The organism is Rothia sp. 32237D007AR (genome assembly GCF_053544675.1).
Map to the genome: position 1 here is coordinate 1 of NZ_JBPPUO010000009.1, position 57,671 is coordinate 57,671.

Sequence of the window (57,671 nt, forward strand, 5' to 3'; positions counted from 1 at the left end):
CTCATATTTTTGCCGCGGGTGGGGCCGTTGTCTAGTTGGTGGGTGTGGGGTGCGTGTCTACTTTTGAATAAGCCTCATTATTTAAGTCAACGGGTGTAGCCCATGGTATCTCACCATTCCAGTTTTCCTCAGCTGGTGTGGGCGTTCCTCCGTTGATGATTTTTACGATACGTTTAAGCTGGACTCTAGGCGCTGCCATTAACCTAGCACCTCTTCCAGTCTTTTCTTGATTCGGCCCAGCACCTCGTTCAGGTCGCGGTCAATCTCCTCCAGGGAGCGCGGCGGAACATACTCGTAGAAGTGGCGGGTAAAGGGAATCTCCGCCCCCTCCTTAGTCTTAGGCTCATCAATCCAGGCATCAGGCACAAAGGGCTTTACCTCGCGCTCCAGGTACTCATGAATATCCTCGCCCCAGGGCACATTCTCAGTATCGCGCAGGCTAGCGTCAGCCACCGGCTTCTTAGCCTTCATCACCACTTCAGCGGATTCATCGCGTTCAGCCAACTCATCCACCAACTTAGTCAAAGCCGCAGGCTTCACCAGGGCACCGGCGTCCGCAAACACCTGCAAAAGCTCAGCCTTCACACTGGCCACATCAGCACCAACAACACCAGCCTTGCTCTCAACCAAAGCAGCAAGCGAAGCCCGCACAGCGGCGTCCTCACCCTCAGCCAGCTTGAGCTTGCCAAACTCCTTAGAAGCTAAGAGCCGCTCGACCCGCTCAGCAGTAAAACCCCAATTCAAACGCAAAGGGCGCTCCACCGTAATCGTGCGGTACATAAACTCCTCACGATCAAAAACCTTAGACCGCTTATCATCAGCAGCATCAAAAGCAGCATAGAGGCGGGTAATCTCAGCAATCTGCTCCTCACTCAGGCGCTTCCGCTTAGACCCCACCGACTTACGCATCTTCTCAAACATATTCGTCGCGTCAATCAGCTGAACCTTACCCCTACGCTCAGCCTTCTTCTGCTTATTCAACACCCAAATATAGGTAGAAATACCGGTGTTATAGAACATGTCAGTAGGCAGGCCAATAATTGCCTCAAGGTAGTCCTGGTCCAAAACCCACTTACGAATATTGGACTCACCAGAACCCGCGCCACCCGTAAAGAGGGGAGAGCCATTCAACACAATAGCCCCGCGGCCACCCACCTGGGCAACACCATTGCTAGCAACCCTCGGCTCATTGAGCTTAGAAATCAGGTGCTGCAAGAAAAGGAGCGAACCGTCAGAAACCCGGGGTAAGCCAGCACCAAACCGGTCTGTAAAACCCTGGTTCTTATGTTCAGCCTCAACCACAGCCTTAGCGCCCTTCCAGTCCACACCAAAGGGCGGGTTGCTCAGCCCGTAACGGAAGGTGCGGTTCTCAAAGGCCGGGTCAGTCAGGGTATTACCCAGGGCGATGTTATCAACGTCCTGGCCCTTAACCACCATATCCGCCTTACAAATCGCATAGGACTCGGGGTTGAGCTCCTGGCCCAGCAGACTTACATCGGCAGTGGGGTTCAGCTGGTGAATCTTATCGTCAGCCTCCGACAGCATACCGCCGGTGCCAGCGGTGGGATCATAGACCGGCCGGGCAATATAATCAGTGCGCAAATCTTCATCATCAGCCAGCAGCAGGTTAACCATCAGCTCAATGACCTCACGCGGGGTAAAGTGCTCACCGGCAGTCTCATTCGAATAATCTGACCGTACTGATGCTGCTTATAGGTACCGCGCAACACATCAGCCACATTCCAAATGAACTGAGAATAGTTCAAAGAAGACACACAAGCCCCTCAACATCAGCAAAATAATGGTTCCCAATAAAAACCAATAATACCCAAGGAACATTCAGGGCAGATGAAGTACAGCTCTTGTGTCTCACCTGCTAGAAGACCCCCGTGGAAGAAACCGGTCAGCACAGTAACAACCTGACCGGCAGGCGGAGCAAACACAGTGTGAACGGTAGGGGAGTAGCCCGGCACTTTCTGCCCAGCCCCACCGCTGCCATCCGCTAGGATGGAATGGTGAACACACCAGCACCCAGCGCCGCCGAGGGCGCTTCACTGCCCGCCGATATTGCTGCCCGCCTCAAACGCGATGAGCACGGTCTTTTTGCCGCCATTATCCAGCAGTACGACACCCGCGACGTGCTTATGCTCGGCTGGATGAATGACGAAGCCCTGCACCGCACCCTCACCCAGGGGCGGGTGACCTTCTGGTCCCGCTCCCGCCAAGAATACTGGCGCAAGGGCGATACCAGCGGCCACTACCAGTACGTCAAAAGTGTCAGCATCGACTGTGACGGTGATGCCCTACTCCTTGAGGTAGACCAGGTGGGGGCCGCTTGCCACACCGGCACCACCACTTGTTTTCAAGCGGGCGGGCAGTTACCTGCTGTGACCGGCGTCCGCCCCGAATAGTCCTATAGCCACACCAGAACCAGAGGAAACCATGCACGACTTGGGAATCGTCGAACCGACCTTAGAAGAGTTCCGTGAACTAGCTGCCAGCTGCCGCGTCATCCCGGTGCGCGTCAAAGTTCTCGCCGATGCCATGACCCCCATCGGCATCTACCGTTCCCTGGTCGCCGCCGACGGCACCCCCGCCCCCGGCACCTTCCTACTGGAATCAGCTAACGAACAAAAACAGTGGTCCCGCTACTCCTTTATCGGGGCCTCAAGCCGCTCCACCCTCACCACCAAGGGCGGGCAGATCCTCTGGCAGGGGATTACGCCCTCCGGCGCGCCCACCGAGGGCGACCCCGTTGAGGCTATCCGCCAAACCCTTGAGATGCTACACACTGAGCCGCTTGATAACCTGCCCCCGCTCACCAGCGGCCTGGTCGGCTACATGGGGTGGGATGTAGTGCGCCACTGGGAGAAACTGCCCGGCGGCCCAGCAGACGACGTTAACCTGCCCGAGTTCGCCCTGAACATCGTCTCAGATATGGCTGTGCACGATAACGCCGACGGCACCGTCACCCTGATTGCTAACGCCATCAACTTCAACGGCACCAGCGAGAACGTTGACGCCGCCTACGCCGATGCGCTCTCTCGTGTGCAAGCCATGATGGGTAAACTGGCTCAGCCTGCCCCCGAATCTGTCTCAACCCTCAGCGGCACGGCGGACGTCCAGGCGCAGGTAGCGCAGGTCAAACACACCTGGGCAGAACAAGGCTTCCTAGATGCTATTGAGAAGTCCAAGAAAAACATTATTGACGGCGACGTCTTCCAGATCGTGATTTCCCGCCGTTTTGAGGCTGAAAACCGGGCCAGCGCACTGGATGTTTACCGGGTGCTACGCCAGTCCAACCCCTCACCTTATATGTACCTCTTTAACTTTGAGTCCACTGAGGATGGTGAGCCCTTCCAGATTGTAGGCTCCTCACCTGAGGCTCTGGTCACTCTTAAAGAGGGTACTGCCACCACCCACCCCATTGCCGGGTCGCGTCCGCGCGGGGCAACCCGCGAAGAGGACCTTGCCCTGGCTGAAGAGCTCCTGGCTGATGAGAAAGAACGCTCTGAACATCTCATGCTCATTGACCTGGCCCGCAACGACCTCTCCCGCATCGCGGTTCCCGGTAGTGTCAATGTCACCCAGTTCATGGAAATCGAGCGTTTCAGCCACATCATGCACATCTCATCTGAGGTGCAAGCCCAGCTGGCTGAGGGCATGAACGCCTATGACGTGCTGCGGGTGGCCTTCCCGGCAGGTACTCTCTCAGGTGCCCCTAAGCCCCGTGCCATGCAACTTCTTGACGAATATGAGGTGAGCGCCCGCGGGGTCTACGGAGGTGTGTGCGGTTATTTCGACTTTGCCGGCAACATGGATATGGCCATCGCTATCCGTACCGCCGTGCTCAAGGGCGGGCGGGCTTACGTGCAGGCCGGTGCCGGTATCGTCATGGATTCAGTGCCGGCCTCTGAGGCCCAGGAAACCGTGAATAAGGCGGCAGCGCCCCTGCGTGCTGTGCTCACCGCATCGGGCCTGGCCCCACTTTCTGCTGAGGTGGCTCACTAGATGGGTGAGCCGCAGGCCCCCGCTACAGAGGCTTCCCCCACCCGCCCAGTACCGGGCTGGGCTGCACCTGCCCGCGTCATGCTAGGGTGCCTAGCTGTTGCTGCCGCAGCCTTTGTAGCTACCCTACCTACTTGGGTGCGTACCCAGGTGAGCACCGTGGTCTCCACCTCTACCCTGCACATTTCTGGGGCGGACGCTGCCCCCACCGTCTCTGCTCTAGCACTGGTTGCCCTGGTGGCCTCCGTGGCCCTGCGTATTGCCGGGCCCAAACTGCGTAAGGTACTGGCTCTAGCCCTGGTGGGCGTGGGGGTGGGTCTGGCGGTTGCCGCTTTCGGTGTGCACGCCGACCCGCAGGCTGCCTCGATGGCCCAGGTCAGTGCAATCACCGGCACTAACGCCCCCGCAGACTCCTACGCCGTGACTGCCTTGCCGCTGCTGGCGTCCGCCTGTGGAGTGCTGGTGGCCCTGGCCGGGGTGTGGGCTTTTGCCGCCACCTCCTACTGGAAGACCAAACGCACATACGACCGCTCCGCCGCCCGGGAAGCCCGCCAAGCCTCTGCCCAAGAACCAGACGACATTGACACCTGGGACTCCCTGAGTGAGGGTAAAGACCCTACTGCCTAGCGTATTTTGAGGAAATCTAGGGGCCTGCCGCCTCAAAGGCTGGGATAAAGACAGCACTATCTCATAAGATAGAAACAAGCACCCGTGTGCTCTGCCCCAGGTACCGGCAAGCGCACGCCCACACAGTACAAGGAGACTCACATGGCACAGCAGACCGTTGAGATGGTCCCCGACCAGCCCTACAACAACCACGGCAACACCACCGCCTCATGGGCCATGGTCGGCATCATGATCGCCGGTGCTGTTATCGGTGCAATCGGCTTTTGCATCTCAAACACCCCCATCCTCATCGTCGGTATCGCAATTATTGCTATCGGCCTTGTCACCGGTGTCGTGCTCCGCGCAGCAGGCTACGGCCAAGGCGGCAAGCACACCAAGTACCACCACTAAAAACCAACCTGCGCCGTCCGCGCACCAGAACCAAGGGGCACCATGACCGTACTAGACGACATCATCGTAGGCGTCCGCGAAGACCTCGAAACCCGCCGCGCCGCCCAGCCACTTGAAGACCTCAAAAAGCGCGCAGTAGCCCAAGCCCCAGCCCTCGACGCCCTAGCCGCCCTCCGCGGTGCCCAAGCTAGCAGCGTCGAAATTATTTCTGAAGTTAAACGCTCTTCCCCCTCCAAGGGTGCCCTCTCAGCTATCCCAGACCCCGCCCAGCTGGCTGCCGCCTACCAGGCCGGGGGAGCAACTGCTATCTCCGTGCTCACCGAAGAACGCCGCTTCAAAGGCACCCTAGCCGACCTTGACGCCGTCCGCGCCGCTGTGAGCATCCCAGTCTTGCGTAAAGACTTCACCGTCGACGAATACCAGATTTGGGAGGCCCGCGCCCACGGCGCCGACCTCATCCTGCTCATTGTCGCAGCCCTCGATGACGCCACCTTACGCCGCTTCCTCGACCTCACCCACCAACTGGGCATGAACGCCCTAGTAGAAACCCACACCCCTGAAGAAATTGAACGAGCCATCGCCCTCGGTGCCCGCATCGTAGGTGTAAACGTGCGCAACCTCAAAACCTTAGAAGTTGATAACAATAACTTCAGCGCAATGGCCCCCCTGCTGCCTGCCGATGCCATCATCGTCGCCGAATCAGGGGTAGCTAGCCCCCAGGACGTCGCTACCTACGCCTCCCACGGTGCCAAGGCTGTGCTTGTGGGCGAGGCCCTGGTCAAATCAGGCACCCCCACCGAAACCCTACGCGAATTCCGTGCCGCCGGTGCCCAAGCACGAGAAACCTGGCTGGCCGCCGCATCAGCCTAACCCCCGCCAACCCACCATTTGCTGGGCAGGGCGCCTACCGGCGTCCGCCCAGACCACCAGACATTCACCGATTAGCCCCACAGAAGGGAAACCCCATGACTGAAACCCTGGCAGAACAATTCCTAGCCTCGGGCCAAAGCCTCAAAAACGCCCCCGGCCCCTACTTCGGCAAATACGGTGGCCGTTACATGGCAGAATCCCTCATCGCCGCCATGGACGAGCTCGAAGAAACCTTTGAAAAAGCCAAACTCGACCCCGAATTCATCGACGAGTTCCGCCGCCTCTCAGCCGAATACTCCAACCGCCCCTCCCTGCTCACCGAAGTACCCCGCCTCTCAGAAGCAGCCGGGGGAGTGCGCTTCTTCCTCAAACGCGAAGATCTCAACCACACCGGCTCCCACAAAATCAACAACGTCATCGGCCAGGCCCTACTGGCCAAGCGCATGGGCAAGACCCGCCTCATCGCAGAAACCGGCGCAGGCCAGCACGGTGTCGCCACCGCCACCGCCGCCGCCCTCTTCGGCATGGACTGCGGAGTCTACATGGGCGAAGAAGACACCGAACGCCAAGCCCTCAACGTAGCCCGCATGCAGCTACTAGGTGCAACCGTCATCGCCGTACAGACCGGCTCACGCACCCTCAAAGACGCCATCAACGAAGCCTTGCGCGACTGGGTCTCTAACGTAGATACCACCCACTACCTCCTAGGCACCGCAGCCGGCGCCCACCCCTTCCCCGCCATGGTGCGCTACTTCCACGACGCCATCGGCACCGAAGCCCGCCAACAGTTCCTCGAAGCCACCGGCACCCTACCCACCGGCATCGCAGCCTGCGTAGGCGGCGGCTCCAACGCCATCGGCCTCTTCCACGCCTTCCTCGATGACGCCAACGTCAAAATCTACGGCTTCGAAGCAGGCGGCGACGGAATCGACACCGACCGCCACGCAGCCACCATCAACCTAGGTCGCCCCGGCATGCTCCACGGCGCCATGACCTACCTCATGCAAGATGAAGACGGCCAAACCATCGAATCCCACTCCATCTCAGCAGGCCTAGACTACCCCGGCGTCGGCCCCGAACACGCCTACCTCTCAGACATCGGCCGCGTAGACTACCAGGCTGTCACCGACACTGAAGCCATGGAGGCCCTACGCCTACTCTGCCGCACCGAAGGCATCATCCCAGCCCTCGAATCGTCCCACGCGCTCGCCGGTGCCCTGCGTGTTGCTCAAGAATGGGCCGCGGAAGACCCGGCTACCGCCCACGAAAAGTCCATGATTGTCTGCCTTTCAGGCCGCGGCGATAAAGACATGGAGACCGCCCTCAAATGGTTTGGCCTGGGTAAAGCTATCCCCTCAACCAGCCTGAATGTGGGGAATAAAGAAGCCGCGGCAGAAGCCACCGCGCAGAATGATGAAACCGCGCAGAACGAAAGCAAGGGTGCCTAAATGAGCTACATGGATTTTCAGGACGAGGCCCGCTACTCGGTGCGTAAGGGCATTTTCCCTGCCCCCAACCCCGATTCTCAGCTGGCCGCCCGTTTGGCTGACTGTAAGGCCCAGGGCCGTGCTGCCCTGATTGGTTACCTGCCGGTGGGCTACCCCAGTGTTGATGAGTCCATTGAGGCTGCTATTGAGATGGGCCGTAACGGGGTCGATATTATTGAGCTGGGCTTGCCCTACTCAGACCCTGTGATGGACGGCCCTGTGATTCAGCGGGCCACTGTGGAGGCCATTGAGAAGGGCTTCCACACCGATGATTTGTTCCGTGCTGTGCGTGAGATTACCGCTGCTACTGATGCGGTGGTTCTGGTGATGACCTACTGGAACCCTGTGCTACGCCGCGGTGTTGATCTCTTTGCCCAGCAGCTTGCTGAAGCTGGTGGTGCGGGTCTGATTACCCCTGACCTGGTGCCTGATGAGGCCGCTGACTGGTTTGAGGCTTCAGAGAAGCACGGCCTTGACCGTATTTTCTTGGCTGCTATTTCTTCTAGCCCTGAGCGTCTTTCTCTGATTTCTCGGGCTTCGAGCGGTTTCGTTTATGCTGTGTCGGTCATGGGTGTGACCGGTGCTCGTTCTTCGGTGAACACTGCCGCTGAGACCCTGGTCGCTGATTTGCGTGCTGCCGGTGCCCCTGCCGCCTGCGTGGGCTTGGGTGTGTCCCGGCGTGAGCATGTTGAAGAAATCGGTGCCTATGCGGACGGCGTGATTGTGGGTACTGCTTTGGTGAAGGCCTTGGCTGAGGGCGGCCCGGCTGCTGTGGGTGCCTTGACTCGCCAGCTAGCTGGCCGCGAGTAGGGCTTCTATGGTGGCTTCTACTGTCTTGGCGTCGATTCCTTCGCCGTCCGTTTCTGCTTTTGAGCTGGGCCCTTTGACGATTCATTTCTATGCCCTGTGTATTCTGGCGGGCATTGTGGTGTGCCTGTGGCTCACTGGCCGCCGCTGGGCCGCCTGGGGTGAGGACCCTGAGCGTGTGTGGGATGTTGCCATGTGGGCTATTCCTGCCGGTATTGTTGGTGCCCGTCTTTACCATGTGCTGATTACCGACCCTGGCTCTTATTTTGGTGAGGGCGCTGACCTGCTTGATGTGTTCAAGATTTGGGAGGGTGGTATCGGTATTATGGGTGCGATTTCTGTCGGTGGCTTGGGCGCCTGGTATGCCTGCCGCCGCTATGGTATTTCGCTCCCTAAATTTGCGGACGCCGCCGCCCCCGGCATCATGATTGCCCAGGCGCTGGGCCGCTGGGGTAACTGGTTTAACCAGGAGCTTTTTGGCAGGCCCACTACCTTACCGTGGGGCCTGGAGATTTCGGCAACTTCACCTAATTTTCCTGACCAGTACCCTGTGGGGACGCTTTTTCACCCCACCTTCCTCTATGAGTCCTTGTGGAACCTACTTGGTGCTGCCTTACTGATTGCCCTGGGCCGCCGCGGGGTATTCCAGATGGGGCAGATTTTTTGGGCTTATGTCACCTGGTATGGGTTTGGCCGTCTCCTGATTGAGTGTTTCTTACGCATTGATACTGCTGAGATGCTGTGGGGTGTGCGTGTTCATGTGTGGACCTCTGGCGCGGTCTTGTTGTTGGGTATTCTCATGTTCGCGCTCATGGGTGCCCGTGCGCGCAGGTGCGGGGAGCTGCCCGGTGCTTACCGGCAGGGTTCTTCTGGGTCCGGCTTTTCCCGGCCGGGTAGGGACGAGCCCGCCCCGGCGTCCGTCCGTTCCGGCAACTAGCGCACAAGCATAGAAACCAATCCGCATTTATTCTGAATAGTCCGCAACTAGTTGCGGGTAAACCAGAATAAGTGCGGATTATTTTGTGGCTTGGTGCCGTGCTGCTCTGTCTGTTTCTGCCCAGGCCCCTATCTCAAATAGCAAGATGTGGGGCTATTAAAGAGTTTCATTTTGTCTCTTTGGCCGCCACCAATAATTGAATTATTACGATAATTATTCATGACCTAATTCTATTTTTCCTTGGCTGAGCGGGGAAGTCCTGAGGTGACACTCGGCTCTAAGCCTCTATTTAACAGGGAAGTGAGCTGTCGCGGCGGTAACCAGAGGCTGGGTGAGCTGTTGAATCTTTACACGCAGCGGTGTATAAATTTACACATACGTAACGAAACCTCTTACGACTGATGGAAGTTTTACCTCGCCGCCTATCCGAAGGCGGGGTTGCCCCTAGTGCAGGAACCCCACCCTGGCGTCCTGCGGCTATCGTCTGTTCCATTACCGTAATGAGGCAACCACCGACATCTTGTGCTGCAAAGGAGCGGCTAAACTACCAGCGCCCTGATGCCCCACCCCCGCTCCTGCGCGCCAGCCGTTTAGCCCTGCCCACCGGCACCTGAGCCCAACGTAAGTAGGAACGGCCCACATGAGTCACACCACGCTCGGCAGTGCAGTCAACGCCGATAAGACCTTCACCCAGGACCACCACACCATCGGGCACGCCCCTTCACCTTTCACCACATTCGCCTCCATCCCCGATGCCACTGGTCTTTACAACCCGGAGAATGAAAAGGACGCCTGCGGCTTGGCCATGATTGCCACCCTGCGCGGCACACCGGGCCACGACATCGTTGATCACGCCCTGACCGCTCTGCGCCGTCTAGAGCACCGTGGTGCTGTGGGCGCGGACGAAGGTACCGGCGATGGCGCTGGCATTTTGCTACAGATTCCTGACGCTTTCTTGCGTGAGGTCGTCGATTTTGAGCTGCCGGAGCTGGGCAAGTATGCGGTAGGTACCGCCTACCTACCCACCAATGGCGAGAACGCAGATGAACTCAAGGAGGGGCTAACTCAGATTGCTCAGCGTGAGGGCCTGCGTGTACTGGGTTGGCGTGAGGTGCCGGTTAAGGCTGACATTGTTGGTAAGGCCGCCCGTGCGGTCATGCCATATTTTGTGCAGATGTTTATCGCAGAAGCCTCCGGCGAAGACCTGGACGCTGTCAATGCCCCCTTCACCGGGCACATTCCCGTCATTAACCTGGACGAAGATTCAGAGCGCCGCCAGCTCGATCAGAAGGCCTTCCGGGTGCGTAAGCGCGCCCAGCGCAAACTTGGCGTCTACTTCCCCTCCTTCTCTTCACGCACCATCGTGTATAAGGGTATGCTGACCACCGCCCAGCTTGAGCCTTTCTACCCGGATCTGTCCGACCCGCGTTTTGCGACCAAGCTGGCCATTGTTCACTCGCGTTTTTCGACCAACACTTTCCCTTCGTGGCCGCTGGCTCAGCCTTTCCGCACTATTGCCCACAACGGTGAAATTAACACGGTCAAGGGTAACCGCAATTGGATGCGCGCCCGCCAGTCTCAGCTTAAGTCCCCGGTGCTGGGCCGTAACCCTGAAGAGCTTTTCCCTATCTGCTCTGTAGGTGCCTCTGACTCTCAGAGCTTTGATGAGGTTGCTGAGCTGCTCATGCTCTCTGGCCGCTCAGCGGCGCAGGTGTTGATGATGATGGTCCCTGAGGCCTGGGAAAACCACGAAACCATGGACGAGGACCGCCGCGCCTTCTACCGCTACCACTCTTCTCTCATGGAGCCCTGGGACGGCCCTGCTGCCATTGCTTTTACGGACGGCGATAATGTCGGCTCCGTGCTGGACCGTAACGGTTTGCGCCCTGGCCGCTACTGGGTGACCGATGATGGCCTGGTTATTCTGGCCTCTGAGGTGGGCGTGGTTGATATGCCCGAAGAGAAGATTGTTGAGAAGGGCCGCGTCTCACCGGGCAAGATGTTCTTTGTGGACACTAAGGCAGGACGCCTGGTGCCCGACGAAGAGGTTAAGGCAGCAGTTGCCGCCGAGCAGCCCTGGAAGCAGTGGGCTGATGAGAACATTGTTGATTTGGCTGACCTGCCTGACCGTGAGCACATTCGTGCCTCTCGACAGTCAATTCTTAAGCGTCAGCAGACCTTTGGGTACACTGAAGAAGAGCTGCGTAAGATTCTGGCGCCCATGGCTAAGACCGGTGCTGAACCCATCTACGCTATGGGTACAGACACCCCCATTGCGGTGTTGTCCTCGCGTCATCGTCTGCTCTTTGACTACTTTGTGCAGTCCTTTGCCCAGGTCACTAACCCGCCTTTGGATTCTATCCGTGAAGAGCTGGTGACTAGCCTGAAAACTTCCATTGGTGCTAATGGCAACCTGCTGCGTAATGGTCGAGTAAAGGTGCAGCATGTGGGTCTTGACTTCCCTGTCATCAATAATGATGAGCTCGATAAAATCGCCCACATTGAGGATGAAGATGGCATGCCTGCTGCCCTTAAGGTCAGCGGCCTCTACCTGGCTAATGGGGGAGAGGAAGCACTGCGTAACCGTATCGCTGAAATCTGTGAGAAGGTTTCTGCTGCGGTTGAGCGTGGCGTGCAGTTCCTGATTCTTTCAGACCGTAACTCTAACGGTGCTTGGGCGCCCATTCCCTCCCTGCTGCTGACTAGCGCCGTCCACCACCACCTGTTGCGCTCTGCTACCCGCACCAAGGTTGCCCTCATCGTTGAAGCCGGTGATGTGCGCGAGGTTCACCATGTTGCCACTCTGATTGGCTATGGTGCTTCGGCTGTTAACCCTTACCTGGCTATGGAGTCGGTAGAAGAGCTGGTTGCTCAGGGTGAAATCACTGGTGTCACTGAGGCTGAGGCTGTCTATAACCTCATTAAGGCCCTGGGTAAGGGTCTGCAGAAGATTATGTCCAAGATGGGTATTTCTACCGTCTCCTCCTACTGTGGTGCCCAGACCTTTGAGGCCCTGGGCCTGTCCCAGCAGGTTGTTGACCAGTTCTTCACTGGAACCCACTCCCAGATGGACGGTGTGGGCTTGGACGTTATCGAAGCTGAAACCCGCAAGCGTCACCATGATGCTTACCCCGATGACGGCGTTTCTGTGCCGCACCGGGCCCTGGAGACTGGCGGCGAATACGACTGGCGCCGTGATGGTGCACCCCACCTCTTTAACCCTGAGACGATTTTCCGTCTGCAGCACTCCACCAAGACCCGCAACTACGACCTGTTCAAGTCTTACACTCAGCTGGTCGATGATCAGGCTAAGGACCTGATGACTCTGCGCGGCCTCTTCACCTTCACCCAGGATCGCACCCCCATCGATATTGATGAGGTTGAGCCTGTCAGTGAGATTGTGAAGCGTTTCTCTACCGGTGCTATGTCTTATGGTTCTATCTCTCAGGAGGCTCACGAGACTCTAGCTATCGCCATGAACCGCCTAGGCGCTAAGTCCAACACTGGTGAGGGCGGTGAGGACGTTGACCGTCTGCTTGACCCCGCCCGTCGTTCTGCTATTAAGCAGGTAGCATCTGGGCGTTTTGGTGTCACGTCCCTTTACCTGACTAACGCTGATGACATCCAGATTAAGATGGCTCAGGGCGCTAAGCCTGGTGAGGGTGGCCAGCTCATGGCCCAGAAGGTTTACCCCTGGGTGGCTAAGACCCGCCACTCGACTCCTGGTGTTTCGCTAATTTCGCCGCCTCCTCACCACGATATTTACTCTATTGAGGATCTGGCCCAGCTCATTTATGACTGCAAGCGCGCTAACCCTGCCGCCCGTATTCACGTGAAGCTCGTCTCTGAGATGGGCGTGGGCACGGTGGCAGCAGGTGTCACTAAGGCTAAGGCTGATGTTGTGCTGATTTCTGGGCACGATGGTGGTACTGGTGCGGCCCCCCTGAACTCTCTTAAACATGCAGGTGCCCCCTGGGAGCTGGGCCTGGCTGAAGCCCAGCAGACCCTCATGATTAACGGTTTGCGTGACCGTGTGGTCGTTCAGGCTGATGGTCAGCTCAAAACCGGGCGTGATGTCATTATTGCTGCCCTGCTCGGTGCTGAAGAGTACGGTTTTGCTACCGCACCTCTGATTGTTGAGGGCTGCATTATGATGCGTAAATGCCACCTGGATACCTGCCCGGTGGGTGTGGCCACTCAGAACCCTGAGCTGCGGTCCCGTTTTACTGGCAAGGCCGACCATGTGGTGAACTTCTTCGAGTTCATTGCAGAAGAAGTGCGTGAATACTTGGCTCAGCTTGGCTTCCGCACCCTGGATGAGGCTATTGGCCATGCTGAGCTGCTTGATATGTCTCAGGCTATTGAGCATTGGAAGGCTGATGGGCTGGACCTGTCTAAGGTACTGACTTCAACTGCTGTTGAATACCAGGGCCAGGGCATCCGCCACCTGAAGGATCAGGATCATGAACTTGACCAGCACATCGATAACACCTTCATTGCGGCAGCTCAGCAGACCCTGGGCGACCGCACCCCGGTTGTTATTGACTCGCAGGTGGTGAACACTGACCGCTCGGTAGGTACCATGTTGGGCCACGCCGTCACGAAGACTTTCGGTATTGATGTGCTTGACCGTGATTCCATCACCTTGAACCTGACCGGTCATGCGGGCCAGTCTTTGGGTGCTTTCTTGCCTGAGGGTGTCACTATTCGCCTGACTGGCGATTCTAACGACTATGTGGGCAAGGGTCTTTCTGGTGGCCGTATTATTGTGGCTCCGGACGCCGCTGCCCCCTTGGTTGCCGAGGAGAACGTGGTAGCCGGTAACGTCATCGGCTACGGCGCAACCAGTGGTGAGATGTTTATCCGCGGTCTTGTGGGTGAACGCTTCTTGGTTCGTAACTCTGGTGCAACCGCTGTGGTTGAAGGCATTGGCGATCACGGGTGTGAATACATGACTGGTGGCCTGGCTCTGATTCTGGGCGCTACTGGCCGTAACTTTGGTGCAGGTATGAGTGGTGGTATCGCCTACGTGCTTGACCTGGATATGGCTAAGGTCAATAAACAGTCCCGTGAATCAGGTGAGCTGACTTTCCTTGAACTGAATGAAGAGGATCGTTCCACTGTCGCCCAGCTTTTGACCAGCCATCAGGCTGAGACCGGCTCGCACCTGGCGTCTGCCCTGCTGGAAGACTTGGAGGGTACTTTCGCCCGCATCACCAAGGTATTCCCGCGCGACTTTGCCGCCGTACTAGCTATCCGTGCCGAGGCTGCTGCCGCCGGCGAAGACACCGAATCTATGCAGGTTTGGAACAAGATTTTGGAGGTGACCGCTCGTGGCTGATCCCCGCGGTTTTCTGAAAGTAACCACCCGTCAAGACCGTCCTAAGCGCCCCGTGCCTGTGCGTATTCTTGATTGGAAGGAAGTGCAGATCGCCCAGAACTCAGCGGTTCTTAAGACTCAGGCCTCCCGCTGTATGGACTGCGGTGTTCCTTTCTGTCATGTTGGTTGCCCCCTGGGTAACCTGATCCCGGAGTGGAATGATTTGACCTGGCGTGAGCAGACTGAGAAGGCTGTTGAGCGTCTGCACGCGACCAATAACTTCCCTGAGTTCACTGGGCGCGTCTGCCCGGCTCCTTGCGAGAGCTCGTGTGTGCTGGGCATCAACCAGCCTGCGGTGACCATTAAGCAGATTGAGTATTCGATTGCTGAACAGGCCTTTGAGGGCGGCTTCATTGAGCCGATTATGCCTGACCGTATGCTTGATAAGACTGTGGCCGTGGTTGGTTCTGGCCCCGCCGGTTTGGCTGCTGCCCAGCAGCTGACCCAGGCCGGTTTCACGGTGGCTGTCTTTGAACGTGACGATAAGGTCGGTGGCCTGCTGCGTTACGGCATCCCCGATTTTAAGCTGGAAAAGCAGATTGTGGACCGCCGTATTGAGGTCATGGAGGCTGAAGGCACTCGCTTCCGCACTGGCGTTGAAATTGGTCAGGACATCACCTGGGATGATTTGAAGCGCCGCTACGATGCTGTCATTGTGGCTACTGGTGCTACTGCCCCCCGCGGCCTGTCTATCCCCGGTGCTGACTTGGAGGGCGTTCACTACGCCATGCCTTATCTGACCGAGGCTAACCGGGTTGTTGCAGGTGAGGTGGAGACTCCCAGCATTAATGCGGCCGGTAAGCACGTTATTGTGTTGGGTGGTGGTGACACCGGCTCTGACTGTATTGGTACTGCCGTGCGTCAGGGTGCTGCTTCTATTACTACCTTGGCTATTGGTGCTCAGCCCCCGGCTGACCGCGCTGACCATGAGCCTTGGCCCATGTTCCCCAAGGTCTTTGAAGTATCCTCCTCCCACGAGGAAGGTGGTGAACGCAAGTACCTGGCCTCCACCGTCGAATTTGTGGGGGAGAACGGTCAGCTGACCGGCCTGAAGGTCGCTGAGACCGAGTACCTGCCTGATGGTCGCCGTGCACCTAAGGCTGGAACTGAGCGCGTGATCCCTGCTGACCTGGTTTTCTTGGCTTTGGGCTTCACCGGCCAGGAGAATGACGCCATTACCGCCCAGGCTGGTGCAGAACTTGATCGTCGCACCAATGTGGCCCGCGATGAGAACTACATGACCAATGTGCCTGGTATTTTCTCCTGCGGTGACGCCGGGCGCGGCCAGTCCTTGGTTGTTTGGGCTATCGCTGAGGGGCGGGCCTGTGCCGCAGCCGTTGAGAAATACCTGACTGGTTCTACTGAGCTCCCTGCGCCGGTAGCTCCCTCAGACCGGGCTATCGACCTGGCCCTCTAAACTGAGTGAAATAGACACCGGGCAGGTAGACTCATTACTTCTGTGAGTCTACCTGCCCGGTGCTTTTCTTATGCTAGGGCAGCTACTGCCTGCACGAGAGGGGTAATCTGCTCCTTGCTAGAGTAGTCCACGGTTTTTTGGGCGAAGCTCTCTAGCATCTGCTGGTTAGCCTCAGACTTTTTGGGCAGGGCCGCAATCGCTGAGCGAATCCCTACCATCACGGTCTTGTGCTTGAAGGATAGCCGGGTGTGGTCTAAGCCGCCGCGCAGATGAAAGGTGCCCAGGGCGTCCTTCACCAGGGCCTCACCCAGGTTTCTCGCCAGCAGGGCATCGAGCTTCTGCTGGCTAGCCCCTTCTAGGCCACTGAATGAAACAGTGAAGAGGGCAAAGGGCTTGGCCTTGAGCTTCTGGTCGTACTTTTTGAGTTCTTGCGCCCCGGTGAGAAACCCGCCGTAGTCGCTCAGACCTGCTACGACTACGTCCGCCCCGTCTAGGGCAGGCTTGGTGAGCTGCTCTAGGGGCAAGAGGTGGAGGGCAAACTGCCCTTCAAGCTGCTGACCGGCCCAGCGGGCGTACTGCTCGGTGTAACCATACTGGCTACCGTAGGCAATCAGGAGCGTCTTCATGGTTAGGAGGCGGCGATATCGGTGAGGTAGGTTTCGACTTCAGCAACCAGGGGGGCAATCCATTCGCGGTTGGTGTGGTCAGCCCCGCCGTTTTCGAAGGCTTCAATAAGCTGCTTGTCGTATTCGTTCTGCTTGGGCTTGAGCTTGTAGGCGGTCTTGACGCCGGCCAGGGCGGTCTTGTGCAGGCGGGTCATTTCGTTCATTTTGAGGCCCCCGCGGAAGTGGAAGGCGGGGCGGCCGCCTGCAACATCGGCCTTGTAGCTCTTCATGACGCGCTCATCCAGGTAGGTGCGGGGGTAGAGTTCGGTGCCGTTGAAGGAAACAGTGTAGAAGACACGGTGGGGAACGGTGAGCATAGCTTCGCGGCGCTTGCGCAGAGTGGGGGCGCCGGTGAGGAAGCCGCCCAGGTAGCTAGCGCCTACGATGAGCACGTCCGCTGCTGTGATCATGTCGTCGGTAGCTTCGGTGGAGGGGCAGAGGGTGACCTGGGGGGCGGACGCGTGGGCGCGCAGGTCTTCTGCAATCCACTGGGCGTAGCGTTCGGTGTGGCCGTAGGTGGAGCCGAAGAGGATAAGGACGTTGGGGGTAGTCATGAGCAGTCTTTCGTCAGGTTGTAGGTAAGTTGCTAGCTTAGTCTTCCGCATTCAGGATACGCCTCTGGGGCGGGTGCTCTCAAAGGTGACAAGCAAGATGACACATTTGTTTGTGTGAAGCAACGTATAATGAGGCAGTGGACACGTTGGTTTCACAGCCCTCTCCACAGAGGCTGGTTAGGGGCGGTCAGCAAACCGCTACTAACAGAAACCACGCCATGGTTCTCAGACCCCTACATACCTAAGGTTGATTGATGAGACGCGCAAAGATTGTTTGTACTATTGGCCCCGCAATTTCTGCACCGGAGAAAATTGCAGCGGCTATCGAAGCGGGCATGAATGTTGCCCGTCTGAACATGAGCCACGGTGACCATGAGGTACACACCAACTCATACACAACCATCCGCGAGCAGGCTGAACGCCTTGGCCGCAATGTCGCGATTCTCGCAGACCTGCAGGGCCCCAAGATCCGCCTAGCAACCTTCAAGAACGGTGCAGAAATTCTTGAACCTGGCGACACCTTCAAAATCACCATTGAAGATGTCGAAGGCACCAAAGAAATCTGCGGCACCACCTTCAAGGGCCTCCCCGGGGACGTTAACCCCGGCGATACCCTGCTGGTTGATGACGGCAAGATCCGTCTTGAAGCTATCGAGGTTGATGAGACTACCGTAACCACCCGCGTCATTGTGGGCGGCCCTGTTTCTAACAACAAGGGCATTAACCTGCCCGGTGTTGCTGTTTCTATCCCTGCCCTGACTGAGAAGGACGAGCGCGACCTGCGTTTTGCCCTGAACTTGGGCGTCGATATTATCGCTCTTTCGTTCGTGCGCTCAGGTGACGATATTCAGCGTGTTCACGAAATCATGGCAGAAGAAGGCCGCAAGGTTGCTGTTATCGCCAAGATTGAGAAGCCTCAGGCTGTTGAGAACCTGCAGGATATTGTCGATAAGTTTGACGGTATCATGGTGGCCCGTGGCGACCTGGGCGTGGAGTTCCCCCTCGAAGAAGTGCCCCTGGTGCAAAAGCGCGCCATTGAGCTGGCTCGTCGCTGGGCAAAGCCCGTTATTGTGGCAACCCAGGTGCTAGAAACCATGATTCAGAACCCTACCCCCACCCGTGCAGAAGCATCAGACTGCGCTAACGCTATTCTGGACGGTGCCGATGCGGTTATGCTCTCTGGTGAGACCTCAGTGGGTAAGTACCCCATCATTACCATTCAGACTATGGCCCGCATTATTAAGTCCACCGAAGAGCGTGGCCTCTTCCGTGTGCCTGAGCTGGGTACTTCACCTAAGACCCGTGGCGGCGCTATCACCCGTGCGGCGGTCAATATTGCTGACCAGTTGGATGTTAAATATATTGCTAGCTTCACCCAGTCTGGCGACACTGCCCGCCGTCTGGCCCGCCTGCGTCCGGCTAAGCCTGTGCTGGCTTTGACCCCTGAGCCTTCTGTGCGTGCTTTCCTTTCTTTGCTGTGGGGTGTTGAGGCTGCGGTATCACCCACTGCTAAAGATACGGACGAGATGACAGCTGCAGTTGACCGTTACATGCTGGCTAATGGCCTGGCAGAAGCTAACGATTTGATTGTGATGGCTGCCGGTTCACCTCCCGGCGTTGCCGGTTCAACTAACACTGTTAAGGTGCACCGTGTGGGCGACCTTGATGACGCTGGTGCTGTGCTGCCTGAGGCCCGTGAGCAGGTCTGCCCCTACACTGACTAGGTTTTTACCTGGTCTTGGTGTCTAACTGTTGGGTGGGGTGGTCCTTTGTCATATAGGGGTAAAGTTACCTATTTGATTGATAAATGTACTTTAACCTGCCTAATAGGTGTAGACTAATTATTGGTGGTTCAAGACCGGACAGATGGTTTTGGAACGAACCACCGTAGGAACCACAAGATCAGAGCCAAGCTCCGGTCTTGTATCCACACCGGCCCGCCTGCTCCATCGATGGGGCAGGCGGGTTTCGTGTGTGTAGGGGAGTACTTGAGGGGTCAAAGGCTGCCGCATTGTTGTGAGATAAAAGAAAAGCCCCCGACCTGGAATGTTGTACCAGGCCGGGAGCTTGTTGTGTGCCCAAGGTGGGACTCGAACCCACACTCCGAAGAACCGCATTTTGAGTGCGGCGCGTCTGCCAATTCCGCCACTTGGGCAAGTGCGAAAGCTCTTCTACAATACACTGTTTTACCTGCCGAACGCCAATCGGCGTATTTTTCCTAGAAGTAAGGGGCTTTGCTCTACTATGATGGGAGTCGAAAAGGGTACGCACCGTCACCCCGTCCATACGGGCTTAGAGGGGTGCGAGCGTGCGAAAATAGAACAGCGAACTTTTTACACAACGAGCGAACTTTAATAAGGTTAACGCTGAAACGACCTAAGGAGCAGGGTATGTCAGAGCAGACCACCCAAGAGCCCGAGAACCACGATCAGCAGCCCGCGCGCACCGTCGTCGTCGCTGAAGACGAGGCCTTGATTCGCCTCGATATCGTCGAAATGCTCAAAGATCAGGGCTTTAAGGTCATTGCCGAAACCGATAATGGCAAAAAGGCTGTAGAGCTAGTTGAAGAGCACCGCCCTGACCTGGTGCTCATGGATATTAATATGCCCATTATGGACGGTATTGAAGCCGCCGGGCAGATTAACGAGCAGCAGCTGGCCCCGGTCGTCCTTCTGACTGCTTTCAGTCAGAAGGAACTCGTGGACCGTGCAGCTGAGGCTGGGGCCATGGCCTATGTGGTCAAGCCTTTTACCCCTAATGATTTGATTCCTGCTATTGAGGTGGCTATTAGCCGTTATGAGCAGATTCGTGCTCTTCAGGATGAAGTCACTAACATCAAGGACCAGTTTGAGACGCGCAAACTGGTCGATCGGGCTAAGTCCTTGCTCATGACCAAGATGGGTTTGAGTGAGCCTGAGGCTTTCCGCTGGATTCAGAAGACCTCTATGGATCGTCGTCTCTCTATGCGTGATGTTGCTGAAACTATTGTGAAGCAGGTGCACTAGGCTAAAGGCTCACCGCCTATAGTCAAGCCCGCCCCAGCCTAGGCTGGGGCGGGCTTGACGTTTTAAGGGTGTGGGTGCCTGCCGGTGGGGTGGGGCCCTGCGGGGCTGGCTGCTGCCACCCCGCAGAGGGTGCTAGAGGGAGCCTTTATGGCTGCTCTTGGTACCGATACCCCAGAGCGTGACGGCTGTGCTCAGGGCGAGGATGGCCCACCAGAGCCCGCCCTGATTCAGGGCAGTGATGGCGAAGATGATGGTAAGAACTAAGAAAATGTTACCGATCAGTTTTCGGGTGTGAGCGCTCATGGGGGGCCTTTCTTCTCGTAGCGGTTAGTGGGCTGCTGCCAGGCTGCCTTGGTGTTCGTCAGACTCGGGTAGGTCCTCCTCGTTCGCACCGAAGTTTTGAGCTACGCGCTCGGTCAGTGAGGCGATGGCGGCGTCGCCGGTGACGTTGGTGGCGGTGCCGAAGGAGTCCTGGGCCAGGTAGAGGGCAATCATGAGGGCAATCATGGACTCGTCGAAGCCCAGCATGGACTGCAAGAGGCCGATAGCGGTCATAACAGCGCCACCGGGCACACCGGGGGCTGCAACCATCATGAGGCCCAGTACCAGAACCACAGGGATCATGGCGGTGAAGCTCAGGGAGCCGCTGGTCATGTAGACCACGGCCACTGAGCAGGAGGTAATGGTGATCATGGAGCCGGAGAGGTGGATAGTGGCGCACAGGGGGATAGCGAAGTCCACGATCTTGCCCTTGATGCCCACCTTCTTAGCGGAGGCCACGGTCACGGGTATGGTGGCTGCTGATGACTGAGTGCCGATAGCGGTGAAGTAGGCAGGGAGCATGCCGCGCAGCATGGTGAGGGGGTTGCGCTGGGAGGTGGCACCGGCGACGGTGTACTGGATAGCCAGCATGACCCAGTGCAAGATGAGCACCATGATGAAGACCTTACCGAAGACAGCAAGAATCTGGCCGACCTGCCCTGCCATGGTCATATTGGCGAAGACACCAACGATGTGCACCGGCAGGAGGGGGATAATGACGTAGGCCAGGAGCTTTTCGATGATGGTCTGGAAGTCCTGGAAGAGGACCAGCATGTTCTTACCCTGTAGGGCGGTGATACCTAGACCCATGATGAAGGCCAGAATCAGGGCGCTCATGACCGACATGATGGGGTCAAGGGTGAATTCGATGTAGCCAGCAGAGAGAGCTTCTTCAGGGTTCTGGAAGGCGGTGAGCTGCTGACCTTTAAGGATGATGGGGTAGAGGAAGTAGGCTACACCCAGAGCTAGGAAGCCTGCTGCGATGGAGGAAATGTAGGAAAGGGCTACGGTGGTGCCCAGGAGTTTGCCTGCGCCCTTAGCGAGGGAGCCGATGCCGGGCACGATGAAGCCGATGATAATTAGCGGAATCGCGAAGCTGAGGAAGGCGCTGAAGACGGTGGAGAATGAAACAAAGAGTTGAACGACGAAGTCGGTGGGGATAGCTGACCCTAGGGCGTCGTTGATGCCGGAGATGAGGCCGGGGGTGAAGGCTCCAATGAGGATACCGCCGATGATTGCGACGATAATCCACACGAGCAGAGGAATCTTTTTCATGGGGTTCCTTGGGGGTATGTGTGGTCTGGGTGCGATTGCACAAACTGCTAGTTTAGCAGGACGCCGGAAGCCCCGGCCCTGTCCCGTCCTGCCCCGCCCTGTCCTAGCCTGGGGCGGCGACTGCCTTGGCTAGGGCAGGTCGATAATGTTGTTGGTGATGCGGGCTGTGGCCACGAGCTTATGAGCCTCATCGGTGATGTCAATGGCGTGTACGCAGACGGTGCGGCCCAGTTTGACAGCCTTACAGGTGGCGGTGACAGTACCTGACCGCACAGAGCGCAGGTGGGTAATGTTCAAATCCACCCCTACAGCCGCCTTGTTCTGGTTAGCCACTGAAAGATAGGCAGAAAGTGAGCCTACGGTTTCAGCAAAAGCAGCAGAAGCGCCACCGTGCAGTAAGCCCATGGGCTGGGTGTTCCCTTCAACTGGCATGGTGGCAATGGTCAGTTCGGGGGAGGCTTCGATGATGGTGATACCGAGTTTTTCTGCCAGGGCCCCTGAGCCTCGTTCTTCTAGTATCTGCTGGTAGTTGCTGCTCTGCTGGGTTTGCTTACTCATGGTCTCTTCCTGGGTTGGTTTTTCTGTGCTGGTGGGCTGGTATGTGCTCTCTATGGTAGAGCAGGGGAGAATTGTGAGGCTAGGTTGGTTTCAGGGCAGACGGTAGGATGGTAGGCGTGATGACTAGACCTGAAACTTCTGCCCCTGCACCCGGTAAACTCATGCTCATTGATGGGCACTCTTTGGCTTTCCGCTCCTTTTACGGCACCCCGGTGGATGTCTTTGTGAACGCTGAGGGCCAGCACACTAATGCGGTTCATGGCTTCCTTTCGACCCTGATTTTACTGATTAAAAATGAGCAGCCTAGCCATATTATTGTGGCTTTTGATTTATCAGGTGGTACTTTCCGCACTGAGGAATACGGCGAGTACAAGGGCGGACGAAATGAGACACCGCAGGAGTTTCTGGGCCAGATTGAGCTGATTCAGAAGGCCCTGGCGGCCCTGAATATTCCGTCGGTGACCCTGCCCCGTTATGAGGCGGACGATATTGTGGCTACCTACACCCGTCAGGGGCGTGAAGCTGGCTTTGAGGTGCAGATTGTTTCAGGTGACCGTGATGCCTTCCAGCTGGTGAGTGATACTGTCACGGTGCTCTACCCGGTGACGACCGGCCCCACTAAGGGTATTCGTTATATGACCCCGGCGGCTGTGGAAGAAAAATATAAGGTTGCCCCTCACCTTTACCCTGATTTGGCTGCGCTGACCGGTGAGCAGGCTGATAACCTGCCGGGTGTGCCCGGTGTGGGCCCAGGTTTTGCCGCCAAGTGGATTAACGAGTACGGCGATTTGGCTGGGGTGTTAGAGAACGCCGATAAAATTAAGGGTAAGAAGGGTGAGGCCCTGCGTGAGCACATGGACGATGTGGTGCGCAACCGCCGCCTTAACCGCTTGGTTGATGATCTTGAGCTGCCCGTTGCTCTTGAAGAGGCTACAGGCTATGGCCCCAAGAGTGAGGAACTTGAAGAACTCTTCGATTACCTGGAGTTCAACTCTATTCGCAAGCGTGTAGCTGAACTGTTTGATGGGTTGAGCCAGCTAGCTCCTGCCCTTGAGATTACTGTTGATGCTGTAGAAGTGCTAGAGAGTGCGGAGTCTTTTGGTGCTTTCCTTGCCTCTGCCCCTGATGCGCTGGGTGCGGTTGAGCGTGCTGCTGAGCTGCCTGAGCGTCTAGCCCAGGCTCTTACCCTGTGGCCTGTGGTCGATGAAGAGGCCAGGGAGAAGGGGCTGGCCCACGGCCAGGCCTTGCATGGTCTGGTGCTGGTTGCCGGTGCCCGCGTTGCCTACCTGGGTTTTGAGAAGCAGGCGGACGGCGTCCGCGCAGCTCTCGGTGACTGGTTGGGTGATGCGAGCGCCCCTAAAATTATCTTCGATGTGAAGCAGACCTATAAGTCTCTTGCCGCTTATGGGTTGCCTCTGGCAGGTGTAGTGGAAGACCCCATGCTTTCTTCTTATGTGTGTGGTTTTATCCCTACTGCCCGCCGCCGTGGCCACCGTGAGATGTTAGAAGATTTGACCCGCGACTATCTGCGTCAAACCTACCCGGCTGCCCCGCAGCAGCAAGAGCAGGGGGAGCTTTTCTCCTTGGAGCCTGCGGTTGATACGGCTTACCAGGGTCTGCTGGGGCGCTTTGTGCAGGAGTTGGCGTATGCTTTGCACCTTGATCTGGTGGCTAAGAACCAGTTGGGTCTTTATGAGGAAATTGAGTTGCCGGCTGCCTCTGCCTTGGCCCGCATGGAAATTGCTGGTGTGGCGATTGATGCTCATGCTATCTCAGAGCTCAAGAGCTACTATGGTGAGCATGTTACCCGCGCCACCGATGCTGCTTATGAGATTTTGGGGCATGAGGTGAATCTTTCCTCACCTAAGCAGCTGCAGGGCGTCCTTTTTGATGAGCTGGAGTTGCCGACCACCCGCAAGCTCAAGAGTGGCTATTCTACTGATGCTGATTCTCTTGCAGGGATTTTGGGGCAGGTAGATTCTGAGAGCCGGGGGGCCTCTTTTCTCGGTGAGCTGCAAACCTACCGTGATTACACCAAGCTTAAGCAGACCGTTGAGGGGTTGCGTAAGGCAACTGCAGCAGATGGGCGTATTCACACCACCTACCAGCAGAATGTGGCTGCTACTGGTCGTCTTTCATCAACTGACCCTAACTTGCAGAATATCCCTATTCGGACTGAAGAGGGGCGGAAGATTCGTGATGCTTTTGTGGTGGCACCTGAACCGGTTGAGGGCACCGATTACACTACCTTGCTCACCGCTGACTATTCTCAGATTGAGATGCGCATTATGGTGCATCTGTCTGATGATGAGGATCTGATTGCCGCCTACCAGGCGGGGGAGGATTTGCACCGTTATGTGGGTTCTGAGGTGTTTGGGGTTGCCCCTGAGGATGTCACTGCCCAGATGCGCTCTAAGGTCAAAGCTATGAGTTATGGGCTAGCTTATGGTCTTTCGCCTTTTGGCTTGTCTAAGCAGCTGGGTATTAGTGTTGATGAAGCGACGAGTTTGCGCAGCAACTATTTCCAGCGTTTTGGTAGGGTTGGTAAGTTTTTGCGTTCTATTGTCCGTGAGGCTCATAAGACTGGTTACACTGAGACCATGTTTGGCCGCCGCCGTGCTCTGCCTGATTTGGCGTCTTCTAACCGTCAGCGTCGTGAGGCTGCTGAGCGTGCTGCCTTGAATTCGCCTATTCAGGGTACGGCTGCTGACATTATTAAGATTGCCATGATTAATATTGATGAGCGTTTGCGCCGTGAGAATCTGGCGAGCCGTATCTTGTTGCAGGTTCATGATGAGCTGATTCTTGAGGTGGCCGCAGGTGAAGAAAAAGCTGCTGAGGCTATCTTGGTGGAAGAGATGAGTGGGGCTACTTCTTTGCGTGTACCTCTTGATGTGCAGGTTGGGTGGGGTCGTTCCTGGCATGAGGCGGGGCATTAGTAAGGGCTGCGGTGGGGGTGCGGACGCTGGGGCAACACACCCGGGTGCGGGGTAAGACCAACATCACCTCACTTTCCCGTGAACATGCGGTGAAAACGCCCACCAAAGCATTGACCGGCACCTGTGTGCCCCCTAGACTTGAATCTGTGCGTGTACAGTGCTCGCTCCGGCGTCCGCACGGCACTCGCACATCATATTGTCCGTATCAACGCTCAATACAGCGAACCATGTGGGCCTTACCCTGCACCATAGTCTTCAAGCTATACCGCGGGAGCACGTAAGAGTCTGCCTGTATTGACCTAGAAAACTATCCATATTGGAGCCCTACTCTCTATGAGCACCAACGTTCCCCAGGTTGCAATCAACGACATCGGCAACGAAGAAGAATTCCTCGCAGCAGTCGATGCAACCATCAAGTACTTCAACGACGGCGATCTCGTTTCAGGCGAAGTTGTCAAGGTTGACCACGACGAGGTTCTGCTTGACATCGGTTACAAGACCGAAGGTGTCATCCCCTCACGTGAACTTTCCATCAAGCACGACGTAGATCCCGACGAAGTTGTTTCTGTTGGTGACACCGTTGAAGCTCTTGTCCTCACCAAGGAAGACAAGGAAGGCCGCCTGATTCTCTCCAAGAAGCGCGCACAGTACGAGCGCGCCTGGGGCGACATCGAGAAGGTCAAGGAAGAAGACGGCGTCGTTACCGGTACCGTTATCGAGGTTGTCAAGGGTGGTCTTATCCTCGACATCGGCCTGCGTGGCTTCCTGCCTGCTTCACTGGTCGAAATGCGTCGCGTTCGCGACCTGGCACCCTACATTGGCCAGGAAATCGAAGCCAAGATCATCGAGCTGGACAAGAACCGCAACAACGTTGTTCTGTCCCGCCGTGCATGGCTTGAGCAGACCCAGTCTGAGGTCCGTTCAACCTTCCTCAACCAGCTCGAAAAGGGCCAGGTTCGTACCGGCGTTGTCTCCTCCATCGTTAACTTCGGTGCCTTCGTTGACCTCGGCGGCGTTGACGGTCTCGTCCACGTTTCCGAACTCTCCTGGAAGCACATCGACCACCCCTCAGAGGTTGTCGAAGTTGGCGACGAAGTTACCGTTGAAGTTCTTCTCGTTGAGCACGACCGTGAGCGCGTCTCACTGTCACTGAAGGCTACCCAGGAAGACCCCTGGCAGGCATTCGCTCGCACCCACGCACTGGGTCAGGTTGTACCCGGTAAGGTCACCAAGCTTGTACCCTTCGGCGCATTCGTTCGCGTTGAAGACGGCATCGAGGGCCTGGTTCACATCTCCGAACTCGCTGTTCGCCACGTGGATCTGGCAGAGCAGGTTGTCTCCGTTGGTGACGAACTGTTCGTCAAGGTCATCGACATCGACCTGGACCGCCGCCGCATCTCCCTGTCACTGAAGCAGGCCAACGAAGGTGTAGACCCTGAGTCCACCGAGTTTGACCCCGCTCTCTACGGCATGGCCGCAGAATACGATGAAGAGGGTAACTACAAGTACCCCGAGGGCTTCGACCCCGAGACCAACGAATGGCTCGAAGGCTTCGAAACCCAGCGTGCAGCATGGGAGCAGCAGTACGCTGACGCCCAGGCTCGCTGGGAAGCTCACAAGGTACAGGTCGCTAAGGCTCTGGAAGCTGACGCAGAAGCAGCCGCCGCTGCTCCCGCATCCGCTCCTGCTGAAGCTGCACCCACCTCATACTCTTCAGACAAGCCTGCCGAGACCGGCACCCTGGCTTCTGACGAGGCACTGGCTGAGCTGCGCAAGAAGCTGACCGGCAACTAATCCCGGTAACTCATTCACTGAATGAGTGAGCTGATAGGTAAGGGCCCCTCACACTAGAACAGTGTGAGGGGCCCTTACTCTATGAAAATGCAGAAAGACAAACCCTGTTGCCTGTCACTAGGGTAGATCGACCCACTGGGTGCTACCCCATACAATATGCCCTGAGCCAGCGGTTAGCTCAGCGAGAGCTTTTTCTGTGTGGGCGCAGGTGGCCTGGTCGTCAAAAACCCCTAAGGTGATATCAGCGCCGGTGGCGGTGTATTCGGTGCCCAGCACCGTATAACCCAGGGCCCTAAGATCGTTTTCGAAACGCCCTGCCTCACAGTGAGAGGCCGTGATGGTGCCAAGACGCAGGCGTTCTCGGGCAGTGAGATTGGCGGCGTCTAAGGTGGCAACGACTGCGTCTGTGTAGGCGCGCACCAGACCTCCTGCCCCGAGTTTGATGCCCCCGAAGTAGCGCACAACAACAGTGCAAATATCGGAGAGGTCTGTAGCTTCTTGCCCTTCACGCCCTTGGGTGCGGCGAGCCAGTAAGGCCTGGAGCATGGGGATGCCTGCTGTGCCGGCTGGTTCTCCGTCGTCGCTGGAGCGTTGAATCTGGCGGTCTGCCCCGATGATGAAGGCTGAGCAGACGTGGCGGGCGTCGTGGTAGATTTTGCGTTTCGATTCGATGAAGGCGCGGGCTTCTTCTTCTGACTCGACCCGTTGTGCATAGCCGATGAATTCGCTGCGCTTGATTTCTAGTAGGTGCCGGGTTTCTTCTGGGGTGGCGAGCACGGTGTAGCGGTTGGCGCGGGTTTCATCAGTCATGGTGTCTATTCTAGTGTGTGGTGCTCAGTGGGCGTAGGCTAGTGGGGCAGTATGGTTGCTTCTGGGCCTTGAAGATAAAGGGGATAGGTGCTGTGGTTGTGCGTATTGGTTTGACCGGTGGTATTGGGTCGGGTAAGTCGACGGTGGCGAAGATGCTGGTGGAGTGCGGGGCTGTGCTGATTGATGCTGATGCTATCTCTCGTCAGCTCATGGAGCCTGGCCAGCCGGTGCTGGCTGCGACCGTCCGCGCTTTTGGTGAGGGTATCTTACTGCCGACTGGGGAGCTTGACCGGGCGGCGTTAGCGTCCTTGGTGTTTTCTGATGAGCAGGCTCGTGCCCAGCTGAATGCTATTGTGCACCCGGCGGTGCGGGCTGAGGCGCAGCGTCAGCGGCAGCTTGCGGTGCAGGAGCACGGCCCGGGGGTTGTGATTGTTGAGGATATCCCTTTGCTGGTTGAGACTGGGCAGGCTTCTGAGTTTGATGGGGTGATGGTGGTGCAGGTGGATCCGCAGGAGCGTTTGCGTCGCCTGGTTCAGGGGCGGGGGATGAGTGAGGCGGACGCTCGTGCCCGCATGCAGGCTCAGGCTAGTGATGCGCAGCGCCGAGCGGTTGCTACCTGGGTTATTGATAATTCGGGTGGCATGGAGCGCACTGCTGCGCAGGTGCGCGCGGTTTTTGCTGAGGTGTCCGCTCTCTCGGTGGGTGAATAATGGCCTAGGGGAATGGAAATAAACCCCAAGCCAGCTTATTATTGATACGTTGCCCAGTAACCGGGCAACACCTGCGCAGGCGGTGGTTTACAAGGGGCCTGTGCAGTCAGACCCTTACTTCCACCAGGATAATTCTGTGCTGAACAAGCTACACGACCGGCTGGGGCTACGCACCAACCCCGTCATTTTCTTCTCATCTGCCCTGTTCATTCTAGTTTTTACCCTGCTGATGGTTCTCTTCCCCTCAGCTATGTCTAACGGTATTGGGCACATCTCAGGGTTTATCATCACCTACCTAGGCTGGATCTATGTTCTAGGCAACGCCGTCTTCTTTGCCTTCTTGATTTATATGGCAATGAGCCGTTTTGGCCGCATCAAAATCGGTAATGACGATGCAGTGCCTGAATATTCCGGGGTGGCCTGGTTCGGCATGCTCTTTGCCGCCGGTGTGGGTGCTGTGCTGCTTTTCTGGGGCGCAGCAGAACCTATCACCCACTACGCCAACCCGCCCTATGCTGGGGTAGAACCCCAGTCAGACCACGCAGCCCTAGAAGCTTTGGCCATCGGCAACTGGCACATTGGCCTGGGCATGTGGATTATCTTTACCGTCCCCGCCCTAGCCTTTGGTTACTTCACCTATAAACGCAAGCTCCCTCCCCGCATCTCCTCCATCTTCCAGCCCCTCCTTGGTGAGCGCATCCACGGCCCTATCGGTAAAACCATCGATATTATTGCCATCGTCTCCACCGTTTTTGGTATCGCTGTTTCCGTTGGTCTAGGTGCCCTACAGATTAACTCTGGTTTGGGCATCATGTACGGTATTCCTCTGGGCGGCTGGATCCAGGCTGCTATCGTCGCTCTCATTACCGCCGCTGGTATCACCTCTGTACTCATGGGCATGGACAAGGGCGTGAAACGTCTTTCCTACATCAACATTCTCATGGCTATCGCCCTGCTAGTCTTCGTCCTGATGACAGGTGCCTCCCGCTTTGTCACCCTGGGCACCATCGAAGGTATCGGCTACTTTATCCAAAAGCTGCCGGTCATGATGCTCTTTAACGACACCTTTGCCGATACTGGCTGGGTAGGCAGCTGGACTGTCTTCTACTGGGCCTGGACCGTCACCTGGGCACCCTTCGTAGGGCTTTTCATTGCCCGCATCTCCCAGGGCCGCACCGTGCGCCAGCTCATTCTGGGTGTGCTAGCTACCCCCACCCTTTTCACCATGATCTGGGTGGGCGTCTTCGGTATGAGTGCCTTCCACATCGAACGCAAAGAAAACGGCACCCTGGTAGAGACCGTCGTTGAAAAGAAAGACATCCCAGCCGCCCTCTTTGAATTCCTCAGCCACTTCCCCCTCTTCCCGGTCATCGCTGCCCTCACCCTGCTAGTTATCACCATCTTCTTCGTCACCTCCATTGACTCAGCCGCCCTGGTGATGGATGCCATCGCCAACGGCCATGAGAAACCTGCACCCAAGAAGCAGGGCATTTTCTGGGGTGCCTCCATCGGCCTGGTCTCTGCATCAATCCTGGTTGCAGCAGGTGACGACGGGCTAACCGCATTACAGAACGTCATCATCGTTATCGGCTTTCCCATGTGGATTATGGGGTTCATGGAGATGTGGATGCTAGTGCGCGCCCTACGCGAGGACGCCGGTGAACTACCTCCCATGCGAACCCGCCAGTGGAAGCAGGTTGTACCCATCGAGGAATACCACCGCCGAGCCCAAGAAGACAGCTCTTCGATTAAAGAGGTAACAATCCGCCCCGAATATAAGCTGGGCACCGAACCCGAATTTGAGGGCCTGATACCCAAGACAGGCCAGATTCCTGTGGTAACTGCTGAAGATCTTGCCCAGGATGCCGCCGCCCAGAAGGTAGCTACAAAGCCTGCTGAAGAACAAGGCACCCACACCCCTGTCATCACCGGAAAGTTACCTGCCACCGACATTAACCCCCAGAAGCAGTAGAGATTCCTCTTGCTCCTTAGCCCCCGATGAAACTAGTACATGTGTTCTAGTTTTGTCGGGGGTTTTTCGGTAGGGTAGAGGGCATGAGCCTTGCCCAAGAAATAAACCGCGTCGTCGCACCCTTCACAGTGATCTCTGAATACCAGCCAGCCGGCGACCAGCCCAAAGCAATCGCAGAGCTGACCGAACGCGTCCGCAACGGTGAAAAAGACATCGTGCTCATGGGCGCCACCGGCACCGGCAAATCCGCAACCTCCGCTTGGCTCATCGAAGCAGTACAACGGCCCACCCTGGTCATGGTACAAAATAAGACCCTGGCCGCCCAGCTAGCCAACGAACTGCGCGAACTACTACCCAACAACGCCGTCGAATACTTCGTCTCCTACTACGACTACTACCAGCCAGAAGCCTACGTACCGCAAACCGACACCTTCATCGAAAAAGACTCCTCCATCAACGAAGAAGTCGAACGCCTACGCCACTCGGCCACCAACTCCCTACTCACCCGCCGCGACGTCGTTGTGGTCGCCACCGTCTCCTGCATCTACGGCTTAGGAACCCCCGAAGAATACGTCGCCCAGATGGTCACCCTACGCCAAGGCCAAGAAATTGACCGCGACGAACTACTGCGACGCTTCGTTGCCATGCAATACGCCCGCAACGACCTAGACTTCCACCGCGGCACCTTCCGCGTGCGCGGCGACACCGTCGAAATCATCCCCATGTACGAAGAAAACGCCATCCGCATCGAATTCTTCGGCGACGAAATTGAAGCGATCTACACCCTGCACCCCCTCACCGGCGAAGTCATCCGCGAAGAAACCGAAATGTACGTCTTCCCCGCCTCCCACTACGTAGCCGGTGCAGAACGCATGGCCCGAGCCATCGCCTCCATCGAAGACGAACTACGCGACCGCCTCCAAGAACTCGAATCCCAGAACAAACTGGTCGAAGCCCAACGCCTACGCATGCGCACCCAATACGACCTAGAAATGATGGAACAAATGGGATTCTGCAACGGCATCGAAAACTACTCAAGCCACATTGACGGGCGCGCTCGCGGCACCGCCCCCCACTGCCTCTTGGACTACTTCCCCGATGACTTCTTGCTCATCGTTGATGAGTCCCACGTAACCATCCCCCAGATTGGTGCCATGTTTGAGGGCGATATGAGCCGCAAACGCACCCTGGTCGAGCACGGTTTCCGCCTGCCCTCAGCCATGGACAACCGCCCGCTCAAATGGGAAGAATTCTTAGACCGTATCGGGCAGACCGTCTACCTCTCAGCGACCCCCGGCAAATATGAGCTGGCCCAAGCCGATGGGGTAGTGGAACAGATTATTCGACCCACCGGCCTAGTGGACCCTGAAATTGTGGTCAAACCGACCCAGGGGCAGATCGACGATTTGTTAGAAGAGATCCGCCTGCGCGTAGAGCGCGACGAGCGTGTGCTAGTGACCACCCTGACTAAGCGCATGGCTGAGGATCTGACCGACTACCTCTTAGAACACGGGGTTAAGGTGCAGTACCTGCACTCCGATGTTGATACCCTACGCCGTGTTGAGCTACTGAGCGAACTGCGCCAGGGCGTTTTCGATGTGCTAGTGGGCATTAACCTGCTGCGTGAGGGCCTGGACCTCCCCGAAGTGTCCTTCGTTGCCATCTTGGACGCTGATAAGCAGGGCTTCCTACGCTCAACCACCTCCCTGATTCAGACCATCGGCCGTGCAGCCCGTAACGTGGGCGGGCAGGTGCACATGTATGCCGATAAAATTACTGACTCCATGCGCACCGCTATCGACGAAACCAACCGTCGCCGCGACATTCAACAAGCCTACAACCGTGAGCACGGCATCGACCCACAACCCCTGCGCAAAAAGATAGCCGATATCACCGACGTCCTAGCCCGTGAATCAGAAGACACCGCAGAACTCCTTGCCACCCGCAAGGGAGCCTCAGGCAAACTGGCCCCCACCAAGAAAGGCAGCAAATACGCCTCAACCAGCCCCGAAGCTGAAGAACTCTTCAAGAAAGCTGAAGCTAAGGTACGTAAAGACGGCCTGGCAGCAGCCCCTGCCGAAGACCTGCTGGGGCTCATTGAAGAGATGCACGCCCAGATGATGCAAGCTGCAGAAGAACTCAAATTCGAACTGGCAGGGCGTCTGCGCGATGAAATTGCCGATCTCAAAAAGGAGCTACGCGCCATGCAAGAAGCCGGGCACGCCTAAAGAAGAGCCCCCGCTGGCAGGGGTGCAGCTTCTGGGCGCTGGTGTAGCGGTGTTGCCATGGGTTATAGTTTTAGATTGAGCAAGGGAGTATCCCACTAATTCCTGTGTCGTCAGCACGTTGATCAAAGGCGCCCAACCGGGGCAGGAAACCACCCACAGCGGTGGTGGGAGAGACTTGTGGATTTTTGGCAAACCCAACCACAAGAAAGGCTCCCAATGCATATCACTGGGTTGCAGTGGGGTGTAACGATTGCGTTCATCCTGGCACTACTCGCTTACGACTTCTTCTTCCACGTGCGCAAAGCACACGAACCCACCATCAAAGAGGCAGCCATCTGGTCTGCCCTCTACGTCGGTATCGCCCTCCTCTTCGGCCTCGTCATCCTCTGGTGGGACGGCCCCCAATTCGCCGCAGAATACTACGGTGGCTACATCACCGAAAAAGCCCTGAGCGTTGATAACCTCTTCGTCTTCCTCATCATCATGGCCTCCTTCCGCGTGCCCCGCGCCGACCAGCAAAAGGTGCTACTCTTCGGTATCGTCTTCGCCATGATTGCCCGCACCGTTTTCATCCTGATCGGTGCTGCCGCTATTGAGCGCTGGAGCTGGGTCTTCTACGCCTTTGGTCTGATCCTCATCTACACCGCCGGTAACCTCATCAAGGGCGAAATCACCGATAAAGAAGAAGACGAAGCCAACAACATCGTAGTCCGTGCAGCTAAGAAAATGTTCCACACCGTTGACTACTACGACGGCGATAAGCTCTTCACCGTAGAAAACGGCAAGAAGGTCATGACCCCCATGCTGCTAGTTATGGTAGCTATCGGTGGTACCGACATCCTCTTCGCCCTGGACTCCATTCCCGCAATCTTCGGTCTAACCCAGGAAGCCTACATCGTCTTCACCGCCACCGCCTTCTCCCTGATGGGTCTGCGCCAGCTCTACTTCCTCATCGACGGTCTACTTGACCGCCTCATCTACCTCTCCTGGGGCCTGTCCATCATCCTGGCCTTCATCGGTGTGAAGCTACTGCTGCACGCCCTGCACGAGAACACCCTGCCCTTCATCAACGACGGCCAGCCGGTAAACGTCATGGAAGTCGGCATTGAACTATCACTTGCTGTCATCGTGGGTGTTCTGGTGATTACCATCCTTGCCTCACTGCTTTCACCCAAGGGTAAGGCCCTGGCCACTATCCAGAAGGTGCAGAACCTCTCTGAAGAGTACCTGAACCTGCCCGCCGATGCTTCTGAGGCTCAACGCGCCGAGATCCAGCGCAAGCTCGACGCCGAGGTAGCTAAATCCCACGAAATCCCGCAAAAGTACCGTGACGATCTGATTGAGTCAGAGAACGACTACCAGGACCTGGTACGCCGTGCCCGCACCGCTCACGCTGAACGCACCATCTAAAGTTAGACGGTAAAGCAACTAGCTCAAAGAACCGGCGCCCTCACCCCAGATACTGGGGCGAGGGCGCCGTCCTCTTAACACTGCTAGGCCATGGGGCTAACGCATATCAGCCAGCAGATCCTTCAGATGGCCCAAGATCAGAGGCCCATCCGTACCCAGACCATCGTGGTGGTGAGCCTGGGAGGACCACACCCGGGTAGTACCCACAAACCCGGCAGTCTTCATCGAATGAGCATAATCAACATACACATCAGGCTCATAGGCAGCAGCCGCCAGAGGCACCTCATTGCGGGCCAGCTGATCATGGTCGTAAAGACACCCCCAGTCCTTCTTCTCAGCCAACAGGTGGGCCACCTCAGCCAGCGGACGCAAAGCCGGGTCCTCCTCGTAGTACCAGGGGAAGATGTGCTCGCCGGTCAGCAGCAGGGGAGAAGCATCCTCCGCAAACTCTGGGCGCTCGGCGTACATGCGGGCCGCAGACCAGTTGGTCGGTGAGGCAGAAGGCGAGGTGCTCCCCAACTCCTGGGCGGGGCCGTCCGCATAAATTGTCTCGTGGAGCAAACCGTAGAGAGGGCTGGCCTGGAAACTCACCTGGGCCCCTACCGCTGCCAGGAACTGGCCCGAAAGCCACATCTCCGACTCAGCAAAAGCCGACTCCAGCAGGTAGTGCAGGCCCCTGGCCCGGCCGTTACCACCCAAAATATTACCTAGCATCTGAAAGCGGTGCGGGGTCAGGCGCTCGCCAGTAGGCAGGTGCTCTTCAGCCTGGGCTAGGTGCTTACTGATGCGCACGGCCAGCTCTTTATCTTCGGGGTACCAGTCGTAGTATTCCTCGGTGCGTTCTTTCATCCGGTCCAGGGTGGAGCGGTAGACATCGTCCACATGGGAGCGGATGGGGGCAAGGCCTGCCGTCATACGGGCGTCCTTGATGGACTGAGGTGCAAAGGAGAGATAGGAGAGGGTGAGGAAGCCTCCGAAACTCTGGCCCATGGTCGACCAGCGCTTGTCCTGGCGGTCAGCTAACAGAAACTCCCGGATAACCTCGGCATCGGCAATGATAGAGTCCGCCCGGAAAAGCTCGCAGAACTCAGCCTGCACATCGGGGGAGCCCTGGGCGGTGATGACGCGGGCAGAAAGCGGGGTGGAATTACCGGTGCCGCGCTGATCAAGAAGAACCAGACGGTGAGTCTTGGTCAGCTCACTCACCCAGCCTCCTTGGGCGACGGGGCGGGGGCTTTTACCGCCGGGCCCACCTTGCAGGTAGACCATGTAGGGGCGCTCATCGACTGAGGTGGTGAGCATGTGAGAAGTGTTAATGACCTCGCGGGCAAAAACAGTGATGCTCTGGTCAGCAAAACGGGACTCTAGGGCAGCAGCCTCACCCTTACCGTAGATGAGTCCGTGGGTCAGGGGCACAGTGAACCAGTGGTCTATCAGTTTGAGGGAGTCGATGGTGTGGGTGGCACCGACACGGTGGGACGGCTGGGGCAAGCGAGGGTGAGTAGGCATGGGGCTCCTTTACATGCAGGGGGAGTAGGGACCAGAAAACTACCGATAGTATGTCTTGCCCAGAAGGATTTCGGGAGGAATCTGGTCCCTTATATAGAGGGGCTAGAAAGCTCCTACGCTCTCAATCAGCACCACAGGCGCGCCTTCCTCATTGGATGCGTCCAGATCGATCTTGGCGGTAATACCGAAGTCGTGGTTGTCGTCAGGGTCGGCAAAGATTTGGCGTACCTTCCAGAAACCGGGGTGCTCAGCGGTGTCATCATCAATCTCAATCAGGCGTGGGGAGCGGGCCTCGGCGTCCGTATAAATATCCTCGTACTCATCAAAGTAATCATCCATGGCCTCAGCCCAACGATCGGCATCCCAACCTGAGCGCTCACCGTCAAGTTCGCCCAGTAGCCGGTCGCGTTCGTCCGCAAAGAGCTCCACGCGGCGGAAGAGGGCATTACGCACCATGACTTTAAAGGCGCGTGCATTATCAGTGACCTTGGGGGCAGACTCGGCAACAAGTTCCTCCAAAGAATCTTGTACCGGGGTGCCCTCCTCACCGGCGGCCATGCGCTCCCACTCGTCCACCAGGGAGGAGTCGGTTTGACGGATAACCTCACCCAGCCACTCGATCACGTCGATGAGCTCATCGGTCAGAGCAGATAGGGGCACGGTCTGGCGCAGGGCCTTATAGGCATCCGACAGGTAGCGCAGCAGAATTCCCTCGGAGCGCTCCAGCCCGTAGAACTGGATGTAGTCGCCAAAGCCCATGGCCCGCTCGTACATATCGCGTACCACGCTCTTAGGCTCAACCTCAAACTCCTTCATAAAAGGGGCGCCCGCTGAGTAGGTTTCAAAGGCCGCCTCTAGCAGGTCAGCTAGGGGCTGGGGGTAGGTGATCTTATCGAGCTCAGCCATGCGCTCGTTGTAATCCATGCCCTCAGCCTTCATCTCGGCCAGGGCCTCACTCTTGGCCTTCTTCTCTTGGCCAATGAGCACCTGGCGGGGCTTGTCTAGGGTGGACTCAATCACCGATACCGCATCGAGAGCGTAGGACTCTGACTCCTGATTCAGAAGAGATAAGGACGCCAGGGCGAAGGGGGAGAGCGGCTGGTTCAGGGCGAAGTTCTCCTGCAGCGAGACGGTTAGGCGCACGGTACGGCCAAACTCGTCAGGCTCCGGCAGGCGCTCCACCACGCCCCCGTTCAACAGCTCCCGGTAGATACCAATGGCCTTGCGCTTGAGAGCCCGCTGCTTGATGGGTGGCTCATGGTTAGCGGTCAAAAAGAGCATGACGGTCTCAAAGGGGTCAGCCTCGCGCTGGAGCATATTGAGCATCATGGAGTGAGTCAGCTGGAAGGAAGAAGTCAGTGGCTCAGGTTCTGCGGCAATAATCTGCTCAAAGGTCTTCTCGCTCCAGGCCACAAAACCCTGAGGGGGCTTCTTCTTTTTGCCGCGTAGCGACTGGGCTATTTTCTTCTCATCCCCCTGGAACTTCTCCCGGGCCTTGGCCTCAAGCCGGTCGTTCTCAATTTCGTGTTCGGGGGCCTGAACCACCACGTAACCGGCCGTATCGAACCCGGCTCGGCCTGCGCGTCCTGCGATCTGGTGGAACTCACGAGATTTTAGACGGCGGGTGCGCTGCCCATCAAACTTTGAGAGGGCAGTAATGAGCACAGTACGAATCGGCACGTTGATACCTACACCCAGGGTGTCTGTTCCGCAGATTACTTTGAGCAGGCCAGCCTGGGCCAGCTGTTCTACCAGGCGGCGGTACTTGGGGAGCATACCGGCATGGTGAATACCAATACCGTTTTTAATATATTTCTGTAGCTGCTTGCCGAAGCCTGCCGAGTAGCGGAAGCCTGCGGTCAGCTCGTTGATACGCTCCTTATCTTCCTTGGTGGCAATAGCCAGGCTCATGAGGGAGGCTGCCGTATCAATGGCCTGTAGCTGGGAGAAATGCACAATGTAGACCGGAGCCTGGTGGGTGCTCACCAGCTCATCTACCTTCTCCACTAGGGGCTCACGGGAGTAGGCGTAGTTGAGCGGAATAGGGCGGGTTTCGCTGGTGACCAGGGAGGTTGGGCGGCCGGTGAGCTCGGTCAGCTCGCGTTCAAAACGACTGGTGTCGCCCAGGGTTGCACTCATGAGCAGGAACTGGGCCTGAGGTAAATCAAGTAGGGGGGCCTGCCAGGCCCAGCCGCGCTGGGGGTCTGAGTAGAAATGGAACTCGTCCATAATGACCTGGGTGAGGTCAGCGCCTTCACCCTCGCGTAGCACGATGTTGGCAAGAATCTCTGCGGTGCAGCAGATAAGAGGGGCGTCCGCGTTAATAGAAGAATCGCCGGTCACCATCCCCACGTTCTCGGCTCCAAAGATCTCGCACAGATCAAAGAATTTCTCTGACACTAAGGCCTTAATGGGGGCGGTGTAGTAGGAGCGTTGGCCAGATGCTAACCCCATGAAGTGGGCGGCAACGGCCACCGTGGATTTACCCGACCCGGTGGGGGTAGCCAGAATGACGTTGTGACCGGCCGCTAGCTCAAGTACTGCTTCATCTTGGGCGGGGTAGAGTTCCATTCCCCGGGCTTCAATCCAGGCTAAAAAGGCTTCGTAGGCTTCATCGCCTGTGAGTGGGTTAGAGGCAAAGTCGCCACGGAAATAGGGTTTGCTGTTATCGGCTAGGGAAGGGGAGAGAAAGGGAAGAATCTTCATGGTTCTTCTAGTCTAGTTCAGTTCCCACAGGTGCAATAAATGTGATAGAAAACAATGAGATGCGATTTTTATTGTGGTGGGAAGAAGTAGAGGGTAAGAGTGGTAGATAGCAGTCATAGCACAGTTAAAGAAGAAAAAGTTAAGTTCCGTATTGTCCCGCCGGGCTTCCGCTGGCGTCCTCTCTTTTTTCTGCCCTTCCTGCTCGATATTCTCACCTCTCTGGCCCTTGTTTTTCTGCCGGTTCTGGTGGGCACCATTATTGACCTGCATACTTCTGGTGATGAGGCATCTGCCTGGCGGCTGGTTTGGCTGTTGGTGGGTGCGGTGATATACCTGTCGATTGTGGAGTGTGTGGGCTGGGGCATCACTTTTAGAGTGACAGCCCGTATTGAGCGAGACTGGCGGCTCTATATCTCCCACCTGATTTCTGCTAGCCCTAACCGTGATACCGGGGCCCTGATTGCTATTTTGAACAAGGACGCAAAATCATTGGCTTCTATGTGGCAGCCCATGATTTTAGCTTTCTCTGCGGTGGGTGTGACCGCCCTGGGCACCTGGCAGCTGTGGCGTATTAGCCCGGCCATTGCGGTGGTGGCTCTGGGGGGTCTGATTCTGACCATGCTGACCCTCACCTGGATTTCTAAGATCTTAGAAAAGCACGCGGATCTTTTCCGTGAGAAAGTGGGCGTTTCTACCTCGCGGGCTTCTGATATTGCCTCATCGATTCGCACCATTTTGGGTTTGGGCGCCCAGCGGCGCATGATGGACCGCTACGGGGCTACCGCCCAAGACGTCTACACCTCTCAGATTCGTTTAGAGAGCGTGCAAACCTGGTCGTATGCGGTGCGTAACTTCCTGGTAGGGGCCGTGACCTGGGTGGTGATTGCCTTGGCCCTGCGCGGGGCTGCCCCTGAGGGCGCCTGGATTACGGAAGTCCCCGCTGGCCAGCTAGTCACCGTTGTTGGCCTGATTAATACTCTCAGCGGCCCCATCTGGTCGGTGGAGATGCTGCTCTTTTCCTGGCGTACTGCACGGGTGTCCCTCAAACGCATTGATAAACTTGCAGCTGAAGTTGAGAGGAACTCTCAGCTTGAAGGTAAGGACGCCCCCGCCCCAGTTCCCAGCGCCGTAGCAGGGCAGGTGCTGGTTGAGGTTCCCCGGGCCAGCGCCCCGGTTCACTACATCAACCCGCGCGAAGCCGGGTTGCCTGCCCAAGATTATGCAGAAGCCCTTACAGAGGCCTTACGACTCAGATACAGCCCCTCAAACAACGCCCAGGAGGTCAAAGAGCCTACTGGGGGCGAGCGCGTCCTGCTCTCAGAACCCAACCCCATGATCTTTGCCGGAACCCTGGCAGAGCACCTGCAGATGGGTACCGAGGGGCTGAGCCGCGAGCGCATGATTGACCTGCTCCAGCTCACCGACTCCGAAGAAATTGCCGTCCGGCTCGGCAGCCGGGACCCCGACAACTACCTGGCCAGCACCCTAGCCTCAGAAGGCACCAACCTCTCTGGTGGCCAGCGGCAGCGTCTGGCCCTGGCACGGGCACTGGCCCAGCCAGCGTCCATACTGGTGCTAACTGAACCCTTGAACTCGGTGGATGAGCCTAGCCAGAAGTTCATTCTTAACCAGTTAGAGGCCAAGACGGGGCAACCTGGCCCTCTAGCGCACATCCGCCGCATATATCTGATTTCAACCACGATGGAAGTTGAGCGACGACTGAAAGCAGGTGGCACCTGTGGCTAACCTCCTCCCGATTACTGACGGTAAGAGAACCTGGCGGCTACTGGCCCGGTCGATTCTCAGAACACCGTGGCAGTTTTCCTGGCTTATTGCCCTGTTTGTGGTCTGCTCTGTGGCGACCCTGCTTACCCCTGTGATGGTGGGGCGGGTCATTGACCGAGCTACCCTTGGGCAGTTGAAGAGCTACCCCTGGGCGGAGCTGGCCGTCATTGGTGTGGCTGTGGTAGCCAGCGCCTTACTGACCCGCGCCTGGACCTTCCAAGGCCAGAAGATGGGGGTGCGCCTGAACCGAGATCTGGGTATCGACCTGGTAGGGGCCTCCCTGCACCTTGATGCCCAGACTGTTGAGGACGCTGGCTCAGGTGATCTTGTGGCCCGCCTGACTGATGATGTTGATAGCATCCGCCAGGTGTTGGCTACCGGTCTGCCAGAGTTTGCCCATATCAGTGTCTATATGGTGATTACTGCGGTGACAATTTTTATGCTCAACCCGGTGATTGGTCTGGTGACTGTGCCGATGTTCGTTTTGATGTTGCTGGCTCTGTCAATTTTTCTTCCCAAAATTGCTCTGGCCACGCGGCAAAAAACTGAGGCAGTGAGCGGTCTGACCGTGGTAGCCACCGAGAATATTCGGGGGGCAGGTACTGTGCGAGAACTGGGCATCGAATCCTCGCGAGCCCGTGTGCAGAAGGAGCGGATCTGGGAGGTTTTTAGGGCAAGTGACCGTATTGTTGTGGTGCGCTCTATTTTCTGGTCTGTGGATGCTTTCATCTCTTTCCTGCCCCTGGTTCTAGCTATGGTGTGGGGCGCTTACTGTGTGGAGCGGGGCTGGGCGAGCTGGGGTGAGGTTGCTACCGCCTCAATCATGCTCTTCACCATGCGTATTAACTCAGATATTTTCACCTTCTGGCTTGATCGCCTGCGTGAGATGACCGTTACCATGGGCCGAGTCTTTGGTGTTATTGACCTCTCCACCCAGCAGCAGGCCCGCCGCGGCAGCAAGCAGACAAGTGCCCTGGCGCACCTGCCTGAGCAGGGTGCGTCCGTCCCGATGATTGACCTACAGGGTGTAACTTACGGTTACGACCCCCAGGCCCCTGTTATCAAAGGAATTAACCTACAGGTGGCAGCGGGGGAGAGCCTTGCCCTGGTGGGGCGCTCCGGTTCGGGTAAAACTACCCTGGCTCGCCTGATTGCAGGGTCCCTGACCGCAGATAGTGGAACCGTGCTGGTAGGTAGCCAGCTGGTGGGTAACGGGCTTTACCCCACCCAGGCGGATGCCAGTGGACGGCCCGCTCTGCTCATCTGCACCCAAGAAGCCCACGTTTTTGTGGGCACCCTGGCAGATAACATGAGCGTTGCTGCCCCCACAGCTAGCGCCGAACAGATGCTGACCGCCCTGCGCATGGTAGGTGCTAACTGGGTCGATGACCTACCTGAGGGGTTAGAGAGTCAGATCGGCGGTGATGGCACGAGTCTGACGCGCGACCACATTCAACAACTGGCTCTAGCTCGTATTGTGCTGGCAAACCCCCAGGCGGTAATTCTTGATGAATCCACCACTCAACTTGAACTGGCGGACGCCCGCCAGTCCCTAGCTGCCCTCATGCAGGGCCGCTCTGTCATCATCATCTCTCATGACGCCCGCATCGCCTCTTTAGCTGACCGGGCTGTTCTCCTAGAGGACGGTGAGTTGGTGGCCCAGGGCACCCCGGAAGAGATTTTTGCCCGCGCCTAGGTCAGCCATTTTTCCATCTGGCACTTATCACAGCTGACCCACTAGAATATAAGGGTCACTTACTCGTTCCACAGAAGAAAGCTTCTATGAGCACTAAGCCTTTCCCCTCTGATCTTGAAATCGCCCAGGCCGCAACCCTGCAGCCAATTAGCGAGATTGCCGAAGCATCAGGTATCAATCAAGACCGCCTAGAACCCTACGGCAAGTATGTGGCTAAGGTACAGCTCACCGACGAAACCACCGCAGAAAAGGCCCTAGGCCGCGGCTCTAAATACATTGTGGTCACCGCCGTCACCCCCACCCCCCTCGGTGAGGGTAAGACCGCCACCTCAGTTTCTCTAGCTCAGGGTATGGCAGCAACTGGCCGCAAGGCCATGCTCACCTTGCGTCAGCCCTCAATGGGCCCCACCTTCGGCATCAAGGGCGGCGCAGCAGGCGGCGGCTACTCCCAGATCGTTCCCATGGAGAAGCTCAACCTGCACCTGACCGGCGACTTCCACGCTGTCACCGCAGCCCACAACCTCCTAGCTGCCATTATCGATAACCACCTGCACCACGGCAACGAGCTGCGCATCGACACCCGCGCTATCACCTGGCGCCGTGTCATCGACATGAACGACCGCGCCCTGCGTAACGTCGTCATTGGCCTGGGCGAGCGCATGGACGGTGTACCGCGCGAAACCGGCTTTGACATTACTTCTGCCAGTGAAATCATGGTCATCCTTTCTCTGGCCACTAGCTTCGCTGACCTGCAAGAGCGCCTAGCTAAGGTTGTTATCGGCCTGAACGTCGATGGTGACCCTGTAACCGCTGCTGACCTTAAGGCAGATGGCGCCATGGCCGTCATTCTGGCTGACGCTATCAACCCCAACCTGCTCCAGACCCTTGAGAAGACCCCCGCCTTGATTCACGCAGGGCCCTTTGGCAACATCGCCACCGGTAACTCATCGGTGGTAGCTGACTATGTTGGCCTAGAGCATGCCGACTACGTGATTACTGAGGCTGGTTTCGGTGCAGATATGGGTGCGGAGCGCTTCTTTAACGTCAAGTGCCGTGTCTCTGGTCTGAAGCCGGACGCCGCCGTGCTGGTCGTCACCGTCCGCTCTCTTAAGTCTCATTCAGGCCGCTACAAGATTGTGCCGGGTAAGCCCCTGCCTGAGGGCCTGCTAGCTGAGAACACTGGCGATGTTGAGGCTGGTGCCGCTAACCTGCTGAAGCACATTGAGATTGTGCGTTCCTTTGGTGTGCAGCCGGTGGTTGCTATTAACGCTTTCCCCACCGATTTTGAGTCAGAGCATGAGACTATTCGTCGTATCGCTGAGCAGGCTGGTGCGCGTGTGGCTATCCACCGCGGCGTAGCTGAAGGCGGTAAGGGTGTTACTGATCTTGCGGACGCTGTTGCCGCAGCTTGCGATGATGTGAGCGAGTTGACCTACACCTACGAGGATGAGGACAGCCTGACCACCAAGATTGAGAAGGTTGCCACCAAGGTTTATGGGGCAGATGGTATTGAGGTTGCCCCGGTTGCTGCCAAGCAGTTGGCCCGCTACGAGGAGCTAGGCTACGGTAACCTGCCGGTTGTTATCGCCAAGACCCACCTGTCTATCTCCGCTGATGCTTCCTTGAAGGGGGCCCCCACCGGCTGGACCTTGCCTGTGCGTGAGGTGCGCCTGGCTGCTGGTGCTGGCTACGTTTACGCTATCTGCGGCACTATGCGTACCATGCCGGGTCTGGCTAAGTCCCCGGCTGCTGAGCGGATAGGTTTTGACGAGAACGGCACCATGGTCGGCCTCTTCTAAACCGGCCTTAAAGCGGTAGGTACCAGCTAACTCGGTTATACCCACGAACTAGGTGGGTATAACCGAGTTAGCTGGTACCTTCCTCTGTTAAAGAGCTCTATTTACTCTTGTTCAAAACCTTCAGCCCTCAATTCATCGGGCTGGCACACTGTCCCGTCCTTGGGCACGGTGCCCTCCACTAGGTAGGCGGTTGCCAGCTTATCGACGCAGGTAGAGCGATCCGAGAAGGACGCCCCGTGCCCAGCTCCTTCAAGCGTTACGAAGGAAGCCTTACCCAGCTGACGGGCCAGCTCCTGGCCGTGCTGGTAGGGAGCGGCATGGTCCCCGGTAATACCAATGACCAGCAGGTCGGTTGATACCTTGGACGCGTCAAACGAGGTCGTAATATCGGTGCCGGTCGCGGGCAAAACCGGGCAGTCAAACTCGGTAAATTCAGCCAGCACTTCATCGGTAATCTCAGGGCCACCGATAAACTCGGGTACGCCAACCTCCTTCATGTGGGCGAGCAGGGCCTCTACATCGGGGATCTTGGGCTTAGAAGGGCAGACCACCAGCTGACCCGCTGTATCAATCTCTGCGCTGTTGGCCGCAATCATTTCAGCCAGAGTATCAATGGACTCTTTGTCCCCAGCCTTAGCCTTACCCAGTAGATCCAGTCCGTCACCCTGCATCACGTCCGGCCCGTAGAGCTGGCTGATCAGGTAGTCCCGTAGCGCAGAGCCGGTAATCTCGGTGCCGTCAGTGGCCACCAGGGGCTTATCGGTCAGAGACTTTTGATAGTCCAGCATCTGGCGCTCGCTGGTGAAGGGGCAGGTCACCGCGTCCCCCTCTGAGGTGGCGAGCTCAGAGCAGCGGTCTGCTAGGGCACCAACAGCTTTAGATACGGCCACCATCTGGTCGTAACTGTGGGTGAGAGCTCCCCACTGGGCGTTTTCAGCAGAGTCGAGCACCATGCGTCCTGCCTTCTCAGGGAAGAGAGTAGCGTAGGTTGCCCCCAGCATAGTGCCGTAGGAGTAGCCCAGATAATCCAGGCGCTCGCCTCCGGCCAAAGAACGCAGAAGTTCCATGTCGCGGGCTACCTGGGAGGTGCCCATGTAGTTGGCAACCTCCGAACTGGCAGCGCACTCGGCTAGCTGCACAGCAGCTACCTCAGACTCAGACTCGCAGATAACGGGGGATGAGGCCCCTATACCGCGGGGGTCAAACCCCCAGAGCTGGTGACTTTCCAGTACAGGGGCAAAGGACGGTTCGGTGGCCAGTGACATTGCGTGCTGAATTCCGCCGATTCCGGGCCCACCGGGGTTGGTAAAGAGGGGAGCCTGCTGGCCGCCTGTCGATACAGTACGGCTGACGGCCAGCTCGACGGTGCGGTTGTCTTCTGGGTCGCCCCAGTTCAGCGGGGCGGTGACGGTTCCACACTCGTAGTTGGCGTAGTCAAAGCCTGTTTCCTTCAAAATTTCTTCGTTCTCGGGTGAGAAGCCGCTGTGCTCGGCTGTGCATTCACCCCAGCTGATGCTCTGATCGTAGAAGTTCTCAAAGTTTTCCCGCTGCCAGGTTGCCCCGTGGGATGGGTCAGCGGCTGGGGCTATGGTCTGCTCTGAGGGTTGCTGGGCTGTGGGAGCGTCGAGGCTGCACCCTGCCAGTGCCAGGGCACTGATGGTGAGGACGGCTGTGGTCAGGTAGGTGGCACGACGGCAGGCTAATCGGGGGATCGCGGTGGTCACGGTTATCTTCTTTCTGTGACCGGTTGTGCGAGCCTGCCCTATACCGGAGGCAGGCCCGCCAACCAATCAGGTGAGAACGGTTTTCATATGTCTGTAAAAACCAGTGTAGTCTCACACCTGTCTTAAGAAATCAGCCGTCAGGATGAACCTGCTACCCCGCCGCTAGGCGGAGAATTTACTCAGCCCAGTTCCTTTTGGGGGAGGTACCGCCAATACCTGCGTTGAAGGTGTTGGTGGGGTCCAGCTCCTTGAAGTGTTCCACCATGGCCTCTGGCATGTGGTAGAGACGCCCGTAGTTGTGTTCAGCAGGTAGTTTGGCACCACGGGCCTCCAACAACTCCTGAATCTCGTCGTGCAGCTTGTGGGGGTCAACACCCTTTTTCGCTACATAGTCTTGGTGCATGACGTGGCAGAAGAAGTGTCCGTAGTAGGCGGTGACATCCAACTGGTCGGCAATTTCTGGCGGTAGGGTCTCAAGCCAATCCCAGTCATCTCGCCGCAGGGCAACATCGATGGGGATCAGCTCACCGAGCTCTTTACGTTTCATGGCAGCATAGCGGGTAGCTGCACTGGCTGCCCCGAAACGGTGAAGGTTGGCGCTTTTAGCCTCGTCCGCCGTGCAGATGAAGAAGTCACCCTCATGCTCTGGGGTTGCGAAGAAGTCTGTGAGCATGGTTTCGGTCTGAGCTTTTTGGGCCTGGCTGACGGTGAGTAGCAGGTGATGTTCGAAGCGGTTACGGTAGTCCCGTAGCCGTTGGGGAAGTTGGCTGGGTACCAGGTCAAACATGCGCTGGGAGACCGTATCTGCAAAGGTTGGCCCGATTCCTGGCACCTTACCGAAGACCCCGTTAGCCCAGGTCTTGAAGGCAAACATGCGGGTTTGTAGGGCAGAGCTCATGTATTTGAGGAAGACGAAGGTGTCTTTACCGTACTTTTCTGCCAAATCGAAGGCGCTACGGCCCATGTACTCACCTGAGATGGGCAGGGGCATATCGGCTTGGAGGAAGATACGGCGAATTTCTTCAAGTTCACGGGGGCTGTGCGTGCCAATGTAGAACATGGCCGGGTTCTTCTCCAGCGGGAAGGTGCGGGTTCGCACAGCAAAGACCATGATTTTTCCTGCCGAGCCGGACGCCTCAAAGAGGTATTCGGGGTTGGCGTTGTAGCGGGCGGGGGTCGGCTCCATTTTTCGCAGGTGGGCGGCATACTCAGTTTCGCTACTGTCAGCAGGGGCCGGGGTGACGTCCTGCGCCGACCAGTCGCCCTCTTGTAGACGCTGGAGGGCGGTCTCGGGGTCTTCACCCAGGGTAATGCCTAGGTGGTTGATGAACTCGACCTTGCCCTGTTCATTGACGCGGGCGTAGATAGCTTCGCGGGTGAAGGCCGGACCCTTACGGATCTGGCTACCACCGGAGTTATTGGCAATACCACCGATGACCGAAGCACCAATGGAGGTTGACCCGATGACCGAGTGGGGTTCACGGCCGTGCGGGGCCAGCTCTTCGGTCAGGTGGGTGAGGGTGGCCCCTGCCAGGGAGATTGCCTCCTGGGCGTTGTTAATAAGGTGTACCCGGTTAATGAGGTGGGTGGAGATGAGGACGATGGGCCGGTCATAGTCCTGGAAGCCTGGGCCAGAGCCACCGGTCAGACCCGTATTGGAGGCCTGGGGAATGACCATGAAATTGTGGTCCACACAGACCTGCAGGGCCTTCCACATCTGCACCAGGGTGGTGGGGCGTAGCACAGCTAAGAGGGGGCCGCCACCGAACCGGTAGCCCTTACTGTAGGCCATGGTAGTCCGCTCTGAGGTGAGCACATGCTCAGTGCCAACAATATCTTTGAGAGCCTTGAGGGCCTCTTGATGGGCTCCTGTGGGGGTGGGGGAAGTAGTCATATCATATCTTTCTATTGGGTTGGAACTTGCACCTGGGAACTGAGGTCCTGTGCGCTAAGACAGTTGCTAGAGAGGAGAGTTACTGGGTGTATTCGTAGCTAGGGTTTTCGTCGTGGTTTACCAGCCCCGTTCCTTCCATTCGGGCAGCTGGGGGCGCTCCTTGCCTAAAGTAGTGGAATCGCCATGGCCCGGGAGCACCAGGGTGCTATCGTCAAAGCGGTCAAAAATACGCTCTGACACATCAGCAAAGAGCTGCTCAAAATCCTGGGGCGAGTTTGTTTTACCCAGCCCGCCGGGGAAGAGTGAATCCCCGGTAAAAAGGAGAATCTGCTCACCGGCGTCCTCACCGCTGGTAGGTGCTCGCAGGGCCAGGGCGATAGAGCCAGGAGTGTGCCCGCGCAGCGAAATGACCTCTAGGTCAATACCTGCCAGGGTCAGGTGCTCGCCGCCAACTAGGCGTTCTTCAACTTCTACGTCTTCTTGCTCAGCGATGGCCTGCGCATCGGGGGCGCCGCAGTAGGTGGTTGGGCCCCAGGCCTCAATTACCTGGTGCAGGGCGCGAATATGGTCCCAGTGAGAGTGGGTGGTGATCAGGGCGCGGACGCTTGCCCCCGGCTGATTACCTGATGCGGGGCAGTCGGTGGTGGCAGCTTGTTGAACTAGGGTTTCTATGGCAGGGAAATCGTCGGCGGCGTCAATAAGCACCTGCTCCCCGCTTGCCCGATTGGTGAGGAGGTAAACATTGTTTTCCATCTCTGATACGGCGATGGATCGAACGGTGAGGGTGTCAGACTCAAAAATTAGGGTATTAGCTAGGTCACTCATGGCTCCATTCTAGACCTGTACTCTAACTTTCTACCACCTGTGACTCTCACCCCCCAGGGGTAGAGAATATGGCAGCAAGAGGGAAGGGTACTACTTTTCTTAGGCACCCAAAACCTATAGAATATATCTTCGAAACATTCTCTGAGATAGGTGACTCATGGCAGGCTCAGCCACCCAACCCATCGGCAACGACCTCACCCACATCCGGGTACAGGGCGCCCGCGAAAACAACCTCAAAAACATCAACCTCGACATCCCCCGCGACGCCATGGTCGTCTTCACCGGCCTCTCCGGATCCGGCAAATCCTCCCTGGCCTTCGACACCATCTTCGCCGAAGGCCAACGCCGCTACGTCGAATCCCTCTCCTCCTACGCCCGCATGTTCCTAGGGCAGGTCGATAAGCCCGACGTGGACTTCATCGAAGGCCTCTCACCGGCAGTCTCCATCGACCAAAAATCAACCTCTAAGAACCCCCGCTCCACCGTAGGCACCATCACCGAAATCTACGACTACATGCGCCTACTCTGGGCGCGAGTAGGCCACCCCCACTGCCCCGAATGCGGCGAAGAAATCTCCAAGCAATCCCCCCAGCAAATCGTTGACATTCTCATGGGCTACCCCGAGAAAACCCGCCTGCAGGTGCTGGCCCCCGTCGTCTCAGCCCGTAAAGGCGAGTTCGTCGACCTCTTCAAAGAGCTCTCCACCGCCGGCTACTCCCGCGCCCGCGTAGACGGCAACGTCATCCAACTCACCGACCCACCCAAACTCGAAAAACAGTACAAGCACACCATCGACGTTGTCGTTGACCGCATCGCCATCAAAGAGAGCGTCCACCAGCGCCTGACCGACTCCATCGAAACCGCCCTCTCCCTAGCTGACGGCAAGGTACTCATCGACTTCGTAGATGAGGACGCCAATACCCCAGGCCGCACCCGCTCCTTCAGCGAAAACCTGGCCTGCCCCAAGGGCCACCCCCTGGCCGTTACCGAGGTAGAGCCCCGCGCCTTCTCCTTCAACTCTCCCTTCGGCGCCTGCTCAGCCTGCGACGGCATCGGATCCACCCTAGAGGTAGACACCGACCTCATCGTGCCCAACCCTGACCTCTCCCTGGCCGAAGGCGCTGTCGCCCCCTGGGCCACCGGCAAAGCCACCAGTGAATACTGGCTCCGCCTCCTAGCAGGCCTAGCCGAAGAACTAGACTTTGACCTAGCCACCCCCTTCAAAAACCTGCCCGCCAAAGTCAAAAAAGCCATCCTGCACGGCAAAGACTACAAGGTCACCGTGGCCTACAAAAACCGGTTCGGCCGTGAACGCCGCTACACATCCGGCTTTGAAGGTGCCAGCGCCTACATCAAACGCAAGTACGAAGAAACCGAATCAGACTGGTCTAAAGACCGCTACGAACAGTACATGCGCAAGGTAGCTTGCACCTCCTGCCAGGGCGCCCGCCTCAACCCCACCATCCTGGCTGTGACCGTTGGCGGCAAATCCATCGCCGAGGTCACCGAGATGCCCATGCGAGAGGCCCTCACCTTCATGCGCTCGCTGACTCTCAGTGAGCGTGAGGCAAAGATTGCTGAGCTGGTGCTTAAAGAGATTGATGCTCGCCTGCAGTTTTTGTTAGATGTTGGCCTGGACTACCTGAACCTGGCCCGCTCGGCCGGTACTCTCTCAGGTGGCGAGGCCCAGCGCATCCGCCTAGCTACTCAGATTGGCTCCGGTTTGGTGGGCGTGCTCTATGTGCTTGATGAGCCCTCTATTGGTCTGCACCAGCGTGATAACCGCCGCCTGATTGAAACTCTCACCAAGCTGCGCGATATGGGCAACACCCTGATTGTGGTGGAGCACGATGAAGACACCATGAAAGAAGCCGACTGGATTGTGGACGTTGGCCCCGGCGCAGGTGAACACGGCGGCCAAATCGTTCACTCTGGCACCTTCGCAGAGCTTCTTGAGAATAAGGAATCGGTAACCGGTGACTACATGGCTGGGCGTCGGGCCATCGAGGTTCCTACTACCCGCCGTCCGGTTGACCCTAAGCGCACTATCAAGGTGGTTGGGGCCCGGGAAAATAACTTGAAGAATGTGGATGTGGAGTTCCCCCTGGGTGTGCTCACCGCCGTCACCGGTGTCTCCGGGTCGGGTAAGTCTACCCTGGTCAATGACATTCTCTACACTGCTCTAGCAAATAAGCTCAACGGGGCTAAGCAGGTGCCGGGGCGGCATAAGACCATCACCGGCCTTGATCAGCTCGATAAAATTATTCACGTTGACCAGTCACCCATTGGTCGCACCCCGCGCTCCAACCCGGCTACCTACACTGGTGTTTTCGACCATATCCGTAAGCTCTTTGCTGAAACCACCGAAGCGAAGATGCGCGGCTACCAGCCTGGCCGTTTCTCCTTCAACGTCAAGGGCGGACGCTGCGAAGCCTGCTCTGGTGATGGCACCCTCAAAATTGAGATGAACTTCTTGCCCGATGTGTATGTGCCTTGTGAGGTGTGTAAGGGTAAACGCTATAACCGCGAAACCCTGGAAGTGCACTATAAGGGTAAGACCATTGCCGATGTGCTGGAAATGCCAGTTTCAGAAGCTGCCGAATTCTTTTCTGCCTTCACCAAGATTTCGCGCTACCTCGACACCCTGGTGGACGTTGGCCTGGGCTATGTGCGGCTAGGCCAGTCAGCTACTACCCTCTCTGGTGGTGAGGCCCAGCGCGTGAAGCTGGCAACTGAACTGCAGAAGCGGTCCAAGGGCCGTTCTATCTATGTGCTCGATGAGCCTACCACCGGCCTGCATTTTGAGGATATCCGCAAGCTCTTGGGTGTTGTCCAGGGGCTGGTTGATAAGGGTAATACCGTCATCACCATTGAGCACAACCTTGATGTTATTAAGAGTGCTGACTGGCTGATTGACATGGGCCCAGAAGGCGGTGACGGTGGTGGCACTGTGTTAGCTACTGGCACCCCTGAGCAGTTGGCTACCGTACCTGAGTCTCATACCGGGCGCTTCTTAGCTGAGATACTCTAGGGCACCGGTACCCCGCCGGGGTATGCTAAATAGGTCAAAAAAGCCCTTAAAATTCAAAAAGCATCTTCTGGCCGGGGTACCATTTTCAGGTAAACCCCCATGAAGTGTGCACCAAGGAGTTCTCATGTCCCTCAAATACAAGGTAACTCAAAAGACTATCGAAGCTCTTCTTCGTACGGTCTTTCGCGCCCGCGTCACCGGCCTTGAGAACTTCCCCGCTGAAGGCCCCGTCATTGTTGCCTCTAACCACCTGGCCTTCCTGGACTCGGTCATCATTTCAGCTCTCATGCCTCGCCGGGTTGCCTTCCTGGCAAAATCTGAATACGTCAATTCGCCGGGGCTTAAGGGGAGGGCTATGAAGGCCCTCTTCCAGGCTATTGATATTATTCCGGTCAATCGTACTGACAAAAAAGAGTCGATGAAGGCTCTTGAGACTGCCCTTGAGCACCTGAATCAGGGCAAGGTTTTCGGTATTTACCCTGAAGGTACTCGTTCGCGTGATGGCTACCTTTATAAGGGGAAGATTGGAGTGGCCTGGCTTGCGCATATGACGGGGGCGACCGTGGTGCCTATTGGTTTGATTGGTACCGATAAGATTCAAAAGCCCGGTTCTAATATGGTCTACCCTCACCGTTTTACGGTGCGGGTGGGTGAGCCGATGGCTTTTGAGAAGCTGGGGGAGCGTATGAGCGGTAAGCAGCGCCGCCAGAGCACCGACCAGATTATGGACGCTATTGCCCAGCTTTCTGGTCAGCCCCGCAAAAACGAGTACAACGTCTCACCGTCAGCAGAGCGTGACGGGGGAGCCTAGCCCCGTGTCACCGTGCCGGTGGGGGCTGTTACCGCACTTTATCTAGCGCAAAGGACCTGATATACGTGGCTGATCCTGCATCCTACCGCCCGGCATCTGGCGAGATTCCTACCAACCCTGGGGTCTATCGCTTCCGCGATGAGGTGGGCCGTATTATCTACGTGGGTAAGGCCAAGAACCTGCGCAACCGCCTGAACTCTTATTTTGCCCGCGTAGATTCTTTGAGCCCTAAAACCTACGCTATGGTGCATACTGCCGCTTCGGTGGAGTGGACGGTTGTGGGTAGTGAGCTGGAGTCGCTGCAGTTAGAATACACCTGGATCAAGGAGTATAAGCCGCGCTTTAATATTGCCTTCCGTGATGATAAGTCCTACCCCTACCTTGCGGTGACGCTCAAGGACCGTTTCCCGCGCGCCCAGGTCATGCGTGGGGAGAAGAAGAAGGGGGTGCGCTATTTTGGCCCCTATTCTCAGGCCTGGGCTATCCGCGAAACGCTGGATGCTCTTCTGCGGGTCTTTCCGGTGCGCACCTGCTCTACCGGTGTTTTTAATCGGGCGCAGGCCTCTGACCGGCCCTGCCTGCTGGGCTATATTGATAAATGTTCGGCTCCCTGTGTGGGGCGGGTGAGCCGTGAGGATCACCAGAAGATCGCTGAGGATCTTTGCTCCTTTATGGCTGGGGGTGCTGAGAAGTTCATTGCTGGGCTGACCCGGCAGATGAAGGAGGCAGCAGCCGACTTTGATTTTGAAAAGGCGGCTCGTTTGCGCGATGATGTTGAGGCCCTGACGAAGGCCTTTGAACGGAATGCTGTGGTCTTACCTGATTCTGTTAATGCTGATCTTTTTAGTTTTGTTGAAGATGATTTAGAGGCCGCAGTGCAGGTTTTCTATGTGCGCGGCGGGCGTATTCGCGGTCAGCGCGGCTGGATCGTTGAGAAGGTCGAAGATTCTACGCCCCAGTCCCTGGTGGATCATCTGCTGGTGCAGGTCTATGGTGAGGCCGCTGCTGCCCTGGCTGCGGGGTCTACTGAAGAAGAGATCAACCATACTCTCAATGAGATACCTAGCCAGATTAATGTTCCGGTGCTTCCTGAGAACCATGAGAAGCTTGAAGAGTGGCTCTCTGGGGTGCGCGGGGCCAGGGTTAGCATTAGTGTGCCTCAGCGCGGTGATAGGGTCGCTTTGATGGGAACCGTAGCCGAAAATGCGAAGCAGGCCTTGACCTTGCATAAAACTCGCCGGGCAGGGGATTTGACTACGCGTTCTGCCTCCCTGGTGGAGCTTCAAGAAACCTTAGAGCTACCCGAGGCGCTGATGCGCATAGAGTGCTACGACATTTCTCATGTTCAGGGCACCAACGTGGTTGCCTCTATGGTGGTGTTTGAGGACGGCCTACCTAAGAAAAGTGATTACCGTAAGTTCTCTATCACTGGGGAGGCTGCCCGTGACGATACAGCTAGCATGTATGACGTCATTTACCGCCGTTTCCGCCGCTACCTTTCTGATGAGGCCCCAGGGCGCCGGGTGCGGGCGTCCGGAGAAATTAGCGAGCAAGAGCTGCACAGTAAGGAACCAGCTAAGTTCGCCTACCCACCTAACCTGGTGGTGGTGGATGGCGGTCAGCCCCAGGTTGCTGCTGCTACCCGGGCTCTGGAAGATTTGGGCATTAGCGATATCTATGTGGTGGGTATTGCTAAGCGTTTGGAAGAGCTCTGGTTACCTGGCGATGATTTTCCTGTCATTTTGCCTCGAACCTCTAACGCCCTCTACCTGATTCAGCGTATCCGCGATGAGGCCCACCGTTTTGCCATTACTTTCCACCGCTCTAAGCGCGGTAAAGAGATGGTCAAGTCAGCCCTTGATACTGTGCCTGGGCTGGGGCCAGCTAAACGTGAAGCTCTTATCAAGCATTTTGGTTCGCTCAAACAGTTATCTGAAGCCAGTGCCGAAGAACTTCAGGCTGTTCCCGGCATTGGCCCGGCTATGGCCCAGAAAATTCTTGACCGTTTCACTACGGGCCCTGAACCAGGTGCAGGGCGCTAAAAGTGCACTAAGCTAGATATATCTACCGATTATTTTGTGGAAGTGAGAGGCCCCAGCCATGTCATCTAACCCCAGCGAGCAGACCATTAAGCCGCAGATTCTCGTGATTACCGGTATTTCTGGTGCCGGGCGGTCCACAGCAGCTAATACTTTGGAAGATGAGGGCTGGTATGTGGTGGATAATATTCCCCCTCAGATGCTCGGTTCGTTAGCCCAGTTGGTTAAAGATTCACCGGGTACTCTTCCTAAGGTTGCTGTGGGTATTGATATTCGTGCCCGCCGTCAGCTCGCTGATTTGCCTGAGGCTATTAATAAGTTGCGTGCCTCTGACGTTGATTTTTCCATGCTTTTTATGGATGCTGCCGATAAAGATATTATTGCCCGCTATGAGGCGCAGCGTCGCCCGCACCCTTTGCAGAAGGGGGCTCGTGTGGCAGAGGCCATTGCCGATGAGCGGCGTATTTTTGCTGACCTGCAAGAAGAGGCCGATTACATTATTGACACCTCTGGTATGAATATTCACCAGTTGGCTAAGAAGATTCGTGAAACCTATGCTCCTGGTCAGGAGCGGATGGTGAATATTACTGTTATGAGTTTCGGCTTTAAGTACGGTACGCCTTCTGATGTGCATTACATGGCTGATATGCGTTTCATCCCTAACCCTCACTGGGTTCCTGAGCTTCGGGCTCAGACGGGGCAGGATGCGCCGGTGCGTGACTATGTCTTATCCCAAGATGGTACGGAAGAGTTCATGAGCAATTACATTGCTGCTTTGCAGCCGGTGATTGCCGGTTATCGCCGTGAGGGTAAGCTGTATGCGACCTTTGCTATTGGTTGTACTGGTGGTAAGCACCGTTCTGTTGCTGTCAGTGAGGAGATTGCCCGCCGCCTTGGTAGTCTCCAGGACGTTAATATTTCTGTGCATCACCGTGACATGGGGCGTGAGTAATGTCTGAGGCTAACCGTGTGAGCCGTTTCCCTGAGACTGGCCTGCTTCCGGGGGCTGCTCAGGGGCATAACCTGCCTATGAGGGTTACTGCTCTTGGTGGTGGCCATGGGCTGTATGGTTCGCTTTCTGCCCTTAAACTTATTACCTCAGCGCTTACTGCTGTGGTGACGGTAGCTGATGACGGCGGCTCTTCGGGGCGGCTGCGTGAAGAGCTGGATGTGCTGCCTCCTGGTGATTTGCGGATGGCTCTATCAGCTTTGTGTGATGACACCACCTGGGGGCGTACCTGGCGTGATGTGATGCAGCATCGTTTTGCCTCGCGAAGCCCTGAGCACCCCACACCTTTAGAGAATCATGCCCTGGGGAACCTGCTGATTGTTACCCTCTGGGAGCTTTTAGATGACCCTATTGCTGGGCTTGATTGGGCTGGTGCCCTCTTGAATGCTCGGGGGCGTGTATTGCCTATGTCCACGCGCCCGCTGATTATTGAGGGTGATATTGTGACCGTCGATGAGCAGGGCATGACCCTGCGTGATACGGTCCAGGGGCAGGCGACTCTTGCTAAGGCTGGGCGGGTTGATAAGGTTCGTTTGTTACCCGATGATACTGAGGCCTGCCCGGACGCTGTGCGTGCGGTCCATGAGTCTGATTGGGTAATTTTAGGGCCGGGTTCTTTTTATACTTCTTTGCTGCCGCACCTGCTCCTACCTGGTCTGCGTCAGGCAATTCTTAACACTACAGCCCAGATTTGTTTGGTTATGAACCTTGAGTTGGATGGGAAAGAAACCCGCGGCATGAGTGCTGCAGACCATCTGCTCGTTTTGCGTGAATACGTTCCAGAAATTAGGGTTAATACAGTTATTGCAGATCCTGCCACCGCAGGAGACCGCGCAACATTTGAAGATGTAGCAGCCCAGCTTGGGGCGAAAGTGCTGTGGGCTGATGTGGCGGAAGCCGACCAACCTGGCGTCCATGACCCCCTGAAACTTGCAGCAGCTTATAAGCACGTCTTCAAACATTAAGGCCGGCTTGGTGCTGGCCCCGCGCTTTTGAGAGCAGACACAACTTTGGAGGAAGACCCGTATGGCCCTGACGGCATCGGTCAAAGAAGAGCTGGCACATTATGACGCCACGCGCTCATCTGTGCGCAAAGCTGAGGTAGCCACAATCTTGCGCTTCACGAACGGTCTGCACCTGGTGCAAGGCAAAATTGTTGTTGAAGCCGAAGTTGACCTTGAAACGACCGCTGAGCGCCTGCGGTACAACATTGCTGAAATGTATGGGCACGACGCTTCTATTACGTCTATCTCTGGCGGTGGTTTGCGCCGGGGCGGACGCTATGTGGTTCGTGTCGAAAACGGCGGTGAGGCTTTGGCCCGGCAAACTGGTTTGTTAGATGGGCGCGGGCGCCCTGTGCGCGGTCTGCCCCCTGCTGTGGTTAATGGTTCTTTGGCTGATGCTGAGGCTGTGATGCGTGGCGCCTTCCTTGCTCACGGTTCTTTGACGGAGCCTGGCCGTTCTTCTGCCCTTGAATTTACCTGCCCTGGCCCTGAGGCCGCTTTGGCTCTGGTGGGTGCTGCCCGCCGTTTGGACGTTATTGCTAAGGCCCGTGAGGTGCGTGGGGTTGATCGGGTGGTAGTGCGTGATGGTGAAACTATCTCTCTTCTGCTTGAGCGTATGGGTGCGGTTAATGCCCTGGATAATTGGCGCGAACGCCGTGCCCGTAAAGAGGTTCGGGCAACTGCTAACCGTCTGGCAAATTTTGATGATGCTAACTTGCGACGTTCAGCCCAGGCTGCTGTAGCAGCGGGTGCTAGGGTTGAGCGGGCCCTGGAGATTTTGGGGGATAAGGTTCCTGAGCATCTGCGTTATGCCGGTGAATTGCGGGTTGCCCACAAGCAGGCTTCTTTGGATGAGCTGGGTCGTCTTGCTGAGCCTCCTATGACTAAAGATGCGATTGCAGGGCGTATTCGCCGTCTGATTGCTATGGCTGATAAGCGGGCTGCTGAGCGGGGGATTGCTGGGACTGAAGCAGGCGTGAACGGGATTAACCAGCTGGACTAGCCTGTGTGGGTTTTTGTTGGTTTCTCTGTGGTAGAGGCGGCGTTCACCTGCCCTCACCACCTATAAACCCCTGCCTTCGTGGAAGGAAGTGGGGGTAGGCGTCCGTAAAGGCAGGTAAGGGCACCTAAGAAACCGACAGAAACACACCAAAACTCACATAAAGAGGGTATGATGGTTATTGAACCGGATAAGAACTGACATCTTGTCCACCAGCGTCACTAACTGTACCTAGGAGTTTGATTTCAGTGACTGTACGTGTAGCAATTAACGGCTTTGGCCGCATCGGCCGCACCTTCTTCCGTGCAGCAACCCAGCACGGTGAAGGCTTCGAAATCGTTGCTATCAACGATCTGACCGACATCAAGACCCTCGCCCACCTGCTCAAGTACGACTCCATCATGGGGCGCTTTGATGGGGAGATTACTGTTTCAGACAACAACCTGGTCATCAACGGCAAAGAAATCAAGGTACTTGGCGAGCGCAACCCCGCCGATTTGCCCTGGAAAGACCTGGGCGTAGATATCGTCCTCGAATCTACCGGCTTCTTCACCGACGGTGAAAAGGCAAAGGCCCACCTAGAAGCTGGTGCCAAGAAGGTTATTCTCTCAGCCCCCGGTAAGAACATTGATGGCACCTTCGTCATGGGCGTCAACGACGACCAGTACGATTCAG

Annotated in this window: 40 protein-coding genes and 1 tRNA gene (1 of these 41 running past the window's edge); 28 read left to right on the forward strand and 13 right to left on the reverse strand. The window is 57.0% G+C overall.

Annotation, left to right across the window (positions count from 1 at the left end):
- Positions 1 to 198: 198 nt before the first annotated feature.
- On the reverse strand, positions 199 to 1,635 hold the full coding sequence (locus tag ACED87_RS06770) for an HsdM family class I SAM-dependent methyltransferase (RefSeq protein WP_449083671.1): 1,437 nt from the start codon (positions 1,633 to 1,635) through the stop codon (positions 199 to 201).
- Positions 1,636 to 2,012: 377 nt separating this feature from the next.
- On the opposite strand from ACED87_RS06770, the gene hisI reads away from it, so the two are divergent.
- The 10 genes from hisI to ACED87_RS06820 all read left to right on the forward strand — a co-directional run bounded on the left by hisI (position 2,013) and on the right by ACED87_RS06820 (position 15,923).
- Positions 2,013 to 2,411 (forward strand): phosphoribosyl-AMP cyclohydrolase, encoded by a 399-nt coding sequence (gene hisI, locus ACED87_RS06775; RefSeq protein WP_449083669.1) that lies wholly within the window; start codon positions 2,013 to 2,015, stop codon positions 2,409 to 2,411.
- 31 nt (positions 2,412 to 2,442) lie between these two features.
- A complete protein-coding gene (locus ACED87_RS06780; RefSeq protein ID WP_449089770.1) occupies positions 2,443 to 4,011 on the forward strand; it encodes an anthranilate synthase component I in 1,569 nt (522 codons plus the stop codon).
- Positions 4,012 to 4,635 (forward strand): Trp biosynthesis-associated membrane protein, encoded by a 624-nt coding sequence (locus ACED87_RS06785; RefSeq protein WP_449089771.1) that lies wholly within the window; start codon positions 4,012 to 4,014, stop codon positions 4,633 to 4,635.
- Positions 4,636 to 4,776: 141 nt separating this feature from the next.
- Entirely contained in the window at positions 4,777 to 5,025 is a 249-nt protein-coding gene (locus ACED87_RS06790) for an HGxxPAAW family protein (protein WP_449083662.1), read from the forward strand.
- A gap of 42 nt (positions 5,026 to 5,067) precedes the next feature.
- Positions 5,068 to 5,895: an indole-3-glycerol phosphate synthase TrpC gene (gene trpC / locus ACED87_RS06795; protein ID WP_449083660.1), complete on the forward strand. Its 828-nt coding sequence runs from the start codon at positions 5,068 to 5,070 to the stop codon at positions 5,893 to 5,895.
- Between the two features lie 95 nt (positions 5,896 to 5,990).
- The gene (gene trpB, locus ACED87_RS06800; RefSeq protein ID WP_449083659.1) at positions 5,991 to 7,343 is read left to right on the forward strand and encodes a tryptophan synthase subunit beta; all 1,353 of its coding nucleotides are present in this window, start codon (positions 5,991 to 5,993) and stop codon (positions 7,341 to 7,343) included.
- Positions 7,344 to 8,192, forward strand: coding sequence for a tryptophan synthase subunit alpha (gene trpA, locus ACED87_RS06805; protein ID WP_449083657.1), 849 nt, complete (start codon positions 7,344 to 7,346; stop codon positions 8,190 to 8,192). It abuts the gene before it with no gap.
- 7 nt (positions 8,193 to 8,199) lie between these two features.
- Entirely contained in the window at positions 8,200 to 9,126 is a 927-nt protein-coding gene (lgt, locus tag ACED87_RS06810; protein ID WP_449083655.1) for a prolipoprotein diacylglyceryl transferase, read from the forward strand.
- Between the two features lie 640 nt (positions 9,127 to 9,766).
- Positions 9,767 to 14,467, forward strand: a complete 4,701-nt coding sequence (gene gltB / locus ACED87_RS06815) for a glutamate synthase large subunit (protein WP_449083653.1) — start codon at positions 9,767 to 9,769, stop codon at positions 14,465 to 14,467.
- Positions 14,460 to 15,923 carry a glutamate synthase subunit beta gene (locus ACED87_RS06820; RefSeq protein ID WP_449083651.1) on the forward strand — a complete coding sequence of 488 codons (1,464 nt, stop codon included), beginning with the start codon at positions 14,460 to 14,462 and terminating at the stop codon, positions 15,921 to 15,923. Before gltB ends, ACED87_RS06820 begins: the two co-directional genes overlap by 8 nt.
- A 68-nt stretch (positions 15,924 to 15,991) precedes the next feature.
- Here ACED87_RS06820 and ACED87_RS06825 read toward each other — a convergent pair whose 3' ends face one another.
- Together ACED87_RS06825 and ACED87_RS06830 are read right to left on the reverse strand one after the other, a co-directional pair.
- The gene (locus ACED87_RS06825; protein ID WP_449083649.1) at positions 15,992 to 16,549 is read right to left on the reverse strand and encodes a flavodoxin domain-containing protein; all 558 of its coding nucleotides are present in this window, start codon (positions 16,547 to 16,549) and stop codon (positions 15,992 to 15,994) included.
- Between the two features lie 2 nt (positions 16,550 to 16,551).
- A complete protein-coding gene (locus tag ACED87_RS06830) occupies positions 16,552 to 17,142 on the reverse strand; it encodes a flavodoxin domain-containing protein (RefSeq protein ID WP_449083648.1) in 591 nt (196 codons plus the stop codon).
- A gap of 254 nt (positions 17,143 to 17,396) precedes the next feature.
- On the opposite strand from ACED87_RS06830, the gene pyk reads away from it, so the two are divergent.
- A complete protein-coding gene (gene pyk / locus ACED87_RS06835; RefSeq protein ID WP_449083646.1) occupies positions 17,397 to 18,866 on the forward strand; it encodes a pyruvate kinase in 1,470 nt (489 codons plus the stop codon).
- Positions 18,867 to 19,217: 351 nt separating this feature from the next.
- On the opposite strand, the gene ACED87_RS06840 is transcribed toward pyk, so the two are convergent.
- Positions 19,218 to 19,297, reverse strand: a tRNA-Leu gene (locus tag ACED87_RS06840).
- Positions 19,298 to 19,532: 235 nt separating this feature from the next.
- On the opposite strand from ACED87_RS06840, the gene ACED87_RS06845 reads away from it, so the two are divergent.
- The gene (locus ACED87_RS06845) at positions 19,533 to 20,147 is read left to right on the forward strand and encodes an ANTAR domain-containing response regulator (protein ID WP_449083644.1); all 615 of its coding nucleotides are present in this window, start codon (positions 19,533 to 19,535) and stop codon (positions 20,145 to 20,147) included.
- Between the two features lie 132 nt (positions 20,148 to 20,279).
- Here ACED87_RS06845 and ACED87_RS06850 read toward each other — a convergent pair whose 3' ends face one another.
- The 3 genes from ACED87_RS06850 to ACED87_RS06860 all read right to left on the reverse strand — a co-directional run bounded on the left by ACED87_RS06850 (position 20,280) and on the right by ACED87_RS06860 (position 22,301).
- Positions 20,280 to 20,450: a hypothetical protein gene (locus ACED87_RS06850; RefSeq protein ID WP_449083642.1), complete on the reverse strand. Its 171-nt coding sequence runs from the start codon at positions 20,448 to 20,450 to the stop codon at positions 20,280 to 20,282.
- Positions 20,451 to 20,474: 24 nt separating this feature from the next.
- Entirely contained in the window at positions 20,475 to 21,743 is a 1,269-nt protein-coding gene (locus ACED87_RS06855; protein ID WP_449083641.1) for a dicarboxylate/amino acid:cation symporter, read from the reverse strand.
- A 129-nt stretch (positions 21,744 to 21,872) separates the two neighbouring features.
- Complete coding sequence (locus ACED87_RS06860; RefSeq protein ID WP_449083640.1) at positions 21,873 to 22,301, reverse strand: PaaI family thioesterase; 429 nt, start codon at positions 22,299 to 22,301, stop codon at positions 21,873 to 21,875.
- Positions 22,302 to 22,420: 119 nt separating this feature from the next.
- On the opposite strand from ACED87_RS06860, the gene polA reads away from it, so the two are divergent.
- Positions 22,421 to 25,240, forward strand: a complete 2,820-nt coding sequence (gene polA, locus ACED87_RS06865; RefSeq protein WP_449083638.1) for a DNA polymerase I — start codon at positions 22,421 to 22,423, stop codon at positions 25,238 to 25,240.
- Positions 25,241 to 25,573: 333 nt separating this feature from the next.
- On the forward strand, positions 25,574 to 27,034 hold the full coding sequence (rpsA, locus tag ACED87_RS06870) for a 30S ribosomal protein S1 (RefSeq protein ID WP_449083637.1): 1,461 nt from the start codon (positions 25,574 to 25,576) through the stop codon (positions 27,032 to 27,034).
- 117 nt (positions 27,035 to 27,151) lie between these two features.
- On the opposite strand, the gene ACED87_RS06875 is transcribed toward rpsA, so the two are convergent.
- Positions 27,152 to 27,844, reverse strand: coding sequence for an IMPACT family protein (locus ACED87_RS06875; protein ID WP_449083635.1), 693 nt, complete (start codon positions 27,842 to 27,844; stop codon positions 27,152 to 27,154).
- 92 nt (positions 27,845 to 27,936) lie between these two features.
- Here ACED87_RS06875 and coaE point away from each other — a divergent pair, with 92 nt between their 5' ends.
- The 4 genes from coaE to ACED87_RS06895 all read left to right on the forward strand — a co-directional run bounded on the left by coaE (position 27,937) and on the right by ACED87_RS06895 (position 34,164).
- Positions 27,937 to 28,554, forward strand: a complete 618-nt coding sequence (coaE, locus tag ACED87_RS06880) for a dephospho-CoA kinase (RefSeq protein WP_449083634.1) — start codon at positions 27,937 to 27,939, stop codon at positions 28,552 to 28,554.
- 100 nt (positions 28,555 to 28,654) lie between these two features.
- A complete protein-coding gene (locus ACED87_RS06885; RefSeq protein WP_449083632.1) occupies positions 28,655 to 30,526 on the forward strand; it encodes a BCCT family transporter in 1,872 nt (623 codons plus the stop codon).
- 83 nt (positions 30,527 to 30,609) lie between these two features.
- The gene (gene uvrB, locus ACED87_RS06890; RefSeq protein WP_449089772.1) at positions 30,610 to 32,754 is read left to right on the forward strand and encodes an excinuclease ABC subunit UvrB; all 2,145 of its coding nucleotides are present in this window, start codon (positions 30,610 to 30,612) and stop codon (positions 32,752 to 32,754) included.
- A gap of 216 nt (positions 32,755 to 32,970) precedes the next feature.
- Entirely contained in the window at positions 32,971 to 34,164 is a 1,194-nt protein-coding gene (locus ACED87_RS06895) for a TerC family protein (protein ID WP_449083628.1), read from the forward strand.
- A gap of 96 nt (positions 34,165 to 34,260) precedes the next feature.
- Here the strand turns inward: ACED87_RS06895 and ACED87_RS06900 are convergent, their stop codons facing one another.
- Both ACED87_RS06900 and ACED87_RS06905 read right to left on the reverse strand, forming a co-directional pair.
- Positions 34,261 to 35,673 carry an alpha/beta fold hydrolase gene (locus tag ACED87_RS06900; protein WP_449083627.1) on the reverse strand — a complete coding sequence of 471 codons (1,413 nt, stop codon included), beginning with the start codon at positions 35,671 to 35,673 and terminating at the stop codon, positions 34,261 to 34,263.
- Positions 35,674 to 35,775: 102 nt separating this feature from the next.
- Positions 35,776 to 38,379 carry a DEAD/DEAH box helicase gene (locus tag ACED87_RS06905; RefSeq protein WP_449083625.1) on the reverse strand — a complete coding sequence of 868 codons (2,604 nt, stop codon included), beginning with the start codon at positions 38,377 to 38,379 and terminating at the stop codon, positions 35,776 to 35,778.
- Between the two features lie 99 nt (positions 38,380 to 38,478).
- On the opposite strand from ACED87_RS06905, the gene ACED87_RS06910 reads away from it, so the two are divergent.
- The 3 genes from ACED87_RS06910 (at position 38,479) to ACED87_RS06920 (ending at position 43,659) form a co-directional block, all read left to right on the forward strand.
- The gene (locus ACED87_RS06910) at positions 38,479 to 40,125 is read left to right on the forward strand and encodes an ABC transporter transmembrane domain-containing protein (protein WP_449083623.1); all 1,647 of its coding nucleotides are present in this window, start codon (positions 38,479 to 38,481) and stop codon (positions 40,123 to 40,125) included.
- Entirely contained in the window at positions 40,118 to 41,860 is a 1,743-nt protein-coding gene (locus tag ACED87_RS06915) for an ABC transporter ATP-binding protein (protein WP_449083621.1), read from the forward strand. Before ACED87_RS06910 ends, ACED87_RS06915 begins: the two co-directional genes overlap by 8 nt.
- 86 nt (positions 41,861 to 41,946) lie before the next feature.
- Complete coding sequence (locus tag ACED87_RS06920; RefSeq protein WP_449083619.1) at positions 41,947 to 43,659, forward strand: formate--tetrahydrofolate ligase; 1,713 nt, start codon at positions 41,947 to 41,949, stop codon at positions 43,657 to 43,659.
- 101 nt (positions 43,660 to 43,760) lie between these two features.
- Here the strand turns inward: ACED87_RS06920 and ACED87_RS06925 are convergent, their stop codons facing one another.
- The 3 genes from ACED87_RS06925 to ACED87_RS06935 all read right to left on the reverse strand — a co-directional run bounded on the left by ACED87_RS06925 (position 43,761) and on the right by ACED87_RS06935 (position 48,102).
- Positions 43,761 to 45,383, reverse strand: coding sequence for an alpha/beta fold hydrolase (locus ACED87_RS06925; protein WP_449089773.1), 1,623 nt, complete (start codon positions 45,381 to 45,383; stop codon positions 43,761 to 43,763).
- A 175-nt stretch (positions 45,384 to 45,558) separates the two neighbouring features.
- Complete coding sequence (gene dld / locus ACED87_RS06930) at positions 45,559 to 47,277, reverse strand: D-lactate dehydrogenase (RefSeq protein WP_449083615.1); 1,719 nt, start codon at positions 47,275 to 47,277, stop codon at positions 45,559 to 45,561.
- A 117-nt stretch (positions 47,278 to 47,394) separates the two neighbouring features.
- Entirely contained in the window at positions 47,395 to 48,102 is a 708-nt protein-coding gene (locus ACED87_RS06935) for an MBL fold metallo-hydrolase (protein ID WP_449083613.1), read from the reverse strand.
- Between the two features lie 157 nt (positions 48,103 to 48,259).
- Here ACED87_RS06935 and uvrA point away from each other — a divergent pair, with 157 nt between their 5' ends.
- The 7 genes from uvrA to gap all read left to right on the forward strand — a co-directional run.
- Complete coding sequence (gene uvrA / locus ACED87_RS06940) at positions 48,260 to 51,133, forward strand: excinuclease ABC subunit UvrA (RefSeq protein WP_449083611.1); 2,874 nt, start codon at positions 48,260 to 48,262, stop codon at positions 51,131 to 51,133.
- A 124-nt stretch (positions 51,134 to 51,257) separates the two neighbouring features.
- Entirely contained in the window at positions 51,258 to 51,944 is a 687-nt protein-coding gene (locus tag ACED87_RS06945) for a lysophospholipid acyltransferase family protein (RefSeq protein ID WP_449083609.1), read from the forward strand.
- 65 nt (positions 51,945 to 52,009) lie between these two features.
- Positions 52,010 to 53,986, forward strand: a complete 1,977-nt coding sequence (gene uvrC / locus ACED87_RS06950; RefSeq protein WP_449083607.1) for an excinuclease ABC subunit UvrC — start codon at positions 52,010 to 52,012, stop codon at positions 53,984 to 53,986.
- Between the two features lie 58 nt (positions 53,987 to 54,044).
- Entirely contained in the window at positions 54,045 to 54,935 is an 891-nt protein-coding gene (gene rapZ, locus ACED87_RS06955; RefSeq protein WP_449083605.1) for an RNase adapter RapZ, read from the forward strand.
- Between the two features lie 77 nt (positions 54,936 to 55,012).
- Positions 55,013 to 55,957, forward strand: a complete 945-nt coding sequence (locus ACED87_RS06960) for a gluconeogenesis factor YvcK family protein (RefSeq protein WP_449083678.1) — start codon at positions 55,013 to 55,015, stop codon at positions 55,955 to 55,957.
- Between the two features lie 61 nt (positions 55,958 to 56,018).
- On the forward strand, positions 56,019 to 56,999 hold the full coding sequence (gene whiA, locus ACED87_RS06965; protein WP_449083603.1) for a DNA-binding protein WhiA: 981 nt from the start codon (positions 56,019 to 56,021) through the stop codon (positions 56,997 to 56,999).
- 245 nt (positions 57,000 to 57,244) lie between these two features.
- Positions 57,245 to 57,671 carry the beginning of a type I glyceraldehyde-3-phosphate dehydrogenase gene (gene gap, locus ACED87_RS06970; protein ID WP_449083601.1) on the forward strand. The gene runs 578 nt beyond the window's last position, so 427 of the gene's 1,005 nt are visible here — the first part of the coding sequence; the start codon lies at positions 57,245 to 57,247; the stop codon falls past the right edge of the window.

Excerpts from the sequence above, each read along its gene's own strand:
- ACED87_RS06770 (WP_449083671.1), bottom strand. The coding sequence starts at position 1,635 with ATGGTTAACCTGCTGCTGGCTGATGATGAAGATTTGCGCACTGATTAT.
- hisI (WP_449083669.1), top strand. The coding sequence starts at position 2,013 with ATGGTGAACACACCAGCACCCAGCGCCGCCGAGGGCGCTTCACTGCCC.
- ACED87_RS06780 (WP_449089770.1), top strand. The coding sequence starts at position 2,443 with ATGCACGACTTGGGAATCGTCGAACCGACCTTAGAAGAGTTCCGTGAA.
- ACED87_RS06785 (WP_449089771.1), top strand. The coding sequence starts at position 4,012 with ATGGGTGAGCCGCAGGCCCCCGCTACAGAGGCTTCCCCCACCCGCCCA.
- ACED87_RS06790 (WP_449083662.1), top strand. The coding sequence starts at position 4,777 with ATGGCACAGCAGACCGTTGAGATGGTCCCCGACCAGCCCTACAACAAC.
- trpC (WP_449083660.1), top strand. The coding sequence starts at position 5,068 with ATGACCGTACTAGACGACATCATCGTAGGCGTCCGCGAAGACCTCGAA.
- trpB (WP_449083659.1), top strand. The coding sequence starts at position 5,991 with ATGACTGAAACCCTGGCAGAACAATTCCTAGCCTCGGGCCAAAGCCTC.
- trpA (WP_449083657.1), top strand. The coding sequence starts at position 7,344 with ATGAGCTACATGGATTTTCAGGACGAGGCCCGCTACTCGGTGCGTAAG.
- lgt (WP_449083655.1), top strand. The coding sequence starts at position 8,200 with ATGGTGGCTTCTACTGTCTTGGCGTCGATTCCTTCGCCGTCCGTTTCT.
- gltB (WP_449083653.1), top strand. The coding sequence starts at position 9,767 with ATGAGTCACACCACGCTCGGCAGTGCAGTCAACGCCGATAAGACCTTC.
- ACED87_RS06825 (WP_449083649.1), bottom strand. The coding sequence starts at position 16,549 with ATGAAGACGCTCCTGATTGCCTACGGTAGCCAGTATGGTTACACCGAG.
- ACED87_RS06830 (WP_449083648.1), bottom strand. The coding sequence starts at position 17,142 with ATGACTACCCCCAACGTCCTTATCCTCTTCGGCTCCACCTACGGCCAC.
- pyk (WP_449083646.1), top strand. The coding sequence starts at position 17,397 with ATGAGACGCGCAAAGATTGTTTGTACTATTGGCCCCGCAATTTCTGCA.
- ACED87_RS06845 (WP_449083644.1), top strand. The coding sequence starts at position 19,533 with ATGTCAGAGCAGACCACCCAAGAGCCCGAGAACCACGATCAGCAGCCC.
- ACED87_RS06850 (WP_449083642.1), bottom strand. The coding sequence starts at position 20,450 with ATGAGCGCTCACACCCGAAAACTGATCGGTAACATTTTCTTAGTTCTT.
- ACED87_RS06855 (WP_449083641.1), bottom strand. The coding sequence starts at position 21,743 with ATGAAAAAGATTCCTCTGCTCGTGTGGATTATCGTCGCAATCATCGGC.
- ACED87_RS06860 (WP_449083640.1), bottom strand. The coding sequence starts at position 22,301 with ATGAGTAAGCAAACCCAGCAGAGCAGCAACTACCAGCAGATACTAGAA.
- polA (WP_449083638.1), top strand. The coding sequence starts at position 22,421 with ATGACTAGACCTGAAACTTCTGCCCCTGCACCCGGTAAACTCATGCTC.
- rpsA (WP_449083637.1), top strand. The coding sequence starts at position 25,574 with ATGAGCACCAACGTTCCCCAGGTTGCAATCAACGACATCGGCAACGAA.
- ACED87_RS06875 (WP_449083635.1), bottom strand. The coding sequence starts at position 27,844 with ATGACTGATGAAACCCGCGCCAACCGCTACACCGTGCTCGCCACCCCA.
- uvrB (WP_449089772.1), top strand. The coding sequence starts at position 30,610 with ATGAGCCTTGCCCAAGAAATAAACCGCGTCGTCGCACCCTTCACAGTG.
- ACED87_RS06895 (WP_449083628.1), top strand. The coding sequence starts at position 32,971 with ATGCATATCACTGGGTTGCAGTGGGGTGTAACGATTGCGTTCATCCTG.
- ACED87_RS06900 (WP_449083627.1), bottom strand. The coding sequence starts at position 35,673 with ATGCCTACTCACCCTCGCTTGCCCCAGCCGTCCCACCGTGTCGGTGCC.
- ACED87_RS06905 (WP_449083625.1), bottom strand. The coding sequence starts at position 38,379 with ATGAAGATTCTTCCCTTTCTCTCCCCTTCCCTAGCCGATAACAGCAAA.
- ACED87_RS06920 (WP_449083619.1), top strand. The coding sequence starts at position 41,947 with ATGAGCACTAAGCCTTTCCCCTCTGATCTTGAAATCGCCCAGGCCGCA.
- dld (WP_449083615.1), bottom strand. The coding sequence starts at position 47,277 with ATGACTACTTCCCCCACCCCCACAGGAGCCCATCAAGAGGCCCTCAAG.
- ACED87_RS06935 (WP_449083613.1), bottom strand. The coding sequence starts at position 48,102 with ATGAGTGACCTAGCTAATACCCTAATTTTTGAGTCTGACACCCTCACC.
- uvrA (WP_449083611.1), top strand. The coding sequence starts at position 48,260 with ATGGCAGGCTCAGCCACCCAACCCATCGGCAACGACCTCACCCACATC.
- ACED87_RS06945 (WP_449083609.1), top strand. The coding sequence starts at position 51,258 with ATGTCCCTCAAATACAAGGTAACTCAAAAGACTATCGAAGCTCTTCTT.
- rapZ (WP_449083605.1), top strand. The coding sequence starts at position 54,045 with ATGTCATCTAACCCCAGCGAGCAGACCATTAAGCCGCAGATTCTCGTG.
- ACED87_RS06960 (WP_449083678.1), top strand. The coding sequence starts at position 55,013 with ATGAGGGTTACTGCTCTTGGTGGTGGCCATGGGCTGTATGGTTCGCTT.
- whiA (WP_449083603.1), top strand. The coding sequence starts at position 56,019 with ATGGCCCTGACGGCATCGGTCAAAGAAGAGCTGGCACATTATGACGCC.